The organism is Telluria sp. LT2P80 (assembly GCF_059685955.1).
The window spans coordinates 284,546-342,216 of sequence record NZ_JCASIO010000006.1 but is presented as its reverse complement, the minus strand read 5'-3'; the positions used below and the strand labels follow the sequence as shown (position 1 = coordinate 342,216).

Genomic DNA, 57,671 nt, shown 5'->3' with positions numbered 1-57,671 from the left:
CCTTCTTCCTCGTGGTCATGGCCCTCTTCTTCTTCATGGCCGCCACAGTGCAGCTGGATACCATGCGGATGGCAGCCTTCGAATTCGTGGTTGTGGCCCGGGATGCCGTATTCGGTGCGCTCTTTCGTGAAGGCGGCGCCGAGATAGCCGTTCTTGCCGATCCACGACAGGCCGACGGTGCCGGTCTCGCCTTCCTTGTAGCTGCCCAGCACGCGGCGGCCGTCGACCCAGTCCTTGCCGACGCGGTAGTCGCCCGCATCGCGCTTGACGCCTTCCAGGTGCAGCGCGACGTTGCTGCCGGCGGCCGTGGTGAATTCGAACGCGCCCGTCTTTTCGCGCGCGGCCGAATTGGCGCGGATTTCGGCACTGCCTTCCAGGCCGTTTTCCGGCATCACGGTCGGCACCTTGCGGTCGATGATGTTGACGACGCCGCCCACCGCGCCACCACCGTAGGCCAGCGCCGACGGGCCGCGCAGCACTTCGATGCGTTCTGCCAGCACAGGTTCGAAGGCGACAGCGTGATCGGGGCTGATGGTCGAAGCATCCTGGATCTCCGCGCCGTCCGACAAGATTTTCACGCGCGGGCCATCCATGCCGCGGATCACCGGGCGGCTGGCGCCGGCGCCGAAGTGGCTCGACGTGATGCCCGGCTGGTGGGCCAGCGTTTCGCCCAGCGTCGATTCACGCGCGCGCACCAGCTCTGCGCCGCCGAGCGACGTCACCGGCGTGATCATGTCGTCGTGCACCACGCCCAGCGCGCTGGCCGACACCACCACGGTCGGGACGCTGTCCGGATCGGCCGCCATGCGGCCCGTCGTCGTCTGGGCATGGACGGCCAGCGGCGCGCCGAAGGCCAGCATCAGCGCCAGGGTCAGTGGCGTGCGCTTGCAGGTGAAATGCGACATGGTGGAATCCTTGGTGATGAGATGAACGGCGGTGGCTAGTCACCGGACGCGGACGCGTCTATTGATAAGCCATTATCATTAACGTCGAGATGATAGGCCATTATCAATAAGGATTCAACCCCCTTCTGGCCGAAGGGTCGCGCTTTCAGGTATTCTTCGGCTATGCAACGCAATACACGCCAAAAATCAGCCATCCTGCACGCGATCGAGCATGCGCGCCGCCCACTGTCGCCACAAGAGATCCTGGCGGAAGCCAGTCAGGCCGTCAGCCAGATCGGCATGGCCACGATCTACCGCAACCTCAAGTCGCTGGTGGACGACGGCGCGCTGAAGGTCGTCACACTGCCGGGCGACGGCGCCCGCTACGAATCGACCAGCGTGGCCGAACACCATCACCACCACTTCCAGTGCACCAACTGCCAGCGCGTGTTCGACGTGCACGCGTGCCCGGGCGACATCGACCACATGGCCCCGAAAGGCTTCAGCGTCGAGCGCCACGAACTGACGCTGTACGGCCGCTGCGCCGATTGCATCAACGCCTGACGCCAACAGCAGCGCGGCCCGTCGAGGGCCGCGTCATCGTTCTTATTTACCCAGCACGTTCAGGACCGCCAGCGTCATCGCCTGGGCGCTCGTCTTGATCGACGGCTCCGGCACCGGCGCATAGAACGGAGAGTGGTTGAACGCGATCGGCTTGCCGCCGACCTGTTCGGCCGCGGCGACATCCTTCGGGTCATACACGCCGGTAAAGAAGAACATCGACGGCACGCCTTCGTTCGCGTACAGCGAAAAGTCTTCGCTGGCCGTCATGGCCGGCATGCGATGGGCCTTGTCGGCGCCGAACGCTTCCTTGAACACCACCTCGGTCTTGTTGACCAGCTCCGTGCTGTTGACGATCGCCTGCCCACCGCCGCCGATCTGCATCTCGGGCTTCGGTGCGCCAGCCATCGCGGCCGACCCTTCCGCCACGCGGCGCACGCCCTCGAGCAGCTTGGCCCGTACCTGCGGGCTGTATGAGCGGATGGTGCCACGCACCTGCACGCTGTCGGGGATGATGTTGCCCACCGTGCCGCCCTGGATCGAACCGATGGTGACGACGCCGAATTCCTTCGGGTCTTTCTCGCGGCTGACGACCGTCTGCACATCGACGACGAAGCGCGCCGCAATCGCGATCGGATCGACGGTCTTGTCGGGCGCCGAACCATGGCCGCCACGGCCCTTGAAGGTGATCTCGAGCGAGTCGGAATTGGATGACACCGGGCCGTCGTTGTAGCCGATCGTACCGTACGCCAGCGGCCACGAATGCAGCGCGAATGCGTAGTCCGGTTTCGGAAAGCGCTTGAACAGGCCATCGTCCAGCATCGCCTTGGCGCCGGAGACGATCTCTTCGGCCGGCTGGCCGATGAACACGAGCGTGCCCTTCCACTGTCCTTTCAGTTCAACCAGCGTGCGCGCGGTGGCGAGCCAGCTGGTCATGTGAATGTCGTGGCCGCAGCTGTGGGTCACGAAACTGTCGCGACCTTCGCTGGTGGCGCGAGCGCGGCTGGCGTACGGCAAGCCGGTTTTTTCTTCCATCGGCAAGCCATCCATGTCGGTGCGCACCAGGACCGTGGGGCCGGCGCCGTTCTTGAGCACCGCGACGATGCCGGTCTTGCCGACCTTCTCAGTGACGGTGAAGCCGAGTTTGCGCATCTCGGCGGCCAGCTTGCCGGCGGTGCGCACTTCCTGGAACGCGATCTCGGGATGCGCGTGCAGGTCCTTGTAGATCGTGTCGAGCCACGGATACATGGCGTCCACGCGCGTGACGACATCGTTCTTGAGCGGTGCGGCCGGTTGGGCCAGGGCGGAAGTTGCGGACAGTGCCAGGAGCGGCGCACAGGCTGCGGCGGCGATGCGGGTCAGGATCGGCATGGGCTCTTGCGGTCGTGTTGAACAGACCACAACGATAGCATGCTGCAATGCGATATGGTACGGGCGGCGGGTCGTGCCGCCGCCCGCCTCGGCTAGACGGCGCTCGGCCGCTTGAGCGCTGCCGGCTTGCGCCCTGCCACTGCCTGCGACAGCGTGATGACCGGCACCCGGTCACCCTGCAGCGTGACGTCGAACGCCATCAGTTCATCGCGCCGGAACGCGTGCACCGGCACCCGGTCGCCGACGCGATAGCGCGCCAGCAGCGCATCGACATTCGATGGATTGCCGTTCACGCGCAGCCCGTCGATCGCGATGACCACGTCGAGGGCCGACAAGCCGGCCATATGCGCGGCGCCGCCTTCGTGCACCTGCGTGAGCTTGGCGCCCAGCGGATCGCGTCCGATGCCGGCGTCGAGCGAGGCCTTGCCGGTCTTGCGCTCGTCGACCAGCTTGACGCCGAACGGCGCATACAGCTTGGCCAGCGGCAGGTCTTCGACGCCGCGCACGTAACGCTCGAACAGGTTCCTCAGTTTCAGGCCGCTGACTTCATCGAACAGCGCTTCGACTTCGTGCTCGGTCACGCCGCGCCCGACGCTCGGATAAAAGTCGCGCCCGTAACGCTCCCACAGCGCCAGCATCACGTCGTCGAGCGACTTCGCCCCGCCCGTCTTGGCACGGATCGTCAGGTCGAACGCCAGCGCAATCAGCGAACCCTTGGTGTAGTAGCTGATGATCGCATTGGGCGAATTCTCGTCCTGACGGTAGTACTTGCTCCAGGCGTCGAAGCTCGACTCGGCCACGCTCTGCTTCAGGCGCCCGCTGCCGCGCAGCACGCCGCACATGGTCTTGGCCTGCAATTTGAAATACGTCGTTTCGCCGATGATCCCGGCGCGCACCAGCATCAGGTCGTCGTAGTAGCTGGTGAAGCCTTCGAACAGCCACAGAAGCGGCGTGTAGTTCTCGACCTGCAGGTCGTACGGCGCAAACACCGCCGGCTTGATGCGCTTGACGTTCCAGGTATGGAAGTACTCGTGGCTGCACAGGCCCAAAAACTGCAGATAGCCTTCGCCCGGTTCGCCGGTTTTCTGGTTTGCGGTGGTGGGCAGATCGGCGCGCGCGCAGATCAGCGCAGTCGAAGCGCGGTGTTCCAGGCCGCCGTAACCGTCGCCCACGGCCATCGTCATGAACACGTAGCGCTCGAGCGGCGCGCGTTTGGTCAGTGGTTCGAAGAACGCGATCTGGGTTTCGCAGATGGCTTTCAGGTCGGCCTGCAGGCGCGCCATGTCCAGGTTCGGCACGCGACCCGTGATGACGATGTCGTGCGGGATGCCGTGCGCCTCGAAGGTTGCGAGCTCGAAGTTGCCCATCTCGACCGGGTGGTCGATCAGCTCATCGTAATTGGCCGCGCCATAGGTGCCGAAGCCGTAGCGCTTGGCGCCCGCTTCTTTCATCGAGGTCGCCACGCGCCAGGTGCGGGCCGCCGCATCGGCTGGCCGCTGGATGTCGACCTGGTGCGCCGTCGCCTCTTGCCCCACCACGCGCAGGAACACGCTGGTGCCGTTGAAGAAGCCATGGGTCTGGTCCAGGTGCGCGGCGCGCACCGACAGGTCCCACGCGTACACCTCGTAGTGCAGCGTCAGCGGGCCGGCGCCAGCGCCGTTGCCTGGCGCTGCGCGCCACGTGTGCTTGTCGAGTTTTGTCAGTGCCACCGCGGCCCCGGCCTGCTCGGCGCGGATGCGCACAATATTGCGCGCGAACTCGCGGATCATGTAGCTGCCCGGGATCCAGGCCGGCAGCGCAAAGGTCTGCCCGTCAGGATCCGGATTGGCCACCGTCAGCGTGACGTTGAACAGGTGACCTGCCAGGTCCCGCGGGACGATGGTGTAGAAAATTGCGCTCTGTTTTTTTTGCGATGGCTTTTTCATGATCTGGGGTTGGTCTCGGGTCGCACCGTATGGACAATAGTGTAAGCGGATTCAGTCAGGCAGATCGCCCTGGGTATCGATGTCGCGCAGGATGCCGGGGTCGGGCACGGCAATCGTGGTCACCGGGCTGCTCGCGAGCAGGCGGCGCGCACCCTGGTCGCCGTCCAGCGCCAGCAAGGCGGCGTGATGGATCGCGCCAAACGCGACCGGATTGCCACGGCGGCCATCGAACAGCGGCGCCGCGATCCCGGCGCCGTCATCAATCGCACGCACCAGCGCCTGCAGCGTCGCGTCGGCCACGAACGGCATGTCGCCCAGCGCCACGAGCCAGCCGCCATGCGTATCAAGAGGCGCATGGCGGATCGCATGCGCCAGCGACAGGCCCATGCCGCTGTCGGCATCCGGGCACACGGTGACAGTGCAGCCAAGCGCGCGCAGCGCATCGGCCACGCCACCATCGCGTGGTGGCACCACCGCCACCACGCGCGGCAGCACCGCCAGGAGCTTGCGGGCGCTGGCCACGACGACGAAGTCGCCGCCCGGCAAGCGCTGGAGCAGCTTGTTGCGTACACCGGCCGGATCGAAACGCCGGCCGCGCCCTGCGGCTAGCAGGATGCCGGTGAGCGTGATGCCCTCGCGCGGCGGCACGCCGGTTACTTCCCGGCCTTGCCTTCGAGCGAATCGAACTTGCCTTCGAGCGCCTTGAGGTCGATCGCGCCCGGGATGCGCGAGCCGTCGGCAAAGAAGATCGCCGGCGTGCCCGTGATGCGCAGCTTCTGGCCCAGCGCGAGAACCTTCTCGTTCGGTGATTCGCACGCGGCCGGCGTGGTTGGCGGCACCTTGCCGGCGATCATCCAGTCGTCCCAGGCCTTGTTGCGGTCGGACGCGCACCAGATGTTCTTCGACTTCACCGACGAATCCTCGGACAGGATGTTGTACATGAAGGTGTAGATCGTGACGTTGTCGATCTCCTTGAGCGTGGTCTGGCGCAGGCGCTTGCAGTAGCCGCAGTTCGGATCCTCGAACACCGCGATCACGCGCTTGCCGTTGCCCTTGACCTGCTTGAGCGCCATCTCGAGCGGCAGGTCGGAGAACTTGATCTTGTTGACTTCATCGATGCGTTCGCGCGTGAGATTGCGCGAGCTTTTCACGTCGTACACCTGGCCGATGACGAGGTACTCGCCCTTTTTGTCGGTGTACAGGATGTCACCCGCGACGCGCACTTCGTACAGGCCCGAATATGGAGTTTCCTTGACCGACTCGATCTTCGCGCCGCTCAGGCGTGGCTCGAGCGCCTTCTTGATGGTCGATTCGACGTTGGTCTGCGCATCGACGCACGATGCGAGAAGGCCAGTCGCCAGCAGGACGGCGATCTTCATTTTAAGCATGCTTGTATTCCTCAGCGTGTAATTCTCAGATTGATGACTTGCCCATGGCATGGGCCATCAGGCGCCGCTTCAGTGCCGGCATGTTATTGAGCAGGTTCAGGCCGATATTCCGGACCACGCGCAGCGGTTCCAGGTTCGCGCCGAACAGGCGTTCGAGTCCATCGGTGGCCAGTTGCATCAGCAGCACCTCTTCCTTGCGCTTGCGGGCATAGCGGGCCAGCACCCGCTCATCACCGATGGCGCGCCGCTCTTCGCGGTCACGCACGATGGCCAGCAGGTCGACGATGTCGCCAAACCCCAGGTTCATCCCATGGCCGGCCAGCGGATGCACGGCGTGCGCCGCATCGCCCACCAGCGCCACGTGCGGCGCCACCATCGCATGCGGCTTGATCAGCGCCAGCGGCACGGCGGCCACGGCGTCGGGCTGCAACGGGCGCAGCGTGCCCAGTTTGTCGTCGGCATATTCGCCCAGCCGGATCGCCAGCTCGCCCAGCGACTCTTCCATCAGCGTGGCGGCCAGGGTTTCCGGCGCCGACCACACGAGCGAGACGCGGTTGCCCGACAGCGGCAGCAGCGCGATGATGCCGTCCGAGCCGGTGAACCACTGGTGCGCGACGCCGTGGTGCGGCTTGTCGCAGGCAAAGTTGGTAACGATGGCGCTCTGGTGATACATGCGGTAGTCGACGCCGATATCGCACTGCCCGCGCACCCACGATTCGCGTCCGTCCGCGCCGACCAGCAGCGCGCACTCGACACGGCGCCCGTCTTCGAGGCGCACGGCGGCGCCGCTGTCGCTGCAGGTCAGTTCGCAGGCGCGGCCTTCGACCCGCTGCACGTTATGTGCGAAGCGGAGCGCGGCATCGAGCGCGCCGTTCAGGTTCTGGTCTTCGACAATCCATGCAAGCGTGCCGACCCGGGCGCCGAAAGCATCGAAGCCCAGGCTGCCGCCATCGGCGCCGTCGCCGTGCACGTCCATCGCATCGACCGGGGCAACGCGCGCCATGTCGAGGGCATCCCAGACCTTCAGTGACACCAGCAGATCGTGCGCCGTGTGGTTGAGCGCATACACACGCACGTCCCACGGTCGCTCGGCTGCCGGCGCAGTTGCTGCAGCGGGCGCCTGCCGGGCCGGCGGCGCCAGCAGCGTCACGCTGTGGCCGGCCTGGGCGAAGCCGAGGGCTGCCGTCTTGGCGATGGCGCCATTGCCGACGATGCAGACGTCGGTCCGGATGGTAGAGGTCGTGGGCGTGGTCATGAAGGCATTATAGCGATATGCCGGTGCCGGAGGCCGGGCGGCGGGTTCGCGCCGTCGCAGGTGAGCGGGACAGGCAGCTCAGCCGGACCGCGACGCACAGACCACGTTTGTGCTGCCGCGCGCGCAAGAGGACTTGCGCAACTGAAAATCGATGGCTATAATCGTGCCTCTCTTGGCCTGGTAGCTCAGTTGGTAGAGCAGAGGATTGAAAATCCTTGTGTCGGTGGTTCGATTCCGCCCCGGGCCACCAAGAATTCAGCAACACGTAAAAACGCCACCACCGAGTGGCGTTTTTGCATTCCAAGGCCACTCATGCATACGCTTCCACCCTGCCCCCTCTGCCAATCGGCCTACACCTATGACGACGGCGCCGGCCAGTACGTCTGCCCGGAATGCGCGCACGAGTGGCCGATCGCGGGCGCAGCTAGCACCGAGACCGCGCGCGTCTACAAAGATGCGTCGGGCAACATCCTCCAGGACGGCGATACCGTTACCGTGATCAAGGACCTCAAGCCAAAGGGTTCGGGCGGCGTGATCAAGCAGGGCACCAAGGTCAAGAACATCCGCCTGGTCGACGCCGACCACGATATCGATTGCAAGATCGATGGCTTCGGCGCCATGAGCCTGAAGACGGAGTTCGTGCGCAAGGTGTAATGGCGTGGCGCTATAAACCATGCGACACCATTGTGGCTTTGTCATTATTCTGGGAGCCTTCAAGATCACAAGAGGTTCCCATGTTTGCCAAGCCATCGTTCCTTGCTGCGTGCGCCACGCTCGCCCTCTCCGGCCTGTGCGCCGGATCGGCGTTGGCTGCTGAGGCCGCCAAGCCATTGCAGCCGATCGAATCGCTCGCGGTGCCCCGCTACATGGGTGTCTGGTACGAAATCGCCAAGTTCCCGAACGAGTTCCAGAAAAAATGCGTGGGCGACACCAGCGCGACCTACAACCTCGACAAGGACGGCCGGGTCAAGGTGATCAACCGCTGCCGCACGGCCGACGGCAAGGTCGATACCGCCGAAGGCGTCGCGCGCCAGCCGGGCGCGGCCACGTCGCCCAAGCTCGAGGTGCGCTTCGCACCGGCCATCCTGTCCTTCATCCCGATGGTGTGGGGCGACTACTGGGTGATCGATCTGGACAACAAGTACCAGCTCTCCGCCGTGAGCGAACCCAAGCGCGAATACCTGTGGATCCTGTCGCGTACGCCCCAGGTCGCCCCGGCCGAATACAACGCCTTGCTGGCACGCCTGAAGGCCCAGGGCCTGGACACCTCGAAACTCGTGCTCACGCCGCATACGATGGCGCCGCAATCCGGGCAGTAACAGTCTGGTAAAGCGATCCGTCATGCGCGCTGCCCTCTTCGGGCTCGGCCTGCTGACATCGATCGCGCCAGCCTGGGCCCAGCCGCTTGCCGGTGATCCGCTGGCAGCACTGATCAATGCCTACCGCGCCAACCCGGCCGATTGCGACGGCGTACCCGTCGCGCCGGTGACGCCGCTGGTCGCCGAGCCGGCCCTGGCGCAGATCCGGATCGGCTTCGGGACTTTCATCGAATCAGCACTGGCGCAGGCCGGCTACCCCGTCGATGGCGCGGACTCGGTCGACGTTACCGGTCCGGAAGACGCCGTGGCCGCCATGCGCGTGCTGCAGCAGAAATATTGCAAGGTGCTGCGCAGCGAACGATTCTCGGCCGTGGGCAGCTACCGCGAAGGCACGACCTGGACCGTCGTGCTGGCCCGGCCGGCACCGCCCTTGCCATCGACCACCTACCCGGACTGGCGCGACGCAGGCCGTGCCATCCTCGAGGCAGTCAATCTTGCACGCGCCAGCGCCCGCATGTGCGGCGAGCGCGCATTTGCGGCGGCGCCGCCCTTGCAGTGGAACGCGGTGCTGGGCGAGGCCGCGCTGGCCCACAGCCTCGACATGGCCACCCGCCGTTACTTCAACCACTACGCGCAGGACGGCAGCGACCCGGCCGATCGCGCCACGCGCGCCGGTTACCGCTGGCACCGCTTGGGCGAAAACATCGCCTTCGGCCAGCACTCGCCACAGGAAGCGGTCGACGGCTGGATCGACAGTCCGGGCCACTGCGCCAACATCATGCAAGCGGACTTCACCGAGATGGGCGCGGCCTATGGCGTCACGGCCGACCGGCAAGCGGGCATCATCTACTGGACCCAGGTGTTCGGCACGCGGCGGTAAAGTGCCCCGCTTTCGACCCTGGTTCCGAACCCGGGTGCGCCCTGCACCACTCCGCTTCGGCTAGACTTGCCTGCACCATGACCCTGATCGCCACGCAACCACACCTCGGCCTTGTCTGCATCACCGTCTCGAAAGAGGTGCGGTATCGCACGATCACGCGCAAGCGCCTGCTCGACCTGTCCGAAGACGGCCAGCAGCGCGCGCTGGAAGACATCTACCGCGACAATATCCAGACGCTCGACAACGCGCTGCGTTACTGCGAGCGCGAAGGCATCAGGCTGTACCGGATGCCGTCATCGATCTTCCCGTTCGCCGACGAGCCGTTCGGCCTGGCAATCCTGCAGAAGTTCAAGGAAACGCTGGGCCGCTCGGGCCGGCGCGCAACGGAACGTGGCATCCGGCTTGTGATGCATCCCGATCAGTTCGTGGTGCTCAGTTCGGATTCGGAAAACGTCGTCGCCAACAGCGTCAAGATCCTGCAGATGCACGCCGACATCATGGATTTGCTGGAGCAACCGCGCTCGCCTTGGGCGCTGCTGGAAATCCACGGCGGCAAATCCGACCGCGAAGACCAGTTGGTGGCCCGCATCGCCGAACTGCCCGAAGCGATCCGCAGCCGCCTGTGTCTGGAGAATGACGAATACGCCTACAGCGCCGACGAGATCCACGCCGTGTGCGTGCGCGCGGGCATCCCGATGGTATTCGACGCCCACCACCACATCGTCCATGAAAAGCTCGACAGCTACGACCACCCGAGCGTGGCCGCCACGCTGGCCAAGGCCCGCGCGACCTGGCCGGATCCGGCGCACCAGCTGGTGCACATTTCGAACGGGCGCGAAGGCTTCAACGACCGCCAGCACTCCGACCTGATTTCGGTGATGCCGTCTTCCTACCTGCAGGCGCCCTGGATCGAGATCGAGGCCAAGCACAAGGAAGACGCGATCCGTGGCCTGCACGGCTGGTGCGAGAAAGTCACGCCCGCCGTGGCGTAGTCGTTCAGCTGGCGTGCAAGGCTGACACGCTTTCCAGCCACGGCGTCAGCACATCCGCCAGCGCCTGCGGCGCTTCAATCGGGATCATGTGGCCGCTGTCGCCGATGACGGCAAACGTGGACCCGGCAATCCCCGCATGCAGTTCCTGCGATTCTTCCAGACTGCGCAAACGATCCTGACTGGCCGCGACGATCAGCGTCGGGCAGCGGATCTGATCCAGCAGATGCAGGTCGCCGGGCCGCTCGACCATCGACTGGTTGCGAAACGCCTCCGCCCCCAGCCGCACGCCCATCTGGCGCACGCGCTCGATCAGCGCCTCGTCGCCCGCACGTGCAGGATGCAGCGACGTGGCGATTGCCGTGCGGCTCAGGCCCGCGAACGACACCGACGGCGTTGAGCGCGCCACCGCGCGCTTGCCCTGTTTGACGGCATCGGTATCGGGCCGGGTCGACGTGGCGATCAGGGCCAGCGCTTCGACCCGTTCGGGCGCCTGGCGCGCGATCTCGCGCGCGACGTAGCCGCCCATCGAAAAGCCGACGAGGATGAACGACGGCGGTGCATCGCGCAGCACGCGCGCGGCCATCGCTTCGAGCGACGTGTCGTGGCGCAGGTCGGCATGCACGAGCGGGCCAAATGGCGCGAGCGGCGCAAGCAGATCGGCCCACAACGTGTCATCGGCCATGTAGCCGGGTACCAGCAGGATCGTCATCGCTTGACGATCAGGTATTGCGCATCTGCGCCTGCGACACATTGCTGCCCGGCGGGACGCTCTGCGTGAGCCAGACATTCCCGCCGATGGTCGACCCGGCGCCGATAGTAATCCTGCCCAGGATGGTGGCGCCGGCATAGATGACGACGTCGTCCTCGACGATCGGATGCCGTGGAATGCCCTTGACGAGGGCGCCACTGTCGTCGACCGGGAAGCGCTTGGCGCCCAGCGTGACCGCCTGGTACAGGCGCACGCGCTCGCCGAGGATGGCGGTTTCACCAATTACGACGCCGGTGCCGTGGTCGATGAAGAAGCTGCCGCCGATCTGCGCGCCCGGGTGGATGTCGATGCCGGTGAGCGAGTGGCCGATATCGGCCACCACGCGCGCCAGGAACGGCACGCCCAGGCGCGTCAGGCAATGCGCGATGCGGTGGTACAGGATGGCGATGGTGCCGGGATAGCACAGCATGATTTCCGCCACCGAGGTGGCCGCCGGGTCGCCTGCGAGCGCGGCCTGCACGTCCGACACCAGCAATGCACGCAAGTCAGGCAGGCGGGCCGCGAACTCGCGCGTGATCGCGCGGGCACGCTCGGCCAGCACGAGGTCTTCACGCTGGGCATCTGCACCGGACGCGTCGGACGGCGCCGCCGGCGAGAAGCGCAGCGCGCGCCGCACCTGCTCGACCAGCCGGTCAAGCGCCACATTGAGCGTATCGGCGACGTAGTAGTCGATGCTCTCGTCGTTCAGGTCGGGGCGCCCGTAATGCGTGGGGAACAGCGCGGCCGACAGGCCGTCGACGATCTGGCGCAGCACCTCGCGCGACGGCAGCTCGCGCACGCGGCCCTGGTGCCGGATATTGTGGGTCGACTCGCGCGACGTGCGCAGTGCATCGATGACGGGACCAAGGTGCCACTGCACCGATCCACCTTGGTATGGGAGTTCGCTGTTCATTTGCCGAGCCTAGCGGGTTTGCATAGTGATGCCACGATTTTATGGGTATTTCGGCAAGCGCGTTTGTCGGACTACTTTTTCGCCGGGTCAGCAGATCGAGAACGGCAACAGCTGACCTTGCCGAGCAGCAGTTTCTGAGGCAACATCAGCACTCGCCCAGCCACTTGTATTGATTGCAACCATGAACCTGCCTTCCCACCAGCTCAGCATGACAGTGCTGATGACGCCCGACACGGCCAACTTCTCCGGCAACGTGCACGGCGGCACCATCCTGAAACTGCTCGACCAGGCAGCCTACGCCTGCGCCAGCCGCTACGCCGGGCGCTATGTGGTGACGATGAGCGTCGACCAGGTGACCTTCCGCCAGCCGATCCACGTTGGTGAACTGGTGACCTTTCTGGCCGCAGTGAACTTTACCGGCCGCAGCTCGATGGAAATCGGGATCAAGGTGATTGCCGAGGACATCCGCAGCAAGGCCGTGCGGCACGTGAACAGCTGCTTCTTCACAATGGTGGCGGTGGGCGACGACAAGAAGCCGGCCTCGATTCCGCCGCTGGTACCGTCGACACCGGATGAAGTGCGCCGCTTCGAGGAAGCCAAAGGCCGGCGCGACCTGCGCCTGGCGCTCGAGCGGGATCATGCGCAGCGCATCAGCAGCAAGGGTTGAGGATCGGCGCGGGAGGATTGTCTGCTTGCCACAAACGCTGCTATAATTGCGCGCTCTTGGCCTGGTAGCTCAGTTGGTAGAGCAGAGGATTGAAAATCCTTGTGTCGGTGGTTCGATTCCGCCCCGGGCCACCAAGAATTATTGAACAAAACGCCAACCCTCTGCGGTTGGCGTTTTTGTTTGTAGATTCCGCAGTCCTTGTGTCCGGTCTATTTCCGGAAACCTTCAGTGATTAGCGAGTTCCAATCCCTAGCTCTTCCCGCTTAGATTGGTGGGGGGAGCATTTTAGTCCCTTCATCAGCAGGTTCGGATAGATCGCTCTGTTTTCGAAGATGTTGTATCCCCTTCCATGCAACTACTCCAAGCGTCAGGCCAGCCGCGCCCCCAGCTATGATGGGCCACATGGGTGCAGAAACTAGTCCCAGTGATAATGCGGCCGCTCCAAGCCCACTCGAACCCAATACCGTTACCGAACCAGCAGCCAGGGAACTTCCTATTGCAGCACCGGCTAACGCTGTCGCGCTCCCGGTTGCATATGCAGATGGGCTTTCCGCTGCCTCTTTTACAAGATCTTGCAGATCGTCCCACGTGGCAGCAACCGCTTCGGACGCTTGAGGAACTAGACTAATCATTCCTTCTCTAAACCTTGAAGCTGATGACAATACCCGCTCATCGTTTACAACTCTACGTGCCCCATCGATAATTAACGCTACACCTACCGCGACAATTGCTCCCTCAAGCAACAAGTCCCCGAATCCATTGGGCGCGTTGAGTAGAGCGTCAACCTTGTTCCCTAACAAGTAGCCAAAGCTGCCCAGAATTGCCGCTCCTCCCCCAACGATTACCATTGCAGGGACGCAGGTGACACCGGCAACCATTCCGACACCTCCGACGAACACGCCTTTCAGCAGCGTCATGGCAAGAGTCGCTGAGCCGACGGCTCCGATTCCAAGCCCCGTCAAACCGCTTATGTCTGCTAATTGGCTCCCTGCCAGGTCCCGACCTAGCACAACTTGGCCATTTATCACTCCCCATGAAACTATCGCAGCACCAAGTGCTATCTCTGCAACTCCTACCTCTGCTTGATGTTGTGCAGCCCATTTTTTGCAGCGATCAAGCGCTCGCTCGAGCGCGGCCCGATCAGCTGCGTGCAGCAAAATTTCACTCATCTCTTCTCCAAAAGGGTCAACACGCCGCAGGTATCTGCAGTAGATCATTCATTGAAATCGGGGCAGAGTGTGATATTTAAATTCCGAAAGCCTTCAGGCTGGCATCGAGCAGCACTTCCAAAGGATTATGCTTCTGCCCATCCTGGCGCGCATTGCGCGGCACTTCCTCGTACAGGTAGTAGGCATTCTGTCCAGTGAACTTATCGTGGAAAAGCGACTGCTTGCCTCTCAGGTAAGGAACAAACGGGTCAGCGCGAACGGTACAATAAACAGCATTGGCGCTGAAACCCAAGGTCGCATTCTGGCTAATCGTTCGGCCGGTGGAGGCGCTTTCCAGCCGCACGCCACGACAGCCCTTGACGATGAGCGTAGCTGGTCCTTCAAAGGCGAGGTAACGCAGCTGGAACGTTAGCCATGCATGGAGGGTTCCCAAGCGCCAGTGGCTGCGAATCTTCGGGCGCTGCCCAGTCTTGTACATCATTCCGACGAGCCCCCGTGGCTGGAGCACAACGGCATCGCCCGGAGCAATCTCCAAAAGGGCGACTTCATCAAGTGCGTCGGTGGTGGACGACACCACGATATCAGCACTTTGTGTGGTGCTAAGTCGCTTCAACACCCATAAGTGCGCAGCGATGCTTGTGAGCCAATGGTGCCAGTCGAATAGCAACTTCGTCGTGGTGTTTACTCCTGTGGGCTGACTTTGGCTGTAGTCCGGACGGATGAGTATTTCATGATCAGGAGCCAACGTCATCGTCTGCGACACTGCAGAGATAACCGAGCCTTCACGAACTGAGCGTTGGTTTGAAAACGTTAAAGTGGTGGTCCCCTGCTTCGTATCAATCACAATCGGAGGCCTGCGTGCAGCAAGCGGCGCCAGAACGAAATAGAAGAGTGTACGAATAGCTACCGGAACAAGCCACCAGCCGATCAGTATAGCCAGAGCAATCGGGAGTACTGGACGCACGGCTTGGTACGCCTGCCAGAGGTGGCTCTGTGCCGCCAAGCGCTCGGACTCGAGAACTCGGTCGCGCAGAGGAGCGATAGCTTCTGCAAGCTGATGTTCATTGACCTTAAATGGCTTCAGCCTTACGGGCGACGATATTCGGGTCAGAATTGCCTTCTGCGCGAGATAGTCCTTGTGTACCCGGCTATTCGCAGCTTTGCCGGCCTCAACGTCCTTTTTCAGCTTCTCTACTTGCTCGTACCACTTCGTGAAGGGGATCTTTACCAGCACACCTAAATCCGCTTGAGTTTTGGTCAGTTGTTGCTCCCTACTTTGGAGAGTTTCGTATATTCTCACATGTGCCAGGCGGAGTTTCTCAAGCTGTGCATGCGCCGCCCGGCGGTTGCTTAGTACGACAGCGTGTGCGCGCAACGTACTCAGATAAGCCCTTGTTTGATGCCGCAGTTCGATTTCGACTCTACGTATAGTCTCCTGCCGCAACTCTTCCACTATCCAATCAGCACCCTTCAATGCGCCAGAGGATAGGGATACGTTATTCCGTTTGCGTTGCAAATGGGCGATTTCATTGTCGAGATCGTAAATTTCTACATCAAGACGCTGAACGGTCGCTTCAGACAGCAGCTCAACCCGGCGGGACATTTCTAGCGACAGTGCCAACCGACGACTGCTCACGTCTGCTTGAGCGGTCAGCAGCGCTGGCAGTTCGATGACGGTACTCTGAATGTGCGTCCATTCGCTTCTAATGAATTTTCCTGATAAAAGAATGAGCACAATTGAAGTAAATAAAAGCAGGTTGCGTCGAACGATCTGGAACGTAACGGAAAGAAAATGACCCACTTGAAAATCCTTGTGTCGGTGGTTCGATTCCGCCCGGGGCCATCAAGAACATACCTCGCACAACGCCAATCCATCGTGATTGGCGTTATCGTTTCTGGACTTCGCAGGCCTTGGCGCCTGCGAATGTCCACTTCGCTCATCCATAAATACAGCACCGCAAGCTCATGTGTCCAGGCCGGGGCAGGTCAACGAAGCATCGTCCGCGAAACAACCGTGAGGGAAGTATTGCGCAAGACGGGTGAGACATTCACGCAGCGGATAGAAGGGAGAATTCTGTGCGAGAGCCTGATTCATCAATGCGAGCGAATCATTGGTTTGACAAGCGTCCAGTCCGATCTGCACGGATTGCCGATAATCGCCACGGCCTGTCTGTACCGCGCGTCGGGGCCAGCAGGCAGCCGATGACTGCGTGATTCTCCACAGACGCCACAACGACCAATCCGATGCAATCCCAAACAAGGATGAACAACATGTCTCGCCCCTCCTTTATTGCTGCATGGGCAGCTTCGCAGCGAATTTATGACCCCGTCAATTCGGGCGCCAGGGTAGCAAAGGTGATAGGAGGAAATGTTGAGAAGAATATTAATAATTTTACGAATGCACAGCGTTGGAATAACACCTGCGCCGTGCGGATGAGTTATATCCTTGGCGAGGCAGGCCTGATGATTCCGAACATCCATGAACAGACAGTATCCGGGGCGGACGGGCGAAAATACTTTTTCCGTGTACGGGATCTGATTGGTTTTTTGAAGCAGCAATGGGGCAAAGCTGAGGTTGTGAAATATCCTGCTTCCGGCGGCGGCACGTTGGTTGGCAAGAAAGGTGTCATCCTGTTTGAGGTATCTGGCTGGTCGGATGCGCAGGGGCATGCCACCCTTTTCAACGGCCAATCCTGCTATGACCACTGTTATTTCAATGAGCCGGAAGCAAAATATCGCACGGACCGTGCGAACTTCTGGGGCTTGCGATGAAGTCGATCCCGTTGTGCCTGGCGCTTGTGACCTCCACATTGCTGTCATTCACAGTCCACGCCTCCGATCAAACCGTCATTTCTCCACAGGCTGGCGCCCGCACCTATGCGCAAAATTACAAGGACATGGTGCTGGCAACCTGTATGACACAGGCATACCGGAATGACACGGGTGCGGCCACTGATGCTGGAAGCAGTGCCAGCGCCTTGCGTGATTGGACCTACTTCGATATGGAGAATAGTCCCGATGCGGTCGAGTCGCTGGTGAACCGCTATCTGGCGCGGGACTACTCCCATCCGCTCGTCGAATCGGAGATCAAAGGAGTCAGATTCGATTTCCTGAAGTGCATGGACCTGTACCATAGCAAAGCGCTGGAAGACCTGGTCAAGCGGTTGGTCATGCACCCGAAGCGTACTTACAGGCAGGAAAACCCCTCGCGGGCAAGGGCTCCCGGCGCAGCCGCCAAGTAACAACTGGCTGGCTACGAGCACCCTCATACCAAGGTCAAGTGCGTGCGTTATCGAGGCGACGCTGGCCGCAAAGGTCCTTACCGCCTAGACTAGGCCAAGCGGGCTTTCTGGCATCCGCGATCCTTGTGTCCGGTCCAGGAAATAATTTCCCTGACCAGTTCCCAAGGGAAACAATTATGCTATCGTGAAATTTCAATGTCACCCCATCGCGCGACCGTCAACCTGTCGCAGCGGCGATGTTCGTTGGAGAATCGTCATGAGCGAGTTATCGTCTTTTTTTCAAGCAGTAAAATTGCCCGTCATTTCAGAGGTCGCCCACGCATTGATCAAAACCCTCGATGACGAGGATGCGTCGGCCACCCAAATCAGCGCGATCATTGCACGCGACCCCGCCCTCACCGCCAAGCTGATGCGCCTGGCCAATAGCGCCCGCTTCGGCGTCGCGCGTGGTGTCACGTCACTGGACGATGCCATCGCCATGGCGGGCGTTGGGCATGTGCGCACCCTGGCCCTGGCGGCCTGCTTCGCCGAAACCTTCCCGGACCTTCCGGGCCTCGACAGCGACGAGTTCTGGAAAAGCAGCATGGCCTGCGCCGGCTACGCTAAATGGCTGGCCGTCTGCCTGGGCGACGATGGCCAGGATGCCTGGCTCGCAGGCATGATGATGCGGCTTGGCGAACTGCTGATCTACCAGGCGGCGCCGGCAACGTTTGCCGAGATCGAGGAGCAGCCCCACCTGCCGGGCGGACGGTGGGAACGCGAAACGCGACTGCTGGGCTTTTCGGAGGGGCACATTACCGCCGAACTTTGTCGTCGCTGGAATTTCCCAGTCGTCATCGTGAACGCATTACAAAGCGCATCCGATCCAATGGCCGCCCACCCGTTCAGCAAACTCGGTGCCATCATCCACCTGGCCAGCCTGTTGGCCGACACACCGAGCGACGATCCGGCCATTCTCGAGAGCTTGCCGCAGGACGTCGTCACCGCTTTGCAGCTGAACCGCGAGTGGATGCACAAAAAGTTTCCATCCCACGCTTCCTTCTCGGCCGCGCCATGACTCGCCTGGGCGGTGGAGCGCGCTGTCTCCGGACCAGGCCGTCACGCCTGGTCTGGCAAATCGATAGTGGGGATACAGCGCCGCGCGAAAATTGAAAATCCTTGTGTCGGTGGTTCGATTCCACCCCGGGCCACCAAGAATATCGTTCACGCAACGCCAACCATCACTGGTTGGCGTTTTTGCTTGTGGGGCTCGTAGTCCTCGTATCCGCCCATGTAGATAAGCGAAACAAACTGCAGCGGTCAGCGATGTCTCGACCGAATCGTTCGACTGTCCATTTCCATCAGCTTCGTTGCACAAGTCGTCTACGGCGCGATTTGCGCAAGCTGAAAGCAAGTGTACAACTGCGAAACGATATCGGTCTTCAGTCGACGCATCTACATCGGCTTGGGAATCCACCGCCGTGCAGTCGATTTAAGGCACGTCGTAACGCTTCGTCCAGATGTACGGGCTAGGAATGCAGTTGCGGGCCGTGCCGACTCGTGCGTCGGGTTGATGCCGACAAAGCCGCGAATGGCCTGGCTGTCGTAAATCGAATCCTTGATGCATTCGCCGACCGCGTTTGTCACCGTTCAGGTAGCACCGCAGCACCGCCGCCACTGGCAGCGGCCATGGTGTAACAATCTCGATCTGGCCCGTAAGCGGGCGCGGGGAATCTATTTCTTCTCGGTGGGAAACTCGGCTTGAAGATCACATTTCGCCTATTGGTAATTCGCCTGGAATTGAAAGAATGCAATAAATTCTGTTTCTCGCAGATATTTCATCATGGTGTGCAAATACGCTACAAATGAAGAAATAATTACAACAATTTATGCATTTATCGTACTATGTATTTACAGACAAACGACCTCTTCAGTGCTTTATGTTTCTCCAACTAAATAAAATATCTTTTTAAAAAGATGTAGCCAAAATTAGGGGTGGGGAATGGATAAGTCTTTAGACAGGGCTATGTTCGTGCCTGAGAAAACCGAACTATCTACTCCAAGAAACAAAACCGGGCATTCTTGGATCGCTGTGGTAAACGTCTTCGCAGCCAGCTGTAGAACAATTCGATTCGCAGTGCCTGCAATTCCTCTGACAGTTTCTTCTGTTTATCTTTTCATGGCCGTGGGAGCGTTGTTTACTCCGGGGCTTGAAAAGTACGCCCTGCTATTCGTCTGGCGAAAATGCCTTCGCCGGATAAGCAATACTGACGTTGGGCTCTTGTGCTACTCCGCGCTTGCAAAGTCCGGAATCGCTCAGCTATTTCAATTCCTCGCCACTGATAGCAAGCTGTTGCCTCGCACGTCGCTTATTCGACATGTTACGGCACAGGGTCGACCTTCACGATACAAATTCAGTCTCCAACACCGATATCGCAAGCCCTATTGGGACGCAATGCCATTGAAGTGCCGAATAGAGCGATGTTGGTAATCTCGTCGGGCCTTGAACAGGCAGGTGGCAAGCATTGGCAACCGTAGCTGATTCCTCCAGCTATTAAATCGCCGCACGCTCCGCTTGGCGCCTTGCATCTTATCCACTGCACTTCCCGCTAGCCGATTAGACCGGTGACGGCCTCGTCATGCCTGTTTTGCGCAATCTGTGCGAAGCAGGAGATGTGCGACTGCACACCGTATATCTGATATGGAAGCATGGCTTTTTTACCAGAAACATCAATCAGTGTGACGCTGCTTTCAAAAGGCCGCGAACCAACTCCTGAAAGTGAGTATTCAAATGACGACGTCAAATTCGCAATATGGCTTCAACGTTACGTTTGATGACCTGAATTTCATCCTGAAACAGATCAAGATCGCTGAAGCGAGCGTTAACCCGGCTACCGGCAACATGCAGAACCTGCCGGCGCTGGTCGGGAGTGCGCTGCTCCCGTACGGCTTGCGTACGGTCGATGGCTCATGGAATAACCTGCTGCCAGGGATGGAACGTTCGGGCGCGGCTGATGAAATCATGCCACGCCTGGTGCCTGCCGAATTCATGTCCGCCGAGGGCAAGCCACAGTACTTCTACGGACCGCAGGACACGCAAGCCGGTCCGGTCACGAGTTATGCGCAGACCATGCCGGGAAACGTGGTCTTCGACTCCACGCCACGCATGATCAGCAATCTGATCGTCGACCAGAGTAACCGTAATCCGGCGGCCGTGGCGGCGGCAGATCAGCGGGCGGACGAGAGCACCTACCCCGGACAAAATACGGTGGTGACTGACAACGGCACGCTGTACATTCCGAACCTTTCCCCCGACATCGGCCTGTCGCCGCCGTTCACCGGCGTCATGGCCCTGTTCGGCCAGTTCTTCGACCACGGGCTGGACCTGATTTCAAAAGGCGGCGGCACGATCTTCGTCCCGCTTGATCCACAGGATCCGCTCTACGTGCAAGGAGGACACGCCAATTTCATGGTCCTGTCGCGGGCGGCGAACACGTCGTTGCCCGGTCCCGATGGGGTGCTGGGCACCGACGACGACACGGTTGGCCATACCAATACGACGACACCGTTCATCGACCAGAACCAGACCTACACCTCGCATCCGTCGCACCAGGTGTTTCTGCGTGAATATTCGATGATCGATGGAAATCCTGTTTCGACCGGCAAACTGCTGACGGGGGCGTTCGGCGGGGGCAACTGGGGCGAAGTCAAGGCCCAGGCTGCTGCCAAGCTTGGCATCCAGTTGACCGATGACGATGTGTTCAACGTACCGCTGCTGGCAACTGACCCCTACGGCAACTTCCTGCCCGGACCCAATGGTTTTGTCCAGATCGCGACCGCCAGCGGCCTAGTGGAGGGCGATCCGGCGGCAAATGGTGGACGCGGTATAGCAATTCCGCAAGACACCATCCGTACTGGGCACCAATTCCTGATCGATGTGGCCCACTCTTCGGCACCGGGTACCTATGATCACGATCACGATCCGGGTACGCCAGAACTGAAGCTCTTGCCGGACCTGGACACGATAGTTGGCAGTGCCAGCGCTGTTGCGCCGCCCGGCTACTATGACGATGAACTGCTGGACCGCCACTTTTCCAACGGCGATGGCCGCGGCAACGAAAACATCGGCCTCACCGCCATTCATGCGGTCTTCCACTCCGAGCACAACCGTCTGGTAGACCAGTACAAGCAGACGATCCTCGCTAGCGGCGACCTGACAATGCTCAACGAGTGGCTGGCCGTGGACGTATCCTCCATGCCGGTGACCCCGACGGCGCTCGCATCGCTGCAGTGGGATGGCGAACGCCTGTTTCAGGCAGGGCGTTTCGTCAACGAGATGCAATATCAACACATGGTTTTCGAGGAATTCGCGCGCGCAGTACAGCCGAGTATCGAGCCGTTCGTGTTCTCGCACTCGGCCGACATCAACCCGGCGATCATGGAAGAGTTTGCGAATGTGGTCTACCGCTTCGGTCACTCGATGCTCACCGAAACCGTGTCCCGGCTCGATGGCGATCTCAACAATAAGGACATTGGCCTGATCCAGGCTTTTCTTAATCCAGTCGAATTCAACCGCGCAGGCGGCGAGGCTGGTGAAGCTACAGCAATCGCTGACATTATCCGCGGCATGTCGCGCCAGGTTGGCAACGAAATCGACGAGTTCGTCACTGGAGCGCTGCGCAATAACCTGGTCGGGCTTCCACTCGACCTGGCCGCGCTGAACATCGCACGCGGACGCGATAGCGGGGAACCCAGCTTCAACGAAGCGCGCGCCGCATTCTTCGAGATGAGCGGCGACGCCCAGCTCAAGCCCTATACCAGCTGGGCCGACCTCGCTCCGCACCTAAAGAATCCTGCGTCTATTATTAACTTTATCGCCTCGTACGGCACGCACGAGACAATTACCAACGAAACTACCCTGGCCGGCAAGCGTGCGGCGGCAACACTGCTGGTGATGAACGACATCAACATCACTGGAGATTCGGAAAAGGAGAATGCGCCTGCCGACCGGCTCGACTTTCTGAATGGCACCGGCTCGTGGAAAAACGTTGAAACCGGCCTGAACGATGTCGACTTCTGGATCGGCGGGCTGGCCGAAGCCAAACTCGAATTCGGCGGCATGCTCGCCCCGACGTTCAACTTCGTGTTTGAAGCGCAGATGGAAAATCTGCAGAATGGCGACCGTTTCTATTACCTGAGCCGGACCCAGGGCCTCAACCTTCTGAATGAACTCGAGAGCAACCTGTTTTCCAAAATAGTGATGCGCAACAGCGACCTGGGCGATGCGGACAGCACGACACATCTCCCTGGGCTGCTGTTCAGCACGCCAAGCTATATCCTGGAAATGGACCAGGCCAACCAACGCACCGGAATTGCAGTGCAAGGCAGCACCATCCTGAACGGCGATCCGACCCGCAATAACGAAGTCCTAAATGCAATCAACTCGCTCGTCACACGGGTAAGCCCGGGCGCCGATGTGAATGGCGACGGTCATGCCGACGGCGGCGTACTGGCCTATGCCTACGATGGTCCGGACCACGTCGTGCTGGGTGGTACAGCGGGCAACGATACGCTGATGGGCGGCCGCGGTATGGATACCTTATGGGGTGACGGCGGCAACGACCACCTGGATGGCGGCGACGAAGCCGATCAGGTACATGGCGGCGACGGCGACGACATCATCGAAGACCACGGCACGCCTGCAGGCGCGGCTGACTTCCTGCGCGGCGACGCTGGTAACGACGTCATCAGCAATGGTGCCGGCAACGACATCGTCTTTGGCGGCACCGGGCAGGACTTCTTCATCGTCGGCCCCGACTTTACTGAAATATTCGCCGGCGAAGGCAATGATTTCCTGCTCGGCGGCCCCGGTTCCGACGGCCTGATGGGCAATGAGGGCGACGACTGGATCGAAGGTGGCGAGGGCTTCGATGGCCTGTCGGGCGAGAACTCCCAGCTGTTCTTCAACAGCGACATTATCGGCCACGATGTGCTGAATGGACAGGGAAACGACACCGACTATGACGGCGAGTCGGGCAATGACATCATGGTGCAGGGACCCGGCATTCAGCGCAGCAACGGCATGCTCGGTTTCGACTGGGCCATCCACAAGGGCGACCCCGTCGGCGCCAACTCGGACCTTGGTATTGCCGTCTTCTTCGAACAGGACCAGTTCATCCTGCGCGACCGTTTCGACTCGGTCGAGGCGTTGTCCGGCTGGAAGTATGACGACGTGCTGACCGGTACGATCCGGCCGACCGGCACGGCCGGTGAGCCAGGCGGCATCCTGAACGGCCCATTATCGGACAGCAAGCTATTGCAAAAAGACGTGGCGATGATTGCAGGGCTCCAGCAGCTCCTTGGCGTGGCGGCGGTGGACAATGGCGAAGCGGTGGTGTTCGATCCGGTCAACGGAGGGGATATCCTGATTGGGGGCAACGGCAACGACCGTTTCATTGGCAAGGCTGGTGACGACCTGATCGATGGCGATGCCTGGCTGAATGTGCGGGTCAGCGTACGCAGCGCAACCGATCCCGACGTCGAAATCCGGTCGGTCGACAGTATCAGCGAGCTCAAGACGGACATGTTGAACGGGACGATCAACCCGGGCCAGCTCCGGATCATCCGGGAAATCATCACTGACCCGGCGGCCAAGAGCGATACCGACACGGCCGTTTATTCGGACCTTTATTCCAATTACGACCTGAGCCGCAACGCCGACGGCACCTGGACTGTTGCCCACCTCCGCGGCACCCAGGCCGATGGTACGGACAAGATCCGCAATGTCGAACTGCTGCAGTTCACCGATCATCTTGTCAACCTGACCGGCGAGCCGAAGATCAGCGATAGCACGCCGCTCGAAGGCCAGGTGCTGACTGCGCTGCCGGGAGAAATTGCGCTGTTCAGTGGCATTCTCGAATCGGCCATCAGGTTCCAGTGGCAGAGCGCGAGCACGGGCGACTATACGAATATCGCTGGTGCCACATTGCCCACGTTCACGCCAGCGCAGGCGCATGTGGGCATGAGCTTGCGCGTCGTCGCCACATTCACCGACGCGGCAGGCATTGCGCGCACCGTGATTTCGGCGCCGACCAAGGGCGTCGGCGACCTGGTCATCGGCACCAACCTTGGCGAGACGCTGAGCGGCACGGTTAACAATGACCGCCTTGTGGGCCTCAACGGGAACGATACGCTCAATGGTGGTGCCGGCGCCGACGAGATGATAGGCGGAGCGAACAACGACGCTTACACGGTCGACAACACGGGCGATGTCGTCACTGAACTGGATGGTGGAGGCACCGACATCATCCATACGACGCTGACCAATTACGCGCTTGATGAACTCGGCAACGTCGAACATCTCATGTTCATCGGTGGTGGCAACTTTACCGGCCAGGGTACATCAAAGGCCAACACGCTGACTGGCGGCGCCGGCAACGACATGCTCGACGGCGGCGCAGGTATAGACCGGCTGGTTGGCGGCGTCGGCAATGACACCTATACCCTCTCGGATCTGGGCGACATCATCGTCGAAGGGACTGGTGCTGGCAACGATACCGTCAATGCCAGCGTGGCGACTTACACGTTGGCGAACAATGTCGAAATCCTGCGCTACACCGGCACTGGCAATTTCAACGGCACCGGCAACACAGGTGCCAACCTGATCGTGGCCGGCGACGGCGATGACATCCTCGACGGCGGCGCCGGCAACGACGAACTGCGCAGCGGGGCTGGCAATGACAAGCTCACCGGCGGTATTGGCGACGATATCTTGTTCGGCGGCACAGGCGACGACGTGCATGATGGCGGCACGGGCGCCGACCGCATGACTGGCAGCAATGGTGACGATACCTATGTGGTCAACGACGTGGGCGACGCCATTGTCGAGCTGCTCGGCGAGGGTGACGATACCGTCCGCACCACGCTGGCGAATTATGTGCTCGGCGACGACCTGGAAAATCTTCTTTACACCGGCAGCCAGGTGTTCAGGGGGACCGGCAATGCACTAAGCAACCGGATCACAGGTGCGGGGGCTGCGGATTTCCTGGATGGCGGGGCCGGGATTGACAGCATGACCGGCGGCAGCGGTAACGATACCTACACTGTCGACGAGTCGCTCGACGCCGTGGTGGAACTGCTCAACGGCGGCACCGACCTGATCAGAACCACCCTCACCAGCTATGCGCTGTTCGACCACGTCGAGAACCTGACCTACACCGGCAACCTTGCCTTCCTGGGCGATGGCAACGGCCTTGTCAATATTATTATCGGAAGCACCGGCGCGGATACCCTCGACGGCAAGGGTGGCGCTGACCAGCTGATGGGCGGCGCAGGCAACGACATCTATATCGTCGACGAGACCGCAGACGTGATCGTGGAGGCGGCTGGCGCAGGCCTGGATACCGTCAGGTCGACCGCGCTGGCGTACACGCTGGCCAACAATGTCGACTACCTCACCTTTACCGGTACCGGCAACTTCACCGGCACCGGCAACAACCAGGCCAACCAGATCACCGGCGGTGACGGCGATGACGTGCTGGACGGCGGCGCCGGCGCCGATACCCTTACTGGTGGCAAGGGCAACGACGCCTATAAGGTCAATCAAACGTCGGACGTGATCGTGGAAGTGACTGGCGAAGGCACTGACACGGTCCAGTCGACGGCGACGAGTTATACGCTCGGTGCCAACCTCGAGGACCTGCTGCATTCCGGCGCTGCTGCAACACTGGTAGGCAATGAACTCGGCAATACCATCATCGGGGGCAGCCTCAACGACATTCTCCGTGGCATGGATGGCAACGATCGTCTTGACGGTGGCGCTGGTAACGATGTTCTTCAAGGGGGGAACGGTTCTGATGCATTCGCGTTCAGTGTGTACGCGTTTGGCGCTGACACGATATCCGGATTCGATGCCAATCCGAACGGCGGCCAGGACCGGATCGATCTTGTTGCACTCGGTATCACAGAGGCTAATTTCACGTCAAAAGTGCAACTTACGCTGGTAGACAACAACACCAGCATACAAATCCAGATCGTTGGAGGTGGCTCGATCTTGCTTCAGGGCCTTGGGGATCTTTCTTCAGTGACCATGGCCGACTTCGTACTGGCTGTCTAAAGGCGTCTTGTTGTAGCTGTAAGCGACACCCCTGTGGCCGGCACGGGACAGTTGTCCTGTGCTTGGTCGACATCGTTCTCAACCAAGTGAGGCATCATGAAAAATTATTATTTTTGCAAAGCCAGACAAGTCGTCGTCGCTCTCGTGCTATCTGCGGCGAGCATACAGCTAGCCTCGGCCGGCATCATCTTTTCGGAGCCGGCAGCAGTCCCCGGCGTCGGAAATGGCGTGTTTGCCGTTCGGTTCAATACGGGACCGAGCGATACCGGGCCATCCACCACGGTCACCGGTACCGCAGGCGCGGGCCCTGTCAACGACCGGTACCTCGTCGATTACTCAAGTAATGAATCGCTGATAGCTGCCGACAATCCAAGCGCAACTCCACCGATGACACCGCAAGTGAGCGGAGAGGACGGCAGCTTCCGGCTACTTGACGTCAGTGTTCAAAACGGCGCCTTTACCTCGTTGTTCCTGAATTTCCGTATGCCCGTCGTGCCTCGTAACCCAGCGGGCCGCTTCGCCGATATCACAGCGTTCGGATTTAATGGGGAAATGGCCACTTATACCCTTGAGCTCAGCAATGGCAATAACTTTTTCCGTGTGGATGCCACGGACGGCACCCTGTTGAGAAACCTGTCGTTGTTGAGCCCTTTCGAGATTCTGGACGCGCGCCAGGCGCGCATCAGCGGCCTGCAAGACGCACCAGTACCTGAACCGGCTACGCTGTTGAGCCTCGGGATTGGTCTGGCCGGCTTGGTTGCAGTACGGCGCCGGCCCCGTGTTCCCGGTGCAGTCGTTTTCGGTACACAGCCGGCGTTGACATAGCGCGCCAAAAGGAGGGCCTTTACCTTGTGGACCGAACGCAGCGATGTCGCGTGGTTCGTCTCGCGCCTGCCGCCCCTGATGCGGTGGCAGGCCGGTGCGCGTGTGCGCAAGGCCAAGCGTGCTTCTGTTTGTAATGGTGCCGTGTGGAGAGTGCAGTGAATGTCCCCAAGCGCTGCAAGGCAGGCTTACTGGCTGCATCTTCACTCATATTTGCCGCGCTCCGTGAGCATGTTTGGCAGCACTGGTCGTAGACGACATACAGGCAGCAGGACAGCTGGAGAAGCTCGATATTGCCAATACGCGGGACATTCCTGACCCGGGTTTTTTGCTCTATTAAGGGATATTTTCAGACTGCGGCGAAAATACCACGCCAGGCGCATTCTCAGGAGAGAATGCCCGATTACCACGTTTTTTAAACTAAGGCCATCAACCGGATACCTGAAAAATTCATAATGGCAATTGATTCTACAGAGCAGCAAAGAATTTGCGCAAAACTTCATCGCCAACTCAAAAAATTTCGACATTCATTGCCCATTTTTTTTAGAATTTACGAATGATCTTAATCCCTTTAATTAAGTTAAAGGATGATATGAAGAAAAATATTCCTTAGAGTTTCGATTTTTTAATCATATTGGGGGAACGTAGTTTGGCGAACCATGCCAGGGTGTTTTACATTCTCATGAAACTCAACCCCGAAAAATAGGCTTCAATAAAAGTAGATTTTTATCAGCGCTGGAGTAATATGCAATCTGGGCAGGGAATACTGTAATCAATTTTTTTCAGTTACTTATATTAAATTAATCAGGCAGTAGAAAAGAGCACGGCATTAAATCGTCTGAAGAATTTCAGAGGTGCCAAGCCTTTGAAGACAGACGCTATAAAACCTTAACAGCCAAGGGTGTCGACATGCAGAGATCCACAGAAAAAGGAGTTCTCACGCCCAAACGTCGCGAATTCCTCAAACTCGGTGCTGCAGCAGGAGGATCTGGACTGATTGCGTCGCGTTCACTCGACGTCAGCGGCGCAGATATCACGCCTCCGTATACCGTACCGTATCTTGAAGCACTCCCGGTGTATCGTCCCAAACTGCCGGTAGAGCTTAGTCCGCCGCCGCAGGAATACCCCCATGCCGACGAGGCGGGGCGTGACGGGCACCAGGCGTGGAACAGGTTTCCTTACCAAAAAACCTATTCAATCATCGTCAAGCAAGGGACGCATTCATTCCATCCGCACCTGCCTACCCAGACGATTTGGGGCTACGATGGGAAATACCCCGGTCCGACAATCGTCGCGCGGATAGGTGAGCCTGTGATTGTCCGTTATTACAACAGACTGCCTCGCGACGTAAATAGTTTTGGCTCACCTGAGATATCAACCCACTTGCACAATGGTCATTCGGCGTCGGAAAGCGATGGGTTTGCCGGGAATTATTTTAGCACCACAATTGCTGGCCCTACACTGACCCGACCTGGCAAGTATTACGATTGCCATTATCCGAATACCTATGCAGGTAGCGATCGATGGCCAGACAGCGCAGGCGATTATCGGGAGGCTTTGGGGACACTATGGTATCACGATCACCGTGAAGGTTTCACAGCAGCAAACGTGTACAAGGGACTCGCCGGTTTCTACCTTGCGTTTGACAAAGTAGATTCCGGCAACGAACGGGATCCATCACCGACTGCCTTGCGCCTGCCCAGCGGCGTAGGGGTCTACGACATCCCCATGATCATCCAGAACCCGAAGTTCGATGCAGGGGGCCTGCTGATTTTCGACCAGTTCGACACTGAAGGCTTCCTTGGAAACAAGTTTACCGTGAATGGTAAGGTTTCACCTTTTTTCAAGGTAGCAAGCCGCAAGTACCGGTTCCGCATCCTCAACGGTAGTACGTCACGCTTTTACGATCTTGTCGTGCGGAAAGGCAATACTGACCTGCCTTTCCAGATTATCGCCAGTGACGGCAACCTGCTGCCGGCACCCTTGAAAGCGACCTCGATACGGATTGCGCCTGCCGAGCGGGTCGACATTGTCATGGATTTCTCAACCATCGCGATTGGTTCCGAATTGTACTTGGTGGATCGCATTGTGCAGAGCGAGGGCCGGGGACCTGAAAGTATTCTCAACCTTGCCGGCAATGCGCTGATGCGCTTCGACGTCGACCGTACCGCCGCCGATAGCAGCCGCGTTCCGAGCCAATTGCGGCCACTGCCAGAGATAAACTTCGCTGAGGTAGCCAAACGGCGCGAGTTTCGATTCAAACGCGAGAACGGCGTGTGGCTGGTGAACAACGAGGTCTTCGATCCTGAAAAAGCCTCGTTCAAGGTCAAGCGCGGTACTGCAGAAATCTGGGAATTGGGGGGAAGCGGCAGTTGGCATCATCCGATCCATATTCATCTTGAAGAGGGGCGTTTGTTGTCACGCGGAGGCAGACCGCCGTCGCTAGTCGAAGCAGGACGAAAAGACGTTTTTGTTCTGAATCCGCAAGAGAGCGTCACGATATATGTACAGTTTCGGGACTTCGTTGGCAAATACATGATGCATTGTCATAACACGATCCATGAAGATCATTCGATGATGGTGCGTTTTGACGTCGAAGACTGAGCAGTTGCGCGGCAAATAAACCTACGAGGTGACAGACATGGACAGGCGTCTTTTATTTGCAACCGCAGGAGGACTAGCATTTGGCGTGGCCAGTAAGCTGCTTGCGTCGCCAGATCATGCGCCTTCTGCGCATCCGTATTTCCCTGATACCGTTTTATATGATCAGGACGGCAAGCCACGACGCTTGTATTCGGATCTGCTGGAGAACAGGGTTGTCGTCATTAATATGATGTATGCGATGTGTACCGCTATCTGCCCGGACAATACGGCGCGTCTGCGCGAGGTGCAGACGGCGCTCATGGACCGGTCTGGCCGCGATGTGTTTATTTACTCGATCACATTACGGCCAGAACTCGACTCCCCGGCTGTATTGGCGGAATATGCAAGACAATTTGGAGTCGGCAAGGGATGGTCATTTCTTACCGGTTCACCCAAGGATATCGATCTGGTCCGACGCAAACTCGGCTTCTACGACACAGATCCGGTAGCCGATGCCGATATCCGGAACCACACCGGCGTCCTTCGCATTGGCAATGTCAAGCTGGACCGGTGGATGATGATGCCAAACCGGAGCCGGGCGAGCCTTGTCGTCCGCGCCATCGAAAATATCTGTTGATGGTCTCGTCAAGCGAACCTGCATCATTGACCGGAGCGCGCTGCGATCAGTAAAGGCCAATCCCGGTGCAGTTTTCGGAGGATGTAAATGGTTCAGATTGTTCTTTGCTGGTTTTTCAAATGGTTTAACAAAGGAATGGGGGCATCGAGGCCAGGGCCGCTCATGGTATGTGCGCCGACCGACTTCGTGGTCGCCAACCTGCCCGAGGCCAGACGCGACGCGCTACAGTAATGCCAGACCTCCTTGTGTCCTGGCAGGCCAGGCGCCGCGTTGTGGAAAGTGTATGCTCTTGCCATGCTCACTGCCTCAGGAAAGCACGCCATGACTGCCCCCACCCGACCATCCCGCCGCATTGCCCGGCCACGGCGCACACGACAGCTGATGGGCCTTGCCTGCGTCGTGGGGCTAGCGCTGGTGCTGCTGCCCTCAGCCAGCCACGCGGTCGAAGAACCCGCCTACACCATCGTGCGGTCCTACCCTGCATTCGAGATTCGCCAGTACGGGGCCTACACCGTCGCCGAGGTCGTGATGCCGCCGCCCGCCGATGATGCGGGAAACCGCGCCTTTCCCATTTTGGCCGGCTACATCTTTGGCAAGAACAAGGGCGAACGCAAGCTTGCCATGACCGCCCCGGTGACCCAGGCGCCGGTCCCGGCCAAGCTGGACATGACGGCGCCCGTCACCCAGAGCACGGGTCCTGACGGCATCCTGGTGCAGTTTGTCCTGCCCAAGGACATCAATATGGACAACGCGCCGCTGCCGCTCGATCCAAGCATCAGGCTGCGCGAAGTGCCGCCCACACAGGTGGCAGTGATCCGGTATTCCGGCTTCTGGTCGCAAGCCAATTACGACCAGCACCTGGCCGAACTTCAGGCGGCGCTGCGTGCAGCCAATATCCGCTGGACCGGCGAACCGGTGCTGTCGCGCTACAACGGCCCGATGACGCCATGGTTCATGCGGCGCAACGAGATCTGGCTGAAACTCGACTGAACGGCGCCGCGCCGGCGCCTGTTATCGACGCGCGGGCATGCTCCCCCATTTGACCAGGCCGACAAGCGCGAACACCAGCGCCAGGCCAAGCAGCACGGCAAGCTCCATGCGCACCTCGTGCAGGGACGCGCCCATCTGGTTGGTGGCGACGAAGCCCTGGATCGCCGCAGTCGACGGCAACAGCGCGCCGAGTGCGCGCAGCGGCAGCGGGATGGCGCTTGCCGGCCAGGTCAGGCCCGACAGGAACATGATGGGCAATGAGGTGGCAACGAGCAGCTGCATGCTGCGCTCGCGGGTGCGGAAGAACATGCCGATCAACATGCCCAACGCCGCCACGCTGTAGGCGAACAGCAGGGTCAGGACGGCCGTGCCCGCCAGATTGCCGCCGCGCGGATAATCCTGCCACCAGAAGACGAAGCCGAAAAAGTACAGCGCATTGAGCACCACGACCAGCGCGAACGCAGTCAGGGCGCCGCAATACGAGGCCGCATCCTGCCCGTAAGGGAAGGATTTGTCGCTCGCCCAGCTGCCGAACAACAGCCCGATCCCGAGCAGGAAGGTTTGCTGCATGACCAGCACCATGACGCCAGGCACGACATACGAGGCATAGCCTTCGCGCACATTGAACAGGGGCAGCGCCTCGACAGTCAGCGGCTGGCGCGACGCCTCGGCCTGCATGCCGGACGGGGTCGCCGCGCCCAGGCGCTTGAGTTCGATACCTGCGGACACCGTGCCGGCGACCTCGGCCAGGCCGTTCAGGACCACCTTGTTCAGCAAAGGATAGGAACCGTGGCCGCTGACCTCCACTTCGGGCTGCATGCCGGCCAGCACCTTGCGGCTGAAGTCGGCAGGAATGAACAGCGCGCCGGCAGCCTTGCCCTGCCAGATTAGCGCCTGCGCATCTTCCGGCCGCGTGCTGACGCCGGCCACGACCAGGCCGGGGTGCGCCCCCGCATAGCGGATCAGCTGGCGCGACAGGGCCGACTGGTCCTGGTCGACCACCGCAACCGGCACCCGGCGCACCGTCTCGGTACTATAGGGCAGCGGATAGAAAAACGAATAGATGATGCCGGAAATGAAAAACAACAGCAGCGCCGCCTTGTCCCGCAAGATGGCTTGCCAGGTCAGCACGAACGCGCGCCAGGCGCGGCGTGGGGCGCTCATTGCTTGCCCCAAGTGGCAGGCTGGTGCATGCGACGCGCCAGGCGCAGCCAGGCAGCTACGCCCAAGCCAAGCGTAAAGGCCAGCAGGATCGCCAGGTGCGCCAGGTTGTAGCGCAGCGGCGCGCCCCCGGTCCAGGTGTTGTTCAGCATTTGCAGATAGTGTGTCAGTGGCAGGGATTCGGCCCAGATGCGCGCGCTCAGCGGCATCGACAGCAGCGGAAAGCCCTGGCCGGCGAACGCGAACGCGGGCGCCGTGATGAAGGCGCTGGCCGACAGCGCCGCGCGCAGCGATGAGGTGAAGACGGCGATCGCCGCGCCAAGCGCGAGGCAGGCCGTGATGAACAGGGCGGTGCCTGCCAGCATGGCCGTGGCGCTCCCCTGCACCGGCCAGCGCAGCACGACGCCGAACAGGACGAACAGCAACAGCGCATGCACGGCGAAGCAGGCGCAAGGGATGAGCAATTTCCCCAGCATGGCCGCAGCAGGCTTGCCGTGGGCGGCGGCCAGCCATTCGGGGACCGTGGCGGCGCGAAATTCGCGGCCAATCGCTGTCACCGCTGCCAGCGTCACGAACATATGCAATAGCGTAAAGGCCACCGGCAGCGCAAGCGACGGGATGTAGCTGCCGTTTTCATTGAACAGCGTGCTGATGCGGGTTTGCACCGGCTCGATCTGCACGCCGGCCTGGCCGGGGCCAGCGCCGCGGCGCGCGCGCGCCTGCAGTTCGATGCCCGCCGACAGGGTGGCCACCACGGCGCGCACGTCGCGCGTCATGCTGCCCGAATGCGCCGAGAACTGGGCGTTATAGGCCCACTGGACCTTGGCACCCCGGCCCGCAAGCACCGATTCCTGCAGATCTGCAGGAATCGACACCAGGCCGAATGCCTCGCGCGCGCGGATCAGGCGCAGTGCCTCGGCCTCGTTGTCTGCGACGAGCACCACGTTCAGGCCGGGCGAAGCATCGAGCATGCGGATCAGGTTGCGCGAGACGACGGTATGGTCGCGGTCATGCACCACCAGCGGCAGGTCGCGCGCCACGCCGGCCGAAAAGGTCCACCATGTCAGCAGGTAGAGCGCGAGCGGGATCGCGCCCAGCATGGCGATATCCCACGGATCGGCGCGCAGGCGTGCCCATTCGCGCCGCAAGGACGATGCGATGGCGTTGCCGGATCGGGTCATGGGCCGCGCTCAGTGGTCGAATACGACCGTCATTCCCGGACGCAGTCCGGGCACCACGGTGGTCGGGCGCAGCCTGACCTCGAAGGTGCGCAGATCGGTGCCGCCGGGGCGCGCCGCGCGCCAGGTGGCAAAGGCCGGCAAGGCGGACACCGTGGTGGCCTTGAACTGGACCCGTGTGTTGAGCGCGGGGATCGTGGCCTGGTGCACCGAACCCTGCGCATACGCCTTGAATGCATCTTCGCGCACGGCCACCACGGCCCAGACATCGGCCAGATCGACCAGGGTAATGACGGGAAAGCCCTGCGGCGCCAGCTCACCGGCCTGGATCGCGAGCTTGGTCACCTCGCCCGCGGCGGGCGCCGTGATGCGCGTCTCGTCGAGCGCGGCGCCTGCTTCGTCCGCTGCGCCGGCCACCTGCCGCGCCTGCGCCTCGGCGGCCTGGCGGTCTTCGGCACGGGCGCCCTGGCGTGCCAGCGTGTATTGGGCGCGGGCAGCGGTGGCCAGCTCGCTCGCCGAGCGCGCCTGGGCTTCGGCCTCGTCACGTTTCTGGCGCGCGACGACGCCTTCGGCATACATCGCCCCGATGCGCTCGAACGTGACCCTGGCGAGCCTGGCGCCCGCCTCGGCACGCTCCCAGTTGGCGCGCGCGGCGACGATTTCTTCCGGCCGCGCGCCGGCCTGCACCTTCTGGCTGGTCGCGCGCGCCGCATCGCGCGCGGCTTCGGCCTGCGCTACCTTGGCCCGTACCTCGGGGCTGTCGAGCTCGAACAGCAGATCGCCGCGGGCGACACGCTGGCCCAGCTGCACATGGACCTGGCCAACCCGGCCCGGCACCTTCGACGACACATTGATTTCCTGCGCCTCGATCTGGCCCTGGAGCGGATCGCGCACCGGCTGGAAGGCCAGGTACAGACCCCACCCGAGCAGGGCAAGAATGACGATGCCGGTGCCGCCGGCAAGCAGGCCTTTGGTGGAAGGTTTTGCCATGATGCTTATTCTTTCGTGAGGTCGACGATGTGCGTGGCGGTCCGGGACAGCGCGCTCAGGCGCTCAGGCTCGCCGCTGGTGCCCAGCAACCTGGCCAGCGCCATGACGTAGTCGTAGCCAGCCTGGGCGCGCTCGAGGGACGTTTTGGTGTAGTTGAGCGACGCGTCGGCAACGTCGGTCGACGTGGCCTGCCCGTTCTGGAACCCCACCTGCGCCAGGCGCTGCGTCTCGGCTGCCAGTTCGATTGCGGACCCCATCGCCAGGTAGCGCTGGCGGGCATCCTCCATGGTGCGCCACTGGCTTTCAGCCAGGGTCGGGATATCGCGCCCGGCCTGCTCTGCAGCCACCTCGACGCGCTGCTGCTCGAGCCGGACAGCGGCGGTCATTTTTGCGCGGTCGATGCGCTCGACCAGCGGGACGCTGAGCGACACCCCGACCAGCCAGTTGGCGCGGCTGGAGCTGCCACGGTTGAGGTTATAGTTGGCGATCCCGATGACGGTCGGGCTGAATTCCCGGCCCTGCAGTTGCAGGGCGCCGTCTGCCTGTTTGCGCTTGCCTGCAATTTGTTTCCAGGCCGCGTTCGACGCCATGGCCGCATCGATGAACGAGGCCAGCGAGCCGGGCGACTCGGCATGCACGAACAGCGGCGTGGTCGGCGTGACGGCGCCGTGCGCGTCGAGCAGGCGGCGCAGCGCGAGCTGCGCGATCTCGAGGTCGCTGCCCGCCTTTGCCGCTTCCCTGACCGCATTGTCGACGGCGACATCGGCTTTCAGGCGCTCGACCTTCGCAATCAGCCCGCTACGCTCCATCTTGCGCGCCATGCGCTGATGCTCTTTGGCAAGCTCGGCCGCCGAGCTGCGTAACTGGCTGGCCTTGGCGGCAAGTTGCACCGTGAAATAGCGTTGCGCCAGCTGGATCGACGCATCGTCGACGGCCGCCTGCACGCTCGCATGGGCTTCGTCGGCACGGCCGGCGGCGATCTGCTTGACCGCATCGAGACGCCCGCCCGTGTAAAGCGGCCAGACCGTGTTCAGGCCAAGCGAATGCACATTGAACACGCGGTCGACATTGATGGCCGGCGGGATCTCCGGCAGGTTCAGGGCTGGCAGCGGCGGCAGCGAGTCGAGCAACGGGTTGGCCAGCTGCGTAATGGCGCCGGTGTCGACGCTGAGGGTGGTCGAGACCCGCCCGGCAAAGCCGGACAGGCGCACATCCGGGCCGTCGATGCGGCGCAGCGCCTCGGCCTGCAATTGCCTGGCCTGGAAATCGAGCCGGGCGCCATTTACGGCACCCGCACTGGTTTGCATTCGGCGCAGCGCCTCGGCATAGTCGATGCCGGTATCGGCCCGTACGGGCAGGGTCAGCGCCACAAGCGCGGCGGCTGCAATTGCCCCAGGCAAAATAGCCTTCACTTTCATGCATTGCTCCGGTATTCAGTCGTCGATCCGCCCTCGTCGGCGCGGATGCTGTTGCTGGTCATGCATCTTGCATGACAGGCATCATGGACGTCATGATAACGCCTCGCGCGTATTGACGGCTACCTGCTTGCGTTCGCTGTTCCTGCTGGCAATCGTCCTAGCGGACGCAGTCATTAAGCCCGCTGGGGTACGCTTGCAGCAGACGCACACCCGTGCGATGGGAGATCGATCATGCATCACATTCGCTGCGGCAACGGCAAACCTTTGCTTCTGATTCATGGCCTCGGTGGCCACTGGCAGAGCTGGAATCCCATCCTGGCCGATCTCACGAGCAGGCGCGAAGTCATCGCGGTGGACCTGCCCGGCTTTGGCCAGACGCCCAGGCTGGCCGGCGAAACCTCGATCCGCACTCTGGCAGATGAGACGGCAGCCTTTCTCCACGCCCAGGGCTTGACCGGCATCGACGCAGTCGGCAGCTCGATGGGGGCGCGGCTGGTACTGGAACTTGCGCGCCGCGGTGGCGTCGTTGGCGGCGTGGTGGCGCTCAATCCGGGCGGGTTCTGGCAGGGCTGGGAGCGGCACGCGTTCTTCAGCTCGATTTACCTGTCGATACGGCTGCTGCGACTGCTTCGGCCTGTGTTGCCGGCGATCTGCGCCAGCCCGGTTGGCCGCGCGCTGTTGCTGGCCCAATTCACATCGCGGCCAACGAAACTGGCGCCGGACGTCGTGACCGATGAATTGTGCAGTTACGTAGCCTCGCCGGTGTTTGACGAAATGCTGGCCCAGCTCGCGTATGGCGAAGAGCAGCAAGGCGCGCCCCGGAACAGCATCACGCAGCCGCTCGTCATTGGCTGGGGACGACGTGACCGGGTCTGCTTCCCATGGCAGGCCAAGCGGGCACTGGCCCTGTTCCCGGATGCCCAACTGCACTGGTTCGAGCGCTGTGGCCATTTCCCGCATTGGGATGCGCCGGCGGAAACCGCACACCTGATTCTGAGCGCACTGGCCGGCAGCCACGCCAATGCCGCGGCCGGACTGTCACACGCACGCGATGCAAACCACGCTGCACACGACTTGCATTTACACTTGCCACAATCGACTGGCTGATCGGCACGCACGTTCAGCCCACCTGTTTATCCAAGCAAAGGACATCAATGACACAACAAACTGAAACCGCAATCCTGGCCGGAGGCTGCTTCTGGGGCATGGAAGACCTGCTGCGCCGCATGCCTGGCGTGCTGGCCACGCGCGTCGGCTATACCGGCGGCGATGTGCCCAACGCTACGTACCGCAACCATGGCACGCATGCTGAAGCGCTCGAACTGGTGTTCGATCCCGCCAGGATCAGCTATCGCCGGATTCTCGAATTCTTCTTCCAGATTCACGATCCGACCACCCCGAACCGCCAGGGCAATGACCGGGGCATGAGCTATCGCTCCGCCATCTATTATCTCGACGACGCGCAAAAGCAGATGGCCGAGCAGACCATTGCCGACGTCGACGCATCCGGCCTCTGGCCTGGCAAGGCCGTCACCGAGATCGCTGCAGCAGGGCCTTTCTGGGAAGCCGAACCGGAACACCAGGATTATCTGGAACGCATTCCGAACGGCTACACCTGCCACTTCATCCGTCCGGACTGGAAGCTGCCCTCGCGCCCGGAATCGACGTAAGCCCGGCACGGTCGGGTTAATCGTATCCGGTTGATCCCGACCATCGGTTGCACGCTGAAGCGGAACTCCGACGGATGAACATCAGTCCAAAAAAGACGTTCATCCCGGAGGTGCAACCATGAGATCTGTCTTGAAGTGGCTTGGTGCGTTGAGTCTGGCGATTCTTCTGTCGTCGTGTGGAAGCAGTGACGACGATCTCGGCAATGTAGCCGAGGTCGCCCAAAGGAACGGTTTTACGGCATTGCTGGCGGCAGTCGACAAGGCAGGCATTGCCAGTACCCTGACTGCTGCCAATGCCGACCTGACGGTGCTGGCGCCCACCGACGCGGCCTTCGGCGCACTGGCGACACAACTCGGCTTCACCAATGCCGGCGCCATGGTGGCAGCACTGCCAGCGGCCGATCTGGCCAAGATACTGCGCTACCACGTACTCCCCGGCGCCAGGTCCTCAGCGGCGCTGGGCACCGCCGGCGCCGCCCTGCCGACAGCCTACGTTTTTGACGGCACAGCTGCCCGGCTCGCACTCAACACCTCTTCCGGCGTCGCGTTCAGCGACGCCGTGCTGGCCAGGGCCAGTGTAACGACGGCCAATGTGTATGCCGACAATGGCATCATCCATGGGATCGACAAGGTGTTGATACCACCCGGCGTGCTCAATGTCGTGCAGATGGCGCAGGCCAATCCGGCGTCTTTCAGCGCGCTCGTCGGCGCAGTCGTGGCAACCGGCCTGGCGCCTGCCCTCAGTGGCAGCGGTCCATTTACCGTCTTCGCACCCAACAACGCCGCATTCGCCTCGGCGCCGACGGGTCTGACAAGGTCACAGTTGACGTCGGTCCTGACCTATCACGTGCTGCCGGCACAGGTTCTGTCTACTGCCATACCGTTTGGCACGCCGGTGGCCACGCTGGCGACGACAGCCCTCGATGGGTCAACGGTCGCGGCCCAGACCATTACGATCAACCGCAATCTGACGATCACCGACACCACGGCCGTTCCGGCCAGCATCCTGGCGACGGATGTACGCGCCAGCAATGGGGTCATTCATGTCATCGGAAAGGTATTGATTCCCAAATAGATCCACGACAGCGCCTTGGAATCTCATCCAGGCCAGGGCGCTCGCCAGCCAGGCAAAACGCGCCAGCCTGCGCGCCTCGACTGACGCTGCTGTACTGACGCTGTTCTACTGACGCTGCCGGCTGCCAGCGTCCATGACGTTGACGACACCCTTGCGCCCGGCGATACTCGTTGCTCTTCGACCAATGCGATGCACGCTGCATGCCCGTCATTGGTCCCTGACGCGAATAACCTGGAGCGCGCATGCCGCCTGTTTCTGCTGCCATGATTACCAACGATGCCGTCGTCTTCGGCATGCTTGCTGCCATACTCGGTACCGTCCTCTGGACCGCAGCGCGCCCGGACGGCTTCTGGAAAAAGTTCTACAGCTATGTACCCGCCCTGCTGCTGTGCTACCTGCTGCCGTCGCTGCTGAACACGCTTGGCGTCATCGACGGCGCGGCCTCAAGCCTCTACCCGATGGCGCGCGACTACCTGCTGCCCAGTTCTCTCGTGTTGTTGTGTGTGGCAATCGACTTCAAGGCCATCGTACGACTCGGCCCCAAAGCGATCATCATGTTCCTGACCGGCACGGTTGGCGTCATGCTCGGTGCGCTCGTCTCGTTCGAGGCCATGCGCGTGATCCATCCCGAGACGGTGGCCGGCGACACCTGGCGCGGCATGACCACGGTGGCGGGCTCCTGGATTGGCGGCGGCGCCAACCAGGCTGCCATGCGCGAGGTCTTCAACGTCGATGCCACGATGTTCGGCCAGTTCGTCGCTGTCGATGTGCTGGTCGGTAATTTGTGGACGGCCGTGTTGCTGTTCCTTGCCAGCCGGGCCCAGGTATTCGATCGCTGGACGGGTGCCGACCTCACGGCGCTGAACCGCTTGCGTGACAGCATCGAGCAATATCAGGCGCAGCACGCACGGATCCCGACCCTGGCCGACATCATGGTGATCCTTGCCATTGGTCTGGGCGCAACCGGCCTGTCCCATTTCCTGTCGGAGCTGCTGGTCGGGTGGATCACGTCCCTGCCGGCCGAGTGGCGCCTGCAGGATTACAGCCTGACATCAGGCTTCTTCTGGATCGTCGTGATCGCCACCACCATTGGCCTGCTGCTCAGCTTTACCAAGGCCCGCACGTTCGAAGGCGCCGGCGCGTCGCGCATCGGGTCAGTGATGCTGTACGTGCTGGTGGCCACGATCGGCATGCAGATGGACCTGAGCGCCCTGGTCGATCGCCCCTGGCTGTTCCTGCTGGGCCTGATCTGGATCGCGTTCCACGGCGGCTTGATGATCCTGATGGCCAAACTGATCCGTGCGCCGCTCTTCATGATGGCGGTCGGCTCGCAAGCCAATATTGGCGCGGCAGCATCGGCGCCGGTGGTTGCCAGTGCCTTCCACCCGGCGCTCGCCCCGGTCGGCGTGTTGCTCGCCGTGCTGGGCTATGCCCTGGGCACCTATGGCGCCTACATCACGGGGATTTCCCTGCGCGCGATTGCTGGCGGGTAAATACGGGCCGCTGGCGCGCGCGGCTTAAGGATGACCTCATCAGCGTGCTGTTAGAATTTGCGACAATCTTTCCCTATTTATTTGCAGGAGTACTCAAATCCTCGGCTTTCTCGTCAAACTGGCCATCGGCAAGCCAAAACTGGTGCTTGCCCTCGTGGTGGCGCTGCTGGCAGTATTGGCTGGCACGATCACCTATACCGGCTACCTCGTGATCGGGGTCATGGCCGAGTATCTCGGCACGGGCCGGTTCGTGGCCGGCTTGCTGCTTGGTATTCTGTTTGCCAGGTTTCCTTCGGTTAGCCAGGGCAAGCTGCGCCTTGTTGGCCTGCTGCCCAAGCCAGTCCGTCGCCCGCTCATGGTGACCCTGGTCGCACTCTGCCTGCTGCACTTCGTGTGGCAAGGCGAGTACGTGCCAGCCCTGTTCACCGGGTTTGTAACGACGTTTCTTGTTGCCTTCCCCTGGTTGCGCAAAACCCTGTTCGATCGGGTGTCTTCGTCGTTCTTCAAGTTCATGCCTGGCCGGCGCCCGCCTGAGCGCAACGACGACATGGTGATCGAGGGTGAATTCAAGGAACGCAAAGAGTAAGGGCTGCGCTTCGCCGGCAACGGGCGACAACGCATTCAGAAGGTGCAGCCGCATCCCTGTTGCATGCAACCCGTATGGCCCACAGTGGTATGCTGCGCCCTCATACTCCGAAGCCAATGCCATGACCAATAAAAAACAGCCTTCCGCCCGCCAGCCAGCCGAGACGCCCGCAGGCCGGGCCGAAAATCCCTTCCTGGACGTCGAGTTTTACCAGCGCATGCGCGACTACACCGAGCGCGACGCCGCCTTTTCGAAGGAGCTGAAGGCCATCGGCGACAGCGGCGCAGGCAAGCACAGCACCGACATTCGCGAAGCACCGTCACTGGCATTGCTGCGCGCCGTCGTCAAGAAAGGCTTGTCGCTGGAGACCATGTTGGGCCGCATGGCGCAGGGTGTGGAACTGGGCTTGTGGGAACCATGGATGAGCGCCTTCGGCATCGAGATCCGCGGCGTCAACTACGCAAAAACAGAGCAGCGCAATGCCCGCCTGGCGCTCGACATGAGTCTGGCGTGCAAGGTCAATTCGGTATTTGCCAATGCAGGCGTCGTCAACTGGCGCAGCCTGGTGGCGCAGGATTGCGCGCAGATCCAGATCGACAAGCCGACCGAGAAATCCGGCGCCAAGGTCTATGCCATCTTCTTCCTGGATGCGCCAGGAAAGTGATTTTTAACAGCGTGATGCGCACCATCTGATCATTCAAGCAGCCCCGCCACCAGGAGCCCGCATGGACCGACGCCACTTTCTCGCCGCACTGACGGCATGCGCAGCGCCCGTTGCCGGGGCCGCCCCATCACCATGGCCGCTGCTCCAGCGCGGCGGCTACGTCATCCTGATGCGCCATGCCGCGACGGTACTGGGCATCGGCGATCCGCCCGGTTTCAAGCCCGGCGTGTGCAGCACCCAGCGCAACCTGTCGCAGGCGGGTCGTGCGGATGCCACCAGGATCGGAGCGGCCTTGCGCAAGCATGGGGTGCCGCTTGGCCCGGTGCTGTCGAGCCGCTGGTGCCGCTGCGTAGACACCGCCCGGCTTGCGTTCGGCCGGGTCGAACCCAGCGAGATGGTCGATTCGATGTTCCAGGATGACGACGCGGCGCGTGACCGCAAGCTGGCACAGCTGCGCGTCTATCTGGCGGGATACAAGGAGCCCGGCAACCTGGTGCTGGTGACCCATGACGTGAACATTCGCGCGCTGGTCGGAAAGTACGTCGAACAGGGCGACATCGTCATCGCCACCCGCGGTCCCGATGGCGCGTTGCGCATCGAAATGACAGTGCCGGTGGCGCAGCTGACGGGCTGACCGGCCCTACCAGGGCAATTCGGCGCCGTTGTACGATCTGAACGAACCGCTGTCGGCAGGCGTCAGCGTATCGAGTACCTGCAGCATGTCGGTGGCAGCGGCCTGGGCCGGTCGCCCGATGATTTCGCCCCGAAACGGTTTTGACAGCCGTGAATTCACGGTCCCCGGATGCAGGGCGACCAGCACACTGTTCTTCTGCGTACGCGCAACTTCGATCGCCGCGGTTTTCACCAGCATGTTCAGGGCCGCCTTCGAGGCGCGGTAGCTGTACCAGCCACCCAGGCGGTTATCGCCGATGCTGCCCACCTTGGCCGACAACATGGCCATGATGGCGCGCTCGCCTGCCAGCAATGGCGCGAAATGGCGCATGACCAGCGCAGGACCGAAGGTGTTCGCCATGAAGGTTGCCTGCATCTGCGGGTAGTTCAGATCGGCCAGGCGCTTCTCGGGCATCGTTGCGCCGTCGTGCAACACACCGGTCGCATTCACGATCAGGTGGTAGCGCGGCCCGCTGGCAAGCGCCTGCGCCGCGTCGGCAACACTGGCCTCGTCCGCGAAATCGATCGCGGGCGCCGACTGGCGGTGCAGCCCCCGCACCGAGGCGCAGCGCGGCGACTGTTCCAGCAGATCGACAAAGGCCGCGCCGATCGTCCCCGAGGCACCGATAACTAGCGCATGAAATTGGTCCGGCAAACTGTTCATCATGATGTCGCGCTCCCCCGTTTTACATGCATCGAGTGTACCGAAGGCAGGTCGTGGGATCACCGCCATGCGACGATAACGACGGGTCAATACGCGGACCGACCCGCGCTGCTGGGCGATCATTCCCCGGCAGCCCCATGTTATTCTTGCATCGCCCCGACCACCACGAGACCCCATGACCCGCTCGCTTCCCCTGCTCCTGTGCACCCTGCTGTGCGCCGCCCTCCCCGCCATGGCCCAGGTCAAAACGCCGGCCACGCCGGAAAAAATGAACCAGCTGTACGCCGCTTATTGGGAAGACTATCTGCGCGAAAATCCGATCGCCGCGACCTTCAACGGCGACGCGCGCTACAACGATCGCTTCGGCCCCGTTTCGTCGGCCGAGGAGCGCAAGCAAAGCCGCGCACTGTCGGAAAAATATCTCGCCGCCAGCGCCAAGTTCGATCCGGCGCCACTGCCGGCGGAAGACCGCATCAGCTATGACCTGCTGCGCTACCGCCTGCAGCAGGTGCTCGACGGCCTGCGTTTTCCGTCCGACCTGGTGCCGGTGGACCAGTTCTCGGGCCTGCACCTGATGATGGCCCAACTGGGTTCCGGCGCCTCGACGCAGCCGTTCCAGACCGTCCAGGATTACGACAACTGGCTGGCGCGCGCCGCCGGCTATGCTCCGGCGGTCGACAACGTGATTGACGACATGCGCCTCGGGATCAAGCAGGGCATCGTGATGCCGAAGGCCCTGATCAGCCGCGTACTGCCGCAGCTCGAGAGTGTCGGCAGCGACGACCTGGCGACCAGCACCTATATGGGTCCGGTGAAGAAGTTCCCGGCCTCGTTCAGCGCCGCCGACAAGGCGCGCCTGACCGACGCGTACGGCAAGCTGGTGCGCGAGCAGCTCGCGCCCGCCAACCGCAAGCTGCTCGCGTTCATGCGCGACACCTACCTGCCGGCCGGCCGCACCACGGCCGGCATTGGCGCCCTGCCCGGTGGCAAGGAATGGTATGCGTTCCGCGCGCGCCAGTCGACCACGACCGACCTGACGCCGGCCCAGATCCACGACATCGGCTTGTCGGAAGTGGCGCGCATCCGCGCCCAGTTCGAAGAGGCCAAGGTGCGCGTGGGCTTCAAGGGCACGCTCAGGCAATTTTTCGACCACCTGAACAATGCGCCCGAGCTGCGCTTCACCTCGCGCGAAGAAATCCAGGCCGCCTATGAAGGCGTGCGGCCACAGGTCGAGGCCAAGGTGGGCCAGCTGTTCGCGAACGTGCCGAAGGCGCCGTTTGAAATCCGCCCGGTCGAAGCGTTCCGCGAAGTGAGCGCGGCGCCAGCGTCGTACCAGCGCGGTTCGGTCGACGGCAAGCGGCCCGGCATCTTCTATTACAACGCCTACAAGCCCGAGACGCGCACGCGCTTCACCACCAATGCGTTCTTCCTGCACGAGGCGATTCCCGGCCACCACTTCGAGCGCAGCCTGGCGCAGGAAACGACCGGCCTACCGGCCTTCCGCCGCTTCGGCGGCAGCACCGCATTTTCGGAAGGCTGGGGCCTGTACAGCGAAATGCTGGGCCAGGAAATCGGCATGTACGACGACCCGTGGCAGTGGATCGGGCGCCTGACGGCCGAGATCTGGCGCGGCGTGCGCCTGGTGGTCGACACCGGCATCCACGAGAAGGGCTGGACGCGCGAACAGGCCATCGCCTACTTCATGGACAACGTGCCGCAGAACGAAGTGACGGCGGTGCAGGAAGTCGAGCGCTATATCGCGGTGCCAGGCCAGGCGCTCAGCTACAAGATCGGTGAACTCAAGCTGCGCGAACTGCGCGCGCGTGCTGAAAAGACGCTGGGCAAGGACTTCGACCTGCGCGCCTTCCACAACGAAGTGCTGTCGCACGGTGCGGTGCCGCTCGACGTGCTGGAAGCGGCGACCGATCGCTGGATCGCGGCGCAGAAGAAAAGCTGAACCGCAGCTAGTTACCGCCCTGCGCCTGCGCCATCTCGATCGCGGGCAAGGTGACCGTCAGGAATGACGACACCTGCCCGATGAGTTCGGCAGCCTGCTGCCGGACTTGCCCCATCTGCAGAATCGACAGCTCGGCTTGGCGTACCGCCTGCTGGAGCAGCGTACGGCGCTGCACGAGCGCGTCGAGCAAGGCGACATCGGCCGAGTCGCCGGCCAGTGTCGAGACCACCGCCAGCGCTGCTGAATGCAGGCTCAGGTTCTGTGCGGACGCTTCCAGATTGCGCGTGGCGACATCGCTGTCGGCGATGAGCTGCACCAGTTGCGCGCGAGCAGACGTCAAGGCCGGCTTGAATTCAACAGGTGACGTCGCGCGGCGAAACAGCTTGCCGAACATGCCCGCTGGCGCGCGGGTGGTCTCGAGCGCCGCATCGAGCAACGCCGGCACCGCCATCTGCGTGAACGACAGCACCAGCTCGGTCACGGGCCGCAGCAGCGCAGCCTGCTCCATCAGCGGCGCCTCGCCCCATTCCGTCACCAGAGACAGCCTGACCGGCAGAATGCGGCGGAACAAGGCGGCAAAGCGTTGTTCTGCATGCGCAAACAAGACCGGGTAATCGCCTCTGGCAATGGCCAGCGCGTCGCGCACCGCCGGATGATCTTCGCTGTCGAACAGCGCCCTGGGCGCAGCTTTCGCGGTCGTGCCCGCCACGGCCGGCACGGCTGGCAGGTCGTCGAATGACAGCGGCCTGGGCGGGCTGTTGCGCGTGAGCGGCGCCGAATCGGTCTGCGTGTCGCCGAAATCGAGCGCGCGCGGCGTAGCCGGCGCCTCGACCGGATCGGGAGGCGCCCCGGCCGCCTCACCGAAATCAAATGGCTTGGGCATCAGCGAACGGTGAGCGATAAAACGCGCGAGATCGGCCTCAGACCGTGCCACCCAGCTTGCGGATGAACGTCGCCAGATTGAGCTTGAAACCGGCGCCGACCGCCTGGAAGCGCCATTCGCCATCCCGGCGGTACAGCGAGCCGAATTGCAGCGCAGTCTTGTCCGAGTAGTCTTCGTTCAGGTCGTACTGCGCGATCGTCTCGCCCGTGTCGTCGTTGTACACCTTCACGTAGGCGCCACTGACGCGGCCGAAATTCTGCTTGCGCACCTCGGCGTCGTGGATCGTGACGACAATCGGCATTTCCACCACGGCCGCTTCGACCTTGGCCAGGTCGACGATGATGACTTCGTCGTCGCCATCCTTGTCGCCCGTGCGGTTGTCGCCCGAGTGCACCACAGCGCCATCGGGCGACGTGGTGTGGTTGTAATAGACGAAGTGGGCGTTGCTGATCATGACCGGGTGGTCGTCCGCGTCCTTCTTGCACAGGAAGACGGATGAATCGAGGTCGAACGCCTGGCCTTCGGCCGCATTGACCTTCCAGCCCAGGCCGATACGAACGCGCTTCAGGCCCGGCGCCGTCTTTTCGAGGTTGATGCGGTGGCCGGTTTCGAGCGTGGTCGACATGGATATTCCTTTATGAATGTGATGGGTCAGGTCGTGATTACTGCGCGCCGGGCGTTGACGCCGACGAGAAGCGCGTGATCAGTTCGCGCTCGAGTTCCTGCAGCTTCGGCAGCTCGTCCTTGCGGCGCTGCTGGCCTTCGTTCGAGATTTGCTCGAGCTTGTCGAACGCGGTCATCAGCTGCGTCTGCACGTGCTGGGCGGTTTCCAGGCTGACGATCGAGCGCTGCTTGACGCGGGCCACGGTCTCGGTGTTTTCCAGCAGCATGTCGGCCTGGGTGCGGAAGGCGGCGTCGGTCGCGTCGTAGGCAGCATTGGCCACGGCCGCGCTCTGCTTGGCTTCGAGCTGCAGCAGGTACAGCGAGAACACGTTGCGCCAGGCCGGGATCGACACGTTGACGATATCGGTGAAGGTGTCGGTCAGCGCGCGCGCATTGTCTTGCGACAGCCGGATTTGCGGCACCATCTGCGTGGCCATCAGCATGGCGCGGCGCAGGTCGTCGATGCGCTTTTCGAGCCGCTCAAGACGCCGCCGCAGCTCGGTCGCCTGCTGCGCCTCGAAGGCATTGGCCGGCGTCGCCTGCTGGGCGACAGCCTGCTGCAGTTTGGCGGCCCATGCCTCGCCCTTTTTGACGTCGGCGTCCAGGCCCTGGTAATAGATTTCCAGGCCCTTGTACATCTCGTCGAAATCGCTGATGCGGCCGCGGTGCACGTTGGCATGGCGCGTCATTTCGGTCACCAAGGTGTCCATGCGCGATTCGACCACCTGGTACTGCGACAGCATCTTTTCCTTGACCGAGCCAAACATGCCCGTCACGCGCGCCATCAGGCCACCCGAGCGCAGCTTGGCCGGGTCGAGGCCCTTGGCGGTGGCAATCAGTTCGTTCAGCTGTGCGCCGAAGACATCGGCGTCGGATGCACGCACGGTGCCCAGCAGCTTGGCCGACACCTTGGCCACGCTCGCACCGGTGGCGCCGCCCAGGGCCTCGATGGCCTTGTCGTCAATGCCGGAGATGTCGACACGCACCAGCGGCGCCGCGCTTGCCTCGGGCCGCAATGCCGGCAGCGCGTCGGTGCCGGCAGGACTGAACAAGGGCGGCAGCGACGGTGTTGCCGGCACTGCGGTTGGCACTGCAGTTGGCAGTGCGGCCGGCGCTGCGGATGCTGCGTTCGCTTCTTCTTCGGCGGAGAACAGCGGCTTCATGGCAATCCTTCAGGTGTAAGGTAACGATATTGATAGCTTACCACCGGTCAAACCGGCTGAGCGAGTGTCACCTGACGACTGCGCCTGACGCCGTCGTCACGATACGGATGCCATGCGTCGGCGCGGGCCCGCAACCGCTACAATCCCTCCATGAAGATGCGCAAGAAATCCGAGCTGCCCACCAAGATCTGCGCCCACTGCGCACTGCCGTTTGCCTGGCGCAAGAAATGGGAGCGCGACTGGGAACAGGTCAAATATTGCTCGGAACGGTGCCGTCGTGCGGCGCCGCCGGGCTGGTCACCACCACATTCTGACTGACGGCCGTCCTGCGCCCGTCGCGCGCCACCACCGTCGCCGTTACCGCATACACGCCGGGCGTTGAAAAGCTGTGACTGGCGCTCGCGCTGCCGACGCCGTCCTCCTCCACGATCTTGCGCGCCGCCCCGCTACTGCCATCACCCCACGCCCACTCGACGCTGCGCGTGCCCGTTCGGTCGCCATCGACGAAGCTGACCGACGCCTGCAACGGTACGCCCGCTGGGGCCTGCGCAGGCAGGATCAGCGGCCCCAGCGTGTGCCCGCACTTGCAACCCCGCTCTGGACTCAGCAGCACCAGCCCCGCATTCGAGCCCGCGACGATCGCGCCGCTGTCATTGATCGCCAGCGCCTGGTCCAGTACGAGACCCGGCGGTGCATGGCGCAGCGCCCGGTTCAGGTCGAGCATGCCGCCTGCGGCGCTCCAGACGAAGGCGCGCATGGCACCAAGCCGGTCCTCGGCAAAACCGACGATCTGGCCCCGGGCATTGACGTCGCGCGCGGCGGATGTGCGCCCGCCCAGCGTGCCAAGTTCGCGCATCCCGCGCTGGCGCGTCCACGACATCGCCCTTTGATGCCCATCCGGATACCCGATGCTCCCGGCGATGTGCAGGCCGGGCGTCATCGTAATGACCGATGCGGAGGAACCGCGGCCAGTGCCAAGGTCGACCATGCCGGTGGCGCGCGTCCAGAGGAACGGCCGCGCGCCGCCATCGTCGAACGACGCGAACCGGTTGCCCGCCACCTCGCCCCCGGCCCCGACGGCCACCGGCGACGATTCGACGCTGCCCAGCGTGTCGATGTCGATGAGCCCATCCGAACGTGTCCAGACGAAGGTGCGCGTGAATTCGTCGTCGATCGTCGTCACGCCGGCGACCAGGCCGGCATCGTTGATCACACGGCCGGACGCAGGCGCCGGAATGCCGGGCGTGATGCCCAGGTCTTCGACGCCGCTGGCAACGCTCCAGCGAAACGGATGCGCCGCATCGCCCATCGCGCCGGTGACGACGCCGTGGCTGTTGATGGCCCATCCATATGAACGACCACGGGATGGCGCGGCGCGCAGGTCGAGCATGCCGCCGCGCACGCTCCAGACGAACGCATTCTCGACGCCAGCGTCATTGAGCGAAGTGCCGGCCACCTGCCCGGCATCGTTCAGGTCGTTCACATACACGGTGCGGCCGCCCAGCGAACCCATCTCTCGTACGATCTTGCCATCGTAAAAGTAGCCACCCGTGCGATCGGCATGGATCAGCGAGAACGCGACCTGCCCTGACGCATTGATGCGTGGGTAGGTCGCGATCGCGCCCGTGCCAAGGTTGATCACGCGGTAGGCGGCTGGCGATACGCCCTCGCTGCCATCGGCATGGATCGACGCTGGCGCCAGCTGCGCCAGCGCGGGACTTGCCGCCGCGAGGACCAGCGGCCCTGCCCCCAAGCACATGCACGCCAGCCACCGCATGGCGCTGGCAACCGACACCACCTTCCCCCAAATCCAATGCATGATTTCTCCAGTCAATGTTAAGCAGCGCCAATCGGTCGAGACCCGGCACCATCGGCGATAGCGGGCAGCGCGGCAATCATGCACGGCGCCGCGCACGCACGGTACGGCGCGCACCGGAATTTCGCGCTGGTTTGTGCGGCGCCAATGTCCGCGGGGGCGGTCAATTTTCTCCAGACACGAGGTGCACAGTCTGTGGAACCTCCCGCGGCGCAGGGAGTCCTACCAACACCTGCGGCCGTCGCTACTGCCACCACCTTCTCCACTGGTATCCGCTGGTGTCCGCTGCTGTTTCACATTGCAATAGTGATCTGAAGGAGACCACGATGAAAATCTACGGCGCCGAGTTTCTCGGCACATTCTGGCTGGTGATGGGCGGGTGCGGCAGCGCGGTGCTGGCTGCCGCATTTCCCGAGCTGGGCATCGGTCTGCACGGCGTCGCGCTCGCCTTTGGCTTGTCCGTGCTCACGATGGCATACGCGATCGGCCACATCTCGGGTTGTCACCTGAATCCGGCGGTCTCGATCGGCCTCTGGGCCGGGGGCCGCTTTCCCGCGCAAGAGCTGTTTCCTTATATCGTGGCGCAGGTCGCCGGCGGCATCCTCGCCGGCGGCGTGCTGTATGCGATTGCCAGCGGCGCCCCTGGCTTTGACAGCGCCAATGGCTTTGCTGCCAATGGCTACGGCGATCATTCACCAGGCGGTTATTCGCTGCTGGCAGGGCTGCTGAGCGAAGTGGTCATGACCACGTTTTTCCTGCTGATTATCCTGGGAGTGACCGACCAGCGAGCTCCCAAAGGATTTGCGCCAGTGGCAATCGGTTTCGCGCTGACCCTGATTCACCTGATCAGCATCCCTGTGACCAACACGTCCGTCAATCCTGCGCGCAGCACGGCCGTTGCCGTGTTTGCCGGCGACTGGGCCGTGGGTCAGCTATGGCTGTTCTGGATCGCGCCCATCGCCGGCGCATTACTTGGCGCCGCGCTCTACCGTGTCATTGGCGCGCAGGCGCCGGTGTCGGAACCGGTCGACGCGCCCGCCTACGGCCATGTGGAGCGGCGCCAGCGGCAGGTACGGGGCAGCGGCGTCGGCCGCGAGCAAGCCCAGCATTGACGTCCGGGTACCTGATCGACCGGCGCGGCGGAACGCCGGGCCGACGAACCGCGCCGTCTTTCGACGGCGTGATTTGTTGTTTTTTCTGCACATTTTTAATGTAATTGGTGCGCGCGCCAGGGGCGTAGCAGGCGCGCGTCGCAGGGGGCGCACACGATATGAGGCATTGTCTTACATGATTAAACCCACATCGCATTTACTGTTAGATTGTTAATACACCTTCACTCCCAACCCTTCTATCAGTGCTGCTATGAAAACCTTTCACTGCGACAAATGTTCGCATCAGATCTTCTTCGAAAACACCCTCTGCTTCAATTGCGAAAGCACCCTGGGCTACCAGCCTTCCCAGCGCTCCATCAACAGCTTCGAGCAGGCTGAAGACGGCCTGTGGCGTAGCCTGAACCGCAAGGATGAAGGCAAGCTCTACAAGCAGTGCAGCAATTATGTGCAGCACAATGTGTGCAACTGGATGCTGCCGGCCGACGATCCGCATGAGTTGTGCGAATCATGCCAGCTGACAGTGGTGATCCCGGCGCTGACGTCGGAGAAGAACCGCGTCCTGTGGTCGCGCCTCGAAACCGCCAAGCGTCGCCTGCTGTTCTCGCTGGCGCAGCTGAACCTGACTCCTGCCTCGAAAGAAATCCAGCCGGATACCGGCCTGGCCTTCCAGTTCCTCGAAGATGGCGTGACCGACCAGTGCGTGATGACCGGCCACGACAATGGCCTGATCACGCTGAACATCGCCGAAGCCGATCCGGCCGAGCGCGAGCGCACGCGCGAACAGATGCACGAACGTTACCGCACGCTGCTGGGTCACTTCCGTCACGAAAGCGGCCACTATTATTTCGACCGCCTGGTTGCTGATACACCATGGATCGACAGCTACCGCGCCCTGTTCGGCGACGAGCGCCAGGATTATGGCGACGCACTCAAGCGGCACTACGAGAACGGTCCGGTCGCCGACTGGGAAGAGCGCTTTGTCAGCAGCTACGCCGCATCGCACCCGTGGGAAGACTGGGCTGAAACCTGGGCCCACTACCTGCACATGATCGATACGCTGGAAACCGCTCACTCGTGCGGCCTGTCGCTCAAGCCGGCCAAGGCCGATGAGCCGGAACTGGACAAGATCACGCTGCCAACGAAATCCGGCGCGTTTGAAGAAACGCTGAGCGACTGGTTCGCGCTGACCTACGTGCTCAATAGCCTGAACCGCAGCATCGGCATGCCGGATTCGTATCCGTTCAAGCTGAGCACGCCCGTACTGGAAAAGCTGGAATTCGTGCACAAGGTCGTGCGTGATCAGATGGGTAAGCCGTCGCTGGCTGCGCAGGCTGCGCAAGCACCGGCGCCTGCGCCAGCACCGGCACCGGCAGCACCGGCAGCACCTGCAGCACCGGCACCAGCTGCCGTCTGAGCTTGAGTAGCGTGGACGGGTTTCCCGTCCACGCGTTCAACAATCCTTGGCGCGCCACAAAATCACGGTACCTTGAACGCGTGGACGGCATAGCCGTCCACCCTACGGCCGGGATGACAAGACAGCAGCAGGTGTCAACCCGGCGCGCCCTCCAGCAACGCCACCGTCACCTGCATCTCATGCAGCGCCAGCGCCGGCCCGAACTGCGTGAAGATCGCCACATCGGCTGCATCGCGCCCATACCCTATCGTCACGCGGCCGCCGCGCGGCCCATCCTGGCTCGCATCGAACGTGTACCAGCGCCCGCCCACATACGCCTCGAACCACGCATGCAGGTCCATCGGCACCAGGCCATGCAGGTAACCGGCCACGATCCGCGCCGGAATGCTCAGCGCGCGGCACAGCGCAATGCCCAGATGCGCCAGGTCGCGGCACACGCCTTCGCGGTATTCATTGACCTCGGTTGCCGCCATCTGGGTGTGATTCGACGCCGGATTGAAGCGCACCTCGCGCCGGATCCAGTCGCTAATGCAGGCCACCTGGTCGTAGCCTGGCGCGACGCCGGCCACGATCGCGCTGGCCATCTCGGCAAACCGGTCGGATTCGCAATAGCGGCTCGGTAGCAGATAGAGCAGCACGTCCACCGGCAAGGTTGGCACCTCGTCGAACGGCGCACCTGGCGCGACATTGATGACCTGGTCGGTCAGCACGTCGGCCGAGGTCTGGATCGAAAATTCGCCGGGCGGCGCCGTCAGCCGCTGGCACAGGTTGCCATAAGCATCCGTATATTCAAGCACTTGCACGCTCGGGGTGAGCGTATAGGATTCGCGCGCCACCCATTGCTGCGCACCGCTGCGCGGACGCAGCATCAGGATGAATGGCGTGGGGTATTCGACGGTGAAACTGAGCTTGCACCCGGTTCGCAACCACATTGCTGGCCCGCCTTCCTTCGTTAAAGTGAGCGCACCATCATGACGCAGGCTGGCCATGACGGTGCGCCGCGCCATTGTTTGGTGCGCGAGTTGTTCAACGCGTCTGCGACTGGGTCTGCGTCTGCGACGAGGTCTGCGACGATGTTTGCGACGACGTTTGCGACTGCGTCTGCGACTGGGTCGGCACCGGCACAGGCACCGGTACAACCTCCGGCAACTCCGGCGCCACTGGCAGCAGGAACTCACGTCCAATGCCGTTACCCAGCTCGCCAATGCAGGCCAGGAACTTGGTCAAAAACTCGTGCAGGCCTTCATCGAGGATTTCGTTGATCTCGGCCGACTTGAGCGACGCATGCAGCTTTTCCGCCAGCCGCTCGGTGTCGTGCGACAGCTCGTTGCGCACGTCCTGCAGCACGGCCACGACGGCGGCCATGCAGGCCACCAGCGAGCGCGGCATCTTGCCTTGCAAGATCAACAGTTCGGCCACGCGCGTCGGCGTGATCGCGTGACGGTACACCTTGCGATATGTTTCGAACGCAGATACCGAGCGCAGCAGCGCCGCCAGGTAATAGTATTCGCCCTGCGCGCCTTCCTGGATCGTGTCCGATGCCAGAAACCTGAACTTCACGTCGAGGATCCGCGCCGTGTTGTCGGCCCGTTCCAGAAAGGTGCCCAGGCGGATGAAGTTGAACGCTTCATCCTGGAACATCGTGCCCAGCGTGACGCCGCGCGACAGGTGCGAGCGGTACTTGACCCATTCCAGGAACTGGCCGGGATCGCGTTCGAACATGCGCTCGCTCAGGTGCTTTTGCAGCACGAGCCAGGTGGTGTTCTCGGTTTCCCAGACTTCGGTGGTCAAGGTGCCGCGCACGGCGCGGGCATTCTCGCGCGCGGCGCGCAGGCAGCTGGCGATCGACGACGGGTTGTCCGGGTCGCGCACCATGAAGTCGAGCACGTTCTTCTGCGTCAGTGCGTCGTACTTGGCGTCGAACTGGGCTTCGAGTTCGGACACGCTCAGCATCGTGCGCCAGCCCTGCTGCTCGGCCTGGACCGATTGCGGCATCAGAGAATACTGGACGCGCACGTCGAGCATGCGCGCCGTGTTTTCGGCCCGCTCGGTGTAGCGGGCCATCCAGAACAAATGATCTGCGGTGCGGCTCAACATGCTAGTTCTCCAGTATCCAGGTGTCCTTGGTGCCGCCGCCCTGCGACGAATTGACCACCAGGGAGCCTTCTTGCAACGCCACGCGGGTCAACCCGCCCGGCACCATCGACACGGTCTTGCCCGACAACACGAACGGGCGCAGATCGATATGGCGCGGCGCGATGCCCGATTCGACATAGGTCGGGCACGCCGACAGCGCCAGCGTCGGCTGGGCGATGTAGCCGTCCGGATTGGCCAGCACGCGGCGGCGGAAATCTTCGATCTCGGCCGTTGTCGAGGCCGGTCCGACCAGCATTCCGTAGCCGCCGGCGCCATGCACTTCCTTGACCACCAGTTGCGGCAAGTTCGCCAGCGTGTAGTCCAGGTGTTCTTTTTTGCGGCATTGGTAGGTCGGCACGTTGTTCAGAATCGGCTTTTCGCCGAGATAGAACTCGATCATGTCCGGCACGAACGGGTAGATCGACTTGTCGTCGGCCACGCCGGTACCGATGGCATTGGCCAGGCCGACGCGGCCGGCGCGCACGGCGTCGAGCAGGCCCGGCACGCCCAGCGTGGATTCGGGGCGGAACGCGCGCGGATCGAGGTAATCGTCGTCGATGCGGCGGTAGATGACGTCGACCTGTTTCGGGCCGCGCGTCGTGCGCATGTAGACGGTGTCGTTGCTGACATACAGGTCTTGCCCCTGCACCAGCGCCACGCCCATTTGCTGGGCCAGGAACGCGTGCTCGAAGTAGGCCGAATTGTGCATGCCGGGCGTGAGCACGACCACGGTCGGATCGTCGCCGCCATGCGGCGCCACGGTGCGCAGATTGTCGAGCAGCAGGTCGGGATAATGGTCGACCGGCGCCACGCGGTTGCGGGCGAACAGCGCCGGGAACAGCCGCATCATCATCTTGCGGTTTTCCAGCATGTACGACACGCCCGACGGCACGCGCAGATTATCTTCAAGGACGTAGAACTCGCCTTCGCCGGCGCGCACGATGTCGACACCGGCAATGTGGGCGTAGATGTCCAAGGGCACCTTGACGCCCTGCATGGCCGGCCGGTACTGCGCGTTATTCAGGATCTGTTCGGCGGGAATGACGCCCGCCTTCAGGATGTTCTGGTCGTGGTACACATCGTGCAGGAAGCGGTTCAGCGCAGTCACGCGCTGCACCAGGCCGGCCTGCAGCTTGGCCCACTCGGCGGCGTTGATCACGCGCGGAATGATGTCGAATGGGATCAGCCGTTCCTTGCCGGCGTTGTCGCCGTACACAGCAAACGTGATCCCAACGCGTTGGAAGTTCAGCTCGGCTTCCGCCCGCTTCTGCTCGATCAGATGCGGGGGTTGCTGGCCGAGCCAATCCGCGAATGCCTGGTAATGAGGCCGCACAGTTGCCTCATCGGAATACATTTCATCGTAAAAGTTCGACATCATTGCCTCCTGTGCCAGAATACTAACAAGAAACGTGCCAGCTACCCGTCCGACTCGCAAGTCAAACGAACGCAGGTATGAATCATGCTTAAATGCTCCTATCTTGCGCTTACTCAGCCCCCTGCTCAGTTGTGCGCAAATTAATACGACCAAATTCAGAGCGCCGGCATCGATCGCGCCCCAATCGAAAGGCACCACCGCATGGCTATCCGCGTTGCGCTTCATCACAAGACCAGCTACCGTTACGACCGCCTGGTCAATCTGTCACCGCATGAAGTGCGCCTGCGTCCGGCGCCACATGCGCGTACACCGATCCTGTCGTATTCACTGACCGTCCTGCCGAAAGAGCATTTCATCAATTGGCAGCAAGACCCGTACGGCAATTACATCGGCCGTTTTGTATTCCCGGAACAAACCGATGTGCTCGAGTTCACGGTCGACCTCGTTGCGGACATGACGGTGATTAACCCGTTCGACTTCTTCGTCGAAAAATACGCCGAGACCTTCCCGTTCGCCTACCCGGACCTGCTGCAATCCGAACTGAGCCCGTACACCAGGTCGCAAGAGCCTGGCCCGCTGCTGACCGAGTGGGTTGCCAGCGCGCGGCGCGAACTGCTGGCCCAGCCGATGGGCACGAACGACTTCCTGGTGGCCATCAACCAGCGCCTTCAGCGCGATATCGCGTACCTGCTGCGGATGGAGCCGGGCGTGCAGGAGCCGGAAGACACGTTGCAGCTACGCTCCGGCTCGTGCCGCGATACCGGCTGGCTGCTGGTGCAGATCCTGCGCGAGATGGGCCTGGCGGCGCGTTTCGTGTCCGGCTACCTGATCCAGCTCACCGCCGATCAGGAAGCGCTCGATGGCCCGAGCGGCACCACCGTCGACTTCACCGACCTGCACGCCTGGACCGAGGTGTATGTGCCGGGGGCCGGCTGGATCGGCCTCGACCCGACCTCGGGCATGCTGGCCAGCGAAGGCCATATTCCGCTGGCCTGCACGGCGATGCCGTCGTCGGCCGCACCGGTCACGGGCTTTACGGATAAGGCCGAGGTTACGTTCGTCCACGAAATGACGATCACGCGCATCCACGAAGACCCGCGCGTGACCAAGCCGTACACGGAACACGACTGGGACAAGATCAACCGCCTGGGCCAGCAGGTCGATTCTGACCTGGTGAACCAGGACGTGCGCCTGACACAGGGCGGCGAGCCCACTTTTGTTTCGATCGACGATATGGACGGCGCCGAATGGAACACGCTGGCGCATGGCGACAAGAAGCGCGAGCTGGCGGGCAACCTGATGCACCGCCTGAAAAACCATTTTGCACCGGGCGGCATGATCCATTATGGCCAGGGCAAGTGGTATCCGGGCGAGCCGCTGCCGCGCTGGGCGCTGAACATCTTCTGGCGCGTCGACGGCCAGCCGATGTGGTTCGATCCGTCGCTGTTCTCGGACGAGCACATCGACGATGGCTACGGCAGCGAGGACGCTGGCCGCTTTGCTGCGGAGCTGGTCAAATCGCTCGGCCTGCCGGCCGGCAGCGCCATCCCCGCCTACGAAGACGTGCTGCTGCAAGCGCAGCGCGAGCAGGCGCTGCCGCGCAATCTCGATCCGCTGGACGCCGACCTGAAAGCCCCGGAAGAGCGCCGCCGCCTGGCGCGCCTGCTCGAACGGGGCCTGGGCCAGGTGGCCGGCTACGTGCTGCCACTGAAAGCGCGCGAACACGATCCGTCGGTCATGCTCGGCACCAGCTGGCGCACGTCGCCGTGGCCGCTCAAGCGCGAAAACCTGTATCTGATCGAGGGCGATTCACCGATCGGCCTGCGCCTGCCGCTGGCCACGCTGCCGTGGGTGCTGCCCGAAGAGCGCGATCCCGATTTCGATGTCGACCCGTTCGCGCCGCTCGGCCCGCTCCCCGTTGGCAAGAAAGACCGGCGCCCGGTCCTGAGCGTGGCGCCCGGCAAATCGTCGAACAAGACGGCGCCTGTCGCAACTGACCCGGAAGCGCACGAAGTCATCCACACCGCGCTGTGCCTCGAAGTGCGTGCGGGCCGCCTGTACATCTTCATGCCACCGCAAAAGCGCATCGAGGATTACCTGGCGCTCGTCACGGCGGTCGAGAACACGGCCGCCAAGCTGAA

General features: G+C 62.1%; 48 protein-coding genes, 3 tRNA genes and 1 pseudogene (2 of these 52 running past the window's edge). 29 read left to right on the top strand and 23 right to left on the bottom strand.

The features are described from left to right. Positions 1 to 905, bottom strand: the beginning of a protein-coding gene (locus AC56LW_RS17375; protein ID WP_499636358.1) for a TonB-dependent receptor domain-containing protein. It extends 1,198 nt beyond the left edge of the window; the window shows 905 of its 2,103 coding nt (coding positions 1-905); the start codon lies at positions 903 to 905; the stop codon falls past the left edge of the window. A gap of 162 nt (positions 906 to 1,067) precedes the next feature. On the opposite strand from AC56LW_RS17375, the gene AC56LW_RS17370 reads away from it, so the two are divergent. Further along, positions 1,068 to 1,448, top strand: a complete 381-nt coding sequence (locus AC56LW_RS17370) for a Fur family transcriptional regulator (protein ID WP_332530446.1) — start codon at positions 1,068 to 1,070, stop codon at positions 1,446 to 1,448. Positions 1,449 to 1,490: 42 nt separating this feature from the next. Here AC56LW_RS17370 and AC56LW_RS17365 read toward each other — a convergent pair whose 3' ends face one another. The 5 genes from AC56LW_RS17365 to AC56LW_RS17345 form a co-directional block, all read right to left on the bottom strand. Beyond that, the gene (locus tag AC56LW_RS17365) at positions 1,491 to 2,816 is read right to left on the bottom strand and encodes an amidohydrolase (protein WP_499636356.1); all 1,326 of its coding nucleotides are present in this window, start codon (positions 2,814 to 2,816) and stop codon (positions 1,491 to 1,493) included. A gap of 92 nt (positions 2,817 to 2,908) precedes the next feature. Beyond that, positions 2,909 to 4,741 (bottom strand): M61 family metallopeptidase, encoded by a 1,833-nt coding sequence (locus AC56LW_RS17360; protein WP_499636355.1) that lies wholly within the window; start codon positions 4,739 to 4,741, stop codon positions 2,909 to 2,911. A 51-nt stretch (positions 4,742 to 4,792) separates the two neighbouring features. Continuing rightward, complete coding sequence (locus AC56LW_RS17355; protein ID WP_499636353.1) at positions 4,793 to 5,389, bottom strand: nucleotidyltransferase family protein; 597 nt, start codon at positions 5,387 to 5,389, stop codon at positions 4,793 to 4,795. 5 nt (positions 5,390 to 5,394) lie between these two features. Then, complete coding sequence (locus tag AC56LW_RS17350; protein ID WP_258837381.1) at positions 5,395 to 6,129, bottom strand: DsbC family protein; 735 nt, start codon at positions 6,127 to 6,129, stop codon at positions 5,395 to 5,397. Positions 6,130 to 6,154: 25 nt separating this feature from the next. After that, positions 6,155 to 7,384, bottom strand: coding sequence for an FAD-dependent monooxygenase (locus tag AC56LW_RS17345; RefSeq protein ID WP_499636351.1), 1,230 nt, complete (start codon positions 7,382 to 7,384; stop codon positions 6,155 to 6,157). Between the two features lie 174 nt (positions 7,385 to 7,558). Between AC56LW_RS17345 and AC56LW_RS17340 the strand changes: the two genes are divergently transcribed. From AC56LW_RS17340 to uvsE, 5 genes are all read left to right on the top strand, one after another. Then, a tRNA-Phe gene (locus tag AC56LW_RS17340) sits at positions 7,559 to 7,634 on the top strand. 62 nt (positions 7,635 to 7,696) lie between these two features. Next, complete coding sequence (locus AC56LW_RS17335; RefSeq protein ID WP_499574384.1) at positions 7,697 to 8,038, top strand: zinc ribbon domain-containing protein YjdM; 342 nt, start codon at positions 7,697 to 7,699, stop codon at positions 8,036 to 8,038. Positions 8,039 to 8,118: 80 nt separating this feature from the next. Next, complete coding sequence (locus AC56LW_RS17330; RefSeq protein WP_499636349.1) at positions 8,119 to 8,703, top strand: lipocalin family protein; 585 nt, start codon at positions 8,119 to 8,121, stop codon at positions 8,701 to 8,703. A 22-nt stretch (positions 8,704 to 8,725) separates the two neighbouring features. Continuing rightward, positions 8,726 to 9,583 carry a CAP domain-containing protein gene (locus AC56LW_RS17325; RefSeq protein WP_499636347.1) on the top strand — a complete coding sequence of 286 codons (858 nt, stop codon included), beginning with the start codon at positions 8,726 to 8,728 and terminating at the stop codon, positions 9,581 to 9,583. 77 nt (positions 9,584 to 9,660) lie between these two features. After that, a complete protein-coding gene (gene uvsE / locus AC56LW_RS17320; RefSeq protein ID WP_499636345.1) occupies positions 9,661 to 10,575 on the top strand; it encodes a UV DNA damage repair endonuclease UvsE in 915 nt (304 codons plus the stop codon). Positions 10,576 to 10,579: 4 nt separating this feature from the next. Here the strand turns inward: uvsE and AC56LW_RS17315 are convergent, their stop codons facing one another. Continuing rightward, complete coding sequence (locus tag AC56LW_RS17315) at positions 10,580 to 11,284, bottom strand: alpha/beta fold hydrolase (protein WP_499636343.1); 705 nt, start codon at positions 11,282 to 11,284, stop codon at positions 10,580 to 10,582. A gap of 10 nt (positions 11,285 to 11,294) precedes the next feature. After that, entirely contained in the window at positions 11,295 to 12,236 is a 942-nt protein-coding gene (gene epsC, locus AC56LW_RS17310) for a serine O-acetyltransferase EpsC (RefSeq protein ID WP_499636341.1), read from the bottom strand. Between the two features lie 181 nt (positions 12,237 to 12,417). Between epsC and AC56LW_RS17305 the strand changes: the two genes are divergently transcribed. Then, complete coding sequence (locus AC56LW_RS17305; RefSeq protein WP_258837374.1) at positions 12,418 to 12,903, top strand: acyl-CoA thioesterase; 486 nt, start codon at positions 12,418 to 12,420, stop codon at positions 12,901 to 12,903. Between the two features lie 58 nt (positions 12,904 to 12,961). Then, positions 12,962 to 13,037 (top strand) — tRNA-Phe (locus AC56LW_RS17300). A 129-nt stretch (positions 13,038 to 13,166) separates the two neighbouring features. Here the strand turns inward: AC56LW_RS17300 and AC56LW_RS17295 are convergent. Further along, positions 13,167 to 14,072, bottom strand: a complete 906-nt coding sequence (locus AC56LW_RS17295; protein WP_499636339.1) for a hypothetical protein — start codon at positions 14,070 to 14,072, stop codon at positions 13,167 to 13,169. 76 nt (positions 14,073 to 14,148) lie between these two features. Further along, positions 14,149 to 15,873, bottom strand: a complete 1,725-nt coding sequence (locus AC56LW_RS17290; protein ID WP_499636337.1) for a hypothetical protein — start codon at positions 15,871 to 15,873, stop codon at positions 14,149 to 14,151. A gap of 470 nt (positions 15,874 to 16,343) precedes the next feature. Here AC56LW_RS17290 and AC56LW_RS17285 point away from each other — a divergent pair, with 470 nt between their 5' ends. The 4 genes from AC56LW_RS17285 to AC56LW_RS17270 all read left to right on the top strand — a co-directional run bounded on the left by AC56LW_RS17285 (position 16,344) and on the right by AC56LW_RS17270 (position 18,507). Further along, the gene (locus tag AC56LW_RS17285) at positions 16,344 to 16,844 is read left to right on the top strand and encodes a type VI secretion system amidase effector protein Tae4 (RefSeq protein WP_499636336.1); all 501 of its coding nucleotides are present in this window, start codon (positions 16,344 to 16,346) and stop codon (positions 16,842 to 16,844) included. Next, positions 16,841 to 17,314 carry a type VI secretion system amidase immunity protein Tai4 gene (locus tag AC56LW_RS17280; RefSeq protein WP_499636334.1) on the top strand — a complete coding sequence of 158 codons (474 nt, stop codon included), beginning with the start codon at positions 16,841 to 16,843 and terminating at the stop codon, positions 17,312 to 17,314. Before AC56LW_RS17285 ends, AC56LW_RS17280 begins: the two co-directional genes overlap by 4 nt. A gap of 256 nt (positions 17,315 to 17,570) precedes the next feature. Continuing rightward, on the top strand, positions 17,571 to 18,371 hold the full coding sequence (locus AC56LW_RS17275; protein WP_499636332.1) for an HDOD domain-containing protein: 801 nt from the start codon (positions 17,571 to 17,573) through the stop codon (positions 18,369 to 18,371). 8 nt (positions 18,372 to 18,379) lie between these two features. Further along, a tRNA-Ala gene (locus tag AC56LW_RS17270) sits at positions 18,380 to 18,507 on the top strand. Between the two features lie 316 nt (positions 18,508 to 18,823). Here the strand turns inward: AC56LW_RS17270 and AC56LW_RS17265 are convergent. Then, positions 18,824 to 18,922 (bottom strand): annotated as a pseudogene (locus AC56LW_RS17265) (IS5/IS1182 family transposase); the annotation flags it as partial. Positions 18,923 to 20,084: 1,162 nt separating this feature from the next. Between AC56LW_RS17265 and AC56LW_RS17260 the strand changes: the two are divergent. The 5 genes from AC56LW_RS17260 (at position 20,085) to AC56LW_RS17240 (ending at position 31,440) form a co-directional block, all read left to right on the top strand. Further along, complete coding sequence (locus AC56LW_RS17260; protein ID WP_499636330.1) at positions 20,085 to 26,408, top strand: peroxidase family protein; 6,324 nt, start codon at positions 20,085 to 20,087, stop codon at positions 26,406 to 26,408. A gap of 96 nt (positions 26,409 to 26,504) precedes the next feature. Continuing rightward, positions 26,505 to 27,233: a PEP-CTERM sorting domain-containing protein gene (locus AC56LW_RS17255; protein WP_332530463.1), complete on the top strand. Its 729-nt coding sequence runs from the start codon at positions 26,505 to 26,507 to the stop codon at positions 27,231 to 27,233. A gap of 906 nt (positions 27,234 to 28,139) precedes the next feature. Beyond that, on the top strand, positions 28,140 to 29,834 hold the full coding sequence (locus tag AC56LW_RS17250; RefSeq protein WP_499636328.1) for a multicopper oxidase family protein: 1,695 nt from the start codon (positions 28,140 to 28,142) through the stop codon (positions 29,832 to 29,834). 37 nt (positions 29,835 to 29,871) lie between these two features. Further along, entirely contained in the window at positions 29,872 to 30,450 is a 579-nt protein-coding gene (locus tag AC56LW_RS17245) for an SCO family protein (RefSeq protein WP_332530465.1), read from the top strand. Between the two features lie 321 nt (positions 30,451 to 30,771). Continuing rightward, positions 30,772 to 31,440 carry an SOUL family heme-binding protein gene (locus AC56LW_RS17240; RefSeq protein WP_499636326.1) on the top strand — a complete coding sequence of 223 codons (669 nt, stop codon included), beginning with the start codon at positions 30,772 to 30,774 and terminating at the stop codon, positions 31,438 to 31,440. A gap of 21 nt (positions 31,441 to 31,461) precedes the next feature. On the opposite strand, the gene AC56LW_RS17235 is transcribed toward AC56LW_RS17240, so the two are convergent. The 4 genes from AC56LW_RS17235 to AC56LW_RS17220 are packed head-to-tail and all read right to left on the bottom strand — an operon-like array spanning position 31,462 to position 36,187. Then, on the bottom strand, positions 31,462 to 32,604 hold the full coding sequence (locus AC56LW_RS17235) for an ABC transporter permease (protein ID WP_499636325.1): 1,143 nt from the start codon (positions 32,602 to 32,604) through the stop codon (positions 31,462 to 31,464). After that, positions 32,601 to 33,782, bottom strand: coding sequence for an ABC transporter permease (locus AC56LW_RS17230; protein WP_499636323.1), 1,182 nt, complete (start codon positions 33,780 to 33,782; stop codon positions 32,601 to 32,603). The genes AC56LW_RS17235 and AC56LW_RS17230 overlap by 4 nt, the downstream gene beginning before the upstream one ends. 9 nt (positions 33,783 to 33,791) lie before the next feature. Then, entirely contained in the window at positions 33,792 to 34,769 is a 978-nt protein-coding gene (locus tag AC56LW_RS17225) for an HlyD family secretion protein (protein WP_499636321.1), read from the bottom strand. Between the two features lie 5 nt (positions 34,770 to 34,774). Further along, positions 34,775 to 36,187 (bottom strand): TolC family protein, encoded by a 1,413-nt coding sequence (locus tag AC56LW_RS17220; RefSeq protein WP_499636319.1) that lies wholly within the window; start codon positions 36,185 to 36,187, stop codon positions 34,775 to 34,777. A 231-nt stretch (positions 36,188 to 36,418) separates the two neighbouring features. On the opposite strand from AC56LW_RS17220, the gene AC56LW_RS17215 reads away from it, so the two are divergent. The 7 genes from AC56LW_RS17215 to AC56LW_RS17185 all read left to right on the top strand — a co-directional run bounded on the left by AC56LW_RS17215 (position 36,419) and on the right by AC56LW_RS17185 (position 42,309). After that, positions 36,419 to 37,294, top strand: coding sequence for an alpha/beta fold hydrolase (locus tag AC56LW_RS17215; RefSeq protein ID WP_499636317.1), 876 nt, complete (start codon positions 36,419 to 36,421; stop codon positions 37,292 to 37,294). Positions 37,295 to 37,341: 47 nt separating this feature from the next. Continuing rightward, positions 37,342 to 37,857, top strand: a complete 516-nt coding sequence (gene msrA / locus AC56LW_RS17210) for a peptide-methionine (S)-S-oxide reductase MsrA (RefSeq protein WP_499636315.1) — start codon at positions 37,342 to 37,344, stop codon at positions 37,855 to 37,857. Between the two features lie 118 nt (positions 37,858 to 37,975). Continuing rightward, positions 37,976 to 38,932, top strand: coding sequence for a fasciclin domain-containing protein (locus tag AC56LW_RS17205; RefSeq protein WP_499636313.1), 957 nt, complete (start codon positions 37,976 to 37,978; stop codon positions 38,930 to 38,932). 242 nt (positions 38,933 to 39,174) lie between these two features. Beyond that, complete coding sequence (locus AC56LW_RS17200; protein WP_332530474.1) at positions 39,175 to 40,425, top strand: DUF819 family protein; 1,251 nt, start codon at positions 39,175 to 39,177, stop codon at positions 40,423 to 40,425. Positions 40,426 to 40,567: 142 nt separating this feature from the next. Then, positions 40,568 to 41,011 (top strand): FxsA family protein, encoded by a 444-nt coding sequence (locus AC56LW_RS17195; protein WP_499636311.1) that lies wholly within the window; start codon positions 40,568 to 40,570, stop codon positions 41,009 to 41,011. Between the two features lie 121 nt (positions 41,012 to 41,132). Then, a complete protein-coding gene (locus AC56LW_RS17190; protein WP_332530476.1) occupies positions 41,133 to 41,675 on the top strand; it encodes a hypothetical protein in 543 nt (180 codons plus the stop codon). Positions 41,676 to 41,736: 61 nt separating this feature from the next. Further along, entirely contained in the window at positions 41,737 to 42,309 is a 573-nt protein-coding gene (locus AC56LW_RS17185; protein WP_499636309.1) for a histidine phosphatase family protein, read from the top strand. A 6-nt stretch (positions 42,310 to 42,315) separates the two neighbouring features. On the opposite strand, the gene AC56LW_RS17180 is transcribed toward AC56LW_RS17185, so the two are convergent. Next, on the bottom strand, positions 42,316 to 43,011 hold the full coding sequence (locus AC56LW_RS17180) for an SDR family NAD(P)-dependent oxidoreductase (RefSeq protein WP_499636381.1): 696 nt from the start codon (positions 43,009 to 43,011) through the stop codon (positions 42,316 to 42,318). Between the two features lie 175 nt (positions 43,012 to 43,186). On the opposite strand from AC56LW_RS17180, the gene AC56LW_RS17175 reads away from it, so the two are divergent. Further along, positions 43,187 to 44,968: a DUF885 domain-containing protein gene (locus AC56LW_RS17175; RefSeq protein WP_332530478.1), complete on the top strand. Its 1,782-nt coding sequence runs from the start codon at positions 43,187 to 43,189 to the stop codon at positions 44,966 to 44,968. A 7-nt stretch (positions 44,969 to 44,975) separates the two neighbouring features. On the opposite strand, the gene AC56LW_RS17170 is transcribed toward AC56LW_RS17175, so the two are convergent. From AC56LW_RS17170 to AC56LW_RS17160, 3 genes are read right to left on the bottom strand one after another with little or no spacing between them, the layout of a single operon-like run. Next, a complete protein-coding gene (locus AC56LW_RS17170; protein WP_499636307.1) occupies positions 44,976 to 45,851 on the bottom strand; it encodes a hypothetical protein in 876 nt (291 codons plus the stop codon). A 37-nt stretch (positions 45,852 to 45,888) separates the two neighbouring features. After that, positions 45,889 to 46,476 carry a TerD family protein gene (locus AC56LW_RS17165; protein WP_258837359.1) on the bottom strand — a complete coding sequence of 196 codons (588 nt, stop codon included), beginning with the start codon at positions 46,474 to 46,476 and terminating at the stop codon, positions 45,889 to 45,891. Positions 46,477 to 46,513: 37 nt separating this feature from the next. Further along, positions 46,514 to 47,677, bottom strand: a complete 1,164-nt coding sequence (locus tag AC56LW_RS17160; RefSeq protein WP_499636305.1) for a toxic anion resistance protein — start codon at positions 47,675 to 47,677, stop codon at positions 46,514 to 46,516. Positions 47,678 to 47,827: 150 nt separating this feature from the next. Here AC56LW_RS17160 and AC56LW_RS17155 point away from each other — a divergent pair, with 150 nt between their 5' ends. Further along, positions 47,828 to 47,995, top strand: coding sequence for a DUF2256 domain-containing protein (locus AC56LW_RS17155; RefSeq protein WP_499636303.1), 168 nt, complete (start codon positions 47,828 to 47,830; stop codon positions 47,993 to 47,995). Here AC56LW_RS17155 and AC56LW_RS17150 read toward each other — a convergent pair. Further along, positions 47,928 to 49,496: a PKD domain-containing protein gene (locus tag AC56LW_RS17150; RefSeq protein WP_499636301.1), complete on the bottom strand. Its 1,569-nt coding sequence runs from the start codon at positions 49,494 to 49,496 to the stop codon at positions 47,928 to 47,930. The two genes, AC56LW_RS17155 and AC56LW_RS17150, sit on opposite strands and share 68 nt — an antisense overlap. Before the next feature lie 323 nt (positions 49,497 to 49,819). Between AC56LW_RS17150 and aqpZ the strand changes: the two genes are divergently transcribed. Then, entirely contained in the window at positions 49,820 to 50,605 is a 786-nt protein-coding gene (gene aqpZ / locus AC56LW_RS17145) for an aquaporin Z (RefSeq protein ID WP_499636299.1), read from the top strand. A 250-nt stretch (positions 50,606 to 50,855) separates the two neighbouring features. Further along, entirely contained in the window at positions 50,856 to 52,019 is a 1,164-nt protein-coding gene (locus AC56LW_RS17140; protein WP_499636297.1) for a zinc-binding metallopeptidase family protein, read from the top strand. Positions 52,020 to 52,153: 134 nt separating this feature from the next. Here AC56LW_RS17140 and AC56LW_RS17135 read toward each other — a convergent pair whose 3' ends face one another. The 3 genes from AC56LW_RS17135 to AC56LW_RS17125 all read right to left on the bottom strand — a co-directional run bounded on the left by AC56LW_RS17135 (position 52,154) and on the right by AC56LW_RS17125 (position 55,530). After that, entirely contained in the window at positions 52,154 to 52,951 is a 798-nt protein-coding gene (locus AC56LW_RS17135) for a transglutaminase domain-containing protein (protein WP_332530485.1), read from the bottom strand. 94 nt (positions 52,952 to 53,045) lie between these two features. After that, positions 53,046 to 54,116 carry an alpha-E domain-containing protein gene (locus tag AC56LW_RS17130; protein WP_499636295.1) on the bottom strand — a complete coding sequence of 357 codons (1,071 nt, stop codon included), beginning with the start codon at positions 54,114 to 54,116 and terminating at the stop codon, positions 53,046 to 53,048. A gap of 1 nt (position 54,117) precedes the next feature. Next, complete coding sequence (locus tag AC56LW_RS17125) at positions 54,118 to 55,530, bottom strand: circularly permuted type 2 ATP-grasp protein (RefSeq protein ID WP_499636379.1); 1,413 nt, start codon at positions 55,528 to 55,530, stop codon at positions 54,118 to 54,120. A gap of 201 nt (positions 55,531 to 55,731) precedes the next feature. Here AC56LW_RS17125 and AC56LW_RS17120 point away from each other — a divergent pair, with 201 nt between their 5' ends. Continuing rightward, a protein-coding gene (locus AC56LW_RS17120; protein WP_499636293.1) for a transglutaminase family protein crosses the window boundary here: on the top strand, positions 55,732 to 57,671 show its 5' portion. Its footprint extends 1,396 nt past the window's final position; only the first 1,940 of its 3,336 coding nucleotides appear in the window; it begins with the start codon at positions 55,732 to 55,734; its stop codon lies off the right edge, out of view.

Coding starts and splice junctions, on each gene's coding strand:
- AC56LW_RS17250 (WP_499636328.1), top strand. CDS start 28,140: ATGCAGAGATCCACAGAAAAAGGAGTTCTCACGCCCAAACGTCGCGAA.
- AC56LW_RS17190 (WP_332530476.1), top strand. CDS start 41,133: ATGACCAATAAAAAACAGCCTTCCGCCCGCCAGCCAGCCGAGACGCCC.
- AC56LW_RS17330 (WP_499636349.1), top strand. CDS start 8,119: ATGTTTGCCAAGCCATCGTTCCTTGCTGCGTGCGCCACGCTCGCCCTC.
- AC56LW_RS17285 (WP_499636336.1), top strand. CDS start 16,344: ATGTCTCGCCCCTCCTTTATTGCTGCATGGGCAGCTTCGCAGCGAATT.
- AC56LW_RS17240 (WP_499636326.1), top strand. CDS start 30,772: ATGACTGCCCCCACCCGACCATCCCGCCGCATTGCCCGGCCACGGCGC.
- AC56LW_RS17170 (WP_499636307.1), bottom strand. CDS start 45,851: ATGCCCAAGCCATTTGATTTCGGTGAGGCGGCCGGGGCGCCTCCCGAT.
- AC56LW_RS17155 (WP_499636303.1), top strand. CDS start 47,828: ATGAAGATGCGCAAGAAATCCGAGCTGCCCACCAAGATCTGCGCCCAC.
- AC56LW_RS17135 (WP_332530485.1), bottom strand. CDS start 52,951: ATGTGGTTGCGAACCGGGTGCAAGCTCAGTTTCACCGTCGAATACCCC.
- AC56LW_RS17205 (WP_499636313.1), top strand. CDS start 37,976: ATGAGATCTGTCTTGAAGTGGCTTGGTGCGTTGAGTCTGGCGATTCTT.
- AC56LW_RS17370 (WP_332530446.1), top strand. CDS start 1,068: ATGCAACGCAATACACGCCAAAAATCAGCCATCCTGCACGCGATCGAG.
- uvsE (WP_499636345.1), top strand. CDS start 9,661: ATGACCCTGATCGCCACGCAACCACACCTCGGCCTTGTCTGCATCACC.
- AC56LW_RS17295 (WP_499636339.1), bottom strand. CDS start 14,072: ATGAGTGAAATTTTGCTGCACGCAGCTGATCGGGCCGCGCTCGAGCGA.
- AC56LW_RS17180 (WP_499636381.1), bottom strand. CDS start 43,011: ATGAACAGTTTGCCGGACCAATTTCATGCGCTAGTTATCGGTGCCTCG.
- AC56LW_RS17315 (WP_499636343.1), bottom strand. CDS start 11,284: ATGACGATCCTGCTGGTACCCGGCTACATGGCCGATGACACGTTGTGG.
- AC56LW_RS17345 (WP_499636351.1), bottom strand. CDS start 7,384: ATGACCACGCCCACGACCTCTACCATCCGGACCGACGTCTGCATCGTC.
- AC56LW_RS17230 (WP_499636323.1), bottom strand. CDS start 33,782: ATGACCCGATCCGGCAACGCCATCGCATCGTCCTTGCGGCGCGAATGG.
- AC56LW_RS17325 (WP_499636347.1), top strand. CDS start 8,726: ATGCGCGCTGCCCTCTTCGGGCTCGGCCTGCTGACATCGATCGCGCCA.
- epsC (WP_499636341.1), bottom strand. CDS start 12,236: ATGAACAGCGAACTCCCATACCAAGGTGGATCGGTGCAGTGGCACCTT.
- AC56LW_RS17220 (WP_499636319.1), bottom strand. CDS start 36,187: ATGAAAGTGAAGGCTATTTTGCCTGGGGCAATTGCAGCCGCCGCGCTT.
- AC56LW_RS17225 (WP_499636321.1), bottom strand. CDS start 34,769: ATGGCAAAACCTTCCACCAAAGGCCTGCTTGCCGGCGGCACCGGCATC.
- AC56LW_RS17280 (WP_499636334.1), top strand. CDS start 16,841: ATGAAGTCGATCCCGTTGTGCCTGGCGCTTGTGACCTCCACATTGCTG.
- AC56LW_RS17305 (WP_258837374.1), top strand. CDS start 12,418: ATGAACCTGCCTTCCCACCAGCTCAGCATGACAGTGCTGATGACGCCC.
- AC56LW_RS17360 (WP_499636355.1), bottom strand. CDS start 4,741: ATGAAAAAGCCATCGCAAAAAAAACAGAGCGCAATTTTCTACACCATC.
- AC56LW_RS17130 (WP_499636295.1), bottom strand. CDS start 54,116: ATGTTGAGCCGCACCGCAGATCATTTGTTCTGGATGGCCCGCTACACC.
- AC56LW_RS17160 (WP_499636305.1), bottom strand. CDS start 47,677: ATGAAGCCGCTGTTCTCCGCCGAAGAAGAAGCGAACGCAGCATCCGCA.
- AC56LW_RS17215 (WP_499636317.1), top strand. CDS start 36,419: ATGCATCACATTCGCTGCGGCAACGGCAAACCTTTGCTTCTGATTCAT.
- AC56LW_RS17125 (WP_499636379.1), bottom strand. CDS start 55,530: ATGTCGAACTTTTACGATGAAATGTATTCCGATGAGGCAACTGTGCGG.
- AC56LW_RS17165 (WP_258837359.1), bottom strand. CDS start 46,476: ATGTCGACCACGCTCGAAACCGGCCACCGCATCAACCTCGAAAAGACG.
- msrA (WP_499636315.1), top strand. CDS start 37,342: ATGACACAACAAACTGAAACCGCAATCCTGGCCGGAGGCTGCTTCTGG.
- AC56LW_RS17150 (WP_499636301.1), bottom strand. CDS start 49,496: ATGCATTGGATTTGGGGGAAGGTGGTGTCGGTTGCCAGCGCCATGCGG.
- AC56LW_RS17275 (WP_499636332.1), top strand. CDS start 17,571: ATGAGCGAGTTATCGTCTTTTTTTCAAGCAGTAAAATTGCCCGTCATT.
- AC56LW_RS17365 (WP_499636356.1), bottom strand. CDS start 2,816: ATGCCGATCCTGACCCGCATCGCCGCCGCAGCCTGTGCGCCGCTCCTG.
- AC56LW_RS17185 (WP_499636309.1), top strand. CDS start 41,737: ATGGACCGACGCCACTTTCTCGCCGCACTGACGGCATGCGCAGCGCCC.
- AC56LW_RS17335 (WP_499574384.1), top strand. CDS start 7,697: ATGCATACGCTTCCACCCTGCCCCCTCTGCCAATCGGCCTACACCTAT.
- AC56LW_RS17350 (WP_258837381.1), bottom strand. CDS start 6,129: ATGCTTAAAATGAAGATCGCCGTCCTGCTGGCGACTGGCCTTCTCGCA.
- AC56LW_RS17140 (WP_499636297.1), top strand. CDS start 50,856: ATGAAAACCTTTCACTGCGACAAATGTTCGCATCAGATCTTCTTCGAA.
- AC56LW_RS17245 (WP_332530465.1), top strand. CDS start 29,872: ATGGACAGGCGTCTTTTATTTGCAACCGCAGGAGGACTAGCATTTGGC.
- AC56LW_RS17235 (WP_499636325.1), bottom strand. CDS start 32,604: ATGAGCGCCCCACGCCGCGCCTGGCGCGCGTTCGTGCTGACCTGGCAA.
- AC56LW_RS17175 (WP_332530478.1), top strand. CDS start 43,187: ATGACCCGCTCGCTTCCCCTGCTCCTGTGCACCCTGCTGTGCGCCGCC.
- AC56LW_RS17260 (WP_499636330.1), top strand. CDS start 20,085: ATGACGACGTCAAATTCGCAATATGGCTTCAACGTTACGTTTGATGAC.
- AC56LW_RS17255 (WP_332530463.1), top strand. CDS start 26,505: ATGAAAAATTATTATTTTTGCAAAGCCAGACAAGTCGTCGTCGCTCTC.
- AC56LW_RS17200 (WP_332530474.1), top strand. CDS start 39,175: ATGCCGCCTGTTTCTGCTGCCATGATTACCAACGATGCCGTCGTCTTC.
- aqpZ (WP_499636299.1), top strand. CDS start 49,820: ATGAAAATCTACGGCGCCGAGTTTCTCGGCACATTCTGGCTGGTGATG.